This is a genomic window from Pedobacter sp. A2324 (assembly GCF_059693705.1).
In genome coordinates this window covers 1-57,671 of record NZ_JCASSK010000003.1, presented here as the reverse complement: position 1 = coordinate 57,671, position 57,671 = coordinate 1, and the positions used below count along the sequence as shown (strand labels likewise).

Here is a 57,671-nt window from a genome sequence, read left to right as displayed (position 1 = left end):
TACTTTTTAAATGTGCTTCCTATTTTCGGAAAACTGTTCTCCAAGGATGCCAGGGCATATACCTATTTACCAGAATCGGTTGCTGCTTTCCCTGATGGCACGGATTTTACAACCCTCATGGAGAAAGTTGGTTTCAAAAGTACCAAACAGCGTATTTTGACGTTTGGAATAAGTTCAATCTACGTTGGAACTAAATGATAAAAAAATTAAGCCTCATTCTCACTTTAATCGTTGTCGCCAACACTTCATTCGCCCAGAACTGGGGCGGGGGTATAGATGATGAAGACTGGAGTTTCGGGTTTAATTTCCAATACATTTCTGCAGAATATAAAATCCTGAAAAATTCCAACTGGAGGGCCCCGTTTTATGAGGTGCCCAATTCGCTGGATGTTTCTTACGATCAGAACTCCGGTTTACCGGTTACCAACACGCTGAATGCCATATCTAGTCCGCCATCCCAAGGTTTTGGATTAGGCTTTGTCATGAACAGGAGGCTGGCAGAAAACTTTGATATCCGCGCAACGCCGTCATTGATTTTTAGCGACAGGGTGGTGCAGTATGAATATGAACCTAAGGAACCGGTTAGTGTGGGAAACGGCCAGACCAAATATTTTCAGACGGTTGTTGATAAAAAAGTTCAGGCTACCATGTTCGAGTTTCCATTGGGTATCAAGGTGAAGTCTAACAGGTTAAGCAATTTCCGGGCTTATTGGCTGGGGGGCGCTAAATACTCCATAGATATTGCATCGAAAAAGAAAACCTTTGATGAGGGCGAAACGCCGGCAAATAAGTTACTTAAGAATAACAGAAACTACTTGTCGTACGAAACGGGGATAGGTTTCGACTTTTATTTTGAGTATTTTAAAATGTCGCCTGAAATTAAACTGTCCTATTCTGCCGGTGATTTGTTGCAGCATGATCCAACGGTTTATGCCAATCCCATTGATAAGTTGAAATTACGTCAATTAACGTTCAGTTTGATTTTTCAATAGCTGCAGAATTCAAAAAAACTTACCTTTGCCATCAGCGGGTAATCCAAAAGGCAGGTTGCTTAAAGGGTTTATCCGGACTTAACATTCATAAATATGTCTAAAATTGCATTAATCACGGGTGCAACCTCAGGTATAGGCGAGGCTTGCGCACATATATTTGCCCAACAAGGTTATCAACTTATTCTCGTTGCCCGTCGTGAAGAACGGCTGTCTAAAATTGCACATCATCTTGCAGATAAATATGCTATCGAAATAAAGGAAGTACTGGCCGATGTACGCGATAATGGGAAGCTGACCGAAGCATTTGAAAGCTTACCCGATGCTTGGAAAAAGGTAGACGTGCTCATTAATAATGCAGGTTTAAGTCAGGGTTTAGAGCCGGTAAATGCCGGCAACATCAGTGATTGGGATACCATGATCGATACAAATGTAAAAGGCTTGCTTTATGTCACTAAAATAGTATCAAACTGGATGATTCCACACCAGTCAGGACATATCATCAATATTGGCTCTATTGCCGGGAAAGAAGTGTATCCAAACGGAAATGTATATTGTGCAAGCAAGCATGCCGTAGATGCCTTGAGTAAAGGGATGAGGATCGACCTGCTGCCTCATGGAATTAAGGTTACAGAAATCAACCCGGGTATGGTAGAAACAGAATTCTCTGTCGTGCGATTCAAGGGTGATGAAGAGCGGGCCAAAAAAGTTTATGAAAACTTTGAGCCACTCATCGCAGATGATATTGCAGATGCCATCTGGTATGTAGTAAGTCGCCCGAAACATGTAAACATCAACGATATGCTGATTATGCCAACGGCGCAGGCAACAGCAACAATAGTGAACAGGAGTTAATTGCATACTCCACTCAATCATTTCATCAATTAAACAATCTCCACATGATATCAAACACCATAGATCAGGAAATTAAAAAAGCCATGCTGGCTAAGGATAATGCACAATTAAGAGGTCTAAGAGCAATCAAAGCGGCCTTATTACTGGCAAAAACAGAAAAAGGCTCTTCGGAAGAAATCACTGAAGAAACGGAACTGAAGATTCTTCAGAAACTGATTAAGCAACGTCGCGAATCAGCAGATATATACCGCACACAAAATCGCGAAGATTTATATCAGGTTGAAGAAGAGGAAATTAATGTAATCAACCAGTTTTTGCCAAAGCAGCTCGAGAGGGCAGAAGTTGCCGCAATTATTGAAGACGTGATCAAACAATCTGGTGCTACATCGGTTAAAGATATGGGGAAGGTAATGGGAATGGCTAACAAAGCACTTGCCGGTAAAGCAGATGGTAAATTAATTGCGGAGATTGTAAAGGAGAAGCTCAATTAAGCTGGGATGAGGCTTAGCGGTTTAACGGATCAGGATATAAAACGCCCCAAAAACCTTCACAAAGCCTTGCAAATGGCATTTTTATACCGTTTTCGTTTTTATTTCACAAAAATGGCATATAAATGCGAAAAATTAATTTTACTCTACTAACTTAGTGCACAATACCATCTAAAACAATATGACATACCAGGTAATAGAAGAAGAAGGATTTAAATACATTGAAGCTGGAAAAGGCGAGACGCTGGTATTGCTACATGGCCTGATGGGCGAGTTGAGCAACTGGGAGCTTGTAATTGAACAGTTTAAAGACCGCTACAATGTTGTGATCCCGATTTTGCCCATTTATGACCTCCCGATTTTAACCCTTGGTGTTAAAGCCTTGTCACGCTATCTCCACCGTTTTTTGAAATTTAAAGGCCTTAATCAGGTTGTACTGGTAGGCAATTCATTAGGCGGGCACGTTGGCCTGGTATTTACGGTTGCGCACCAGGAGTTTGTAAAGGCGTTGGTACTAACCGGAAGTTCTGGTTTATACGAGAATGCTTTTGGTGGGTCTTTTCCACGTCGCGAAAGCTACGACTACATCAAAGAAAAAGTAGAATTTACTTTTTATGATCCGGCTACTGCTACAAAAGAACTGGTTGACGATGTGTTCAAAACAGTTAACGACCGCTCGCGTGTAATCAGGATTCTAACCATGGCCAAATCGGCTATCCGCCATAACATGGGTAAGGAACTTTCAAAAATTACCATTCCCGTTTCTTTGATCTGGGGAAAAAACGATAAAGTTACACCGCCCGAAGTGGCTGAAGAGTTTCACGAATTATTGCCAAACTCCGAGCTAAACTGGGTAGATAAATGCGGGCATGCACCGATGATGGAACATCCCGAAGTATTTAATGCTTACTTAGAAAAATTTTTAGACAGGATTTTACTTAAATAATGTTTGCTGAAGAAATCATATCGTATGCTATACCATCACTAAAGATTGATGACACCGTTCAAAAGGCCCTTGACCGCTTAAATGAATTTAAGCTGAGACATTTGCCCGTTGTTAACGATGCTGCTTTGGTGGGGCTGGTTGCGGAAGATGATTTGCTGAACCTTACTGATCATGATACCTTGCTTAGTGACGCTTCGGTTCGAACTTATAATGCCTTTGTACTCAACGATGCACATACCTATGATGTGATCAGGCTGTTGAGCCAGTTAAAATTAACCTTATTACCGGTTTTGGATCAGCAGAAAAATTATCTCGGTGCAGTTAGCTATGAGAATGTGATTGACGCTGTAGCCGGACAATATGCGGTGAACGAGCCTGGTGGAATCATTGTGCTGGAAATCAGCAACCGTGACAATTCACTTGCTCACATTTCGCAGATTGTTGAAGCCGATAATGCTCAGATTCTTTCATCGTATGTTAATTCATTCGAGAATTCTACCCGTTTGGAAGTGACATTAAAAGTGAATAAAACTGAAATCACTTCTCTTGTGGCTTCATTCGAAAGATATAATTACCTGGTAAAAGAAGTTTATAACAACACCCAGGTTGATGATGGTTCTCAGGAACGATATGATTCGTTTATGAACTATTTAAATGTATAAACCAAACTATGAGGATTGCAATTTACGGAAGAGACTTTAACGATACGGTTTTGCCTTACGTTCAGGAGGTTTTTGACCAGCTGGCGGCACATGATATCCAGCCCCTGCTGTATTCAAAATTCAAAACCTCTTTACATGGTAAAATCCACCTTCCGGCAAATACAGTTATTTTCCACAACCATAAAGAGTTAAAAGACCACGCCGATGTGCTTTTAAGTTTAGGGGGCGATGGTACTTTACTAGATACCCTTTCGCTGATCCGAAACTCAGGTATTCCTGTCATCGGGATTAACTTTGGGCGACTGGGATTTCTGGCCAGTATCAATAAAAACGAAATCAGCTCTGCGCTTCATGCATTGATTAGCGGCGAATATACGCTTGACAGCCGCTCTCTATTGATTCTTGAATCGGATAACGGTCTTTTCGGTGAGGAAAACTTTGCCTTAAATGACATTACCATTCACAGAAGAGATAATTCGGCAATGATGATTATTCACGCCTCCATGAACGGGGAATTCATCAACTCTTACTGGGCTGACGGACTAATTATAGCTACCCCAACGGGTTCTACCGCATATTCACTGAGTTGTGGCGGACCGATAATATACCCGGATTCAGAAAACTTTGTGGTGACACCAATTGCACCGCATAACCTGAATGTGCGTCCGGTGGTTTTACCGGATGATAATACCTTGTCATTTGAAGTGGAAGCGAGGGAATCTAAGTTTCTGGTATCGTGTGATAGCCGGACTGTTACCGTAGAACGCTCTGTTAAAATATCCATCAAAAAAGCCGACTTTTGTATAAATCTGATTCGCCTTAACAATGAAACGTACCTAAACACGTTAAGGAATAAATTATTATGGGGAATCGATACCCGTAACTACTAAGTATGACGCTAAAAAAACTCCTGTTAATCATCCTCTGTTTTACCTTGGGCGGTGAAATTTCCCGCGCACAGGAAGGGACCTGGGAATTGGGATTAATGGGTGGCGGAGCAGGATACATGGGCGACCTTAATCAGAATAATCCTTTGCAAATCAGCGGCTTTTCTGCAGGTGCTTATGCCAAGCGAAATTTTAATCAGTACCTGGGCGTTCGGCTCAACTATAATTACGGACAAATACAGGCCAGGGATGCCAAATCAGATAATGAGCAGTTCCGCGAAAGGAACCTGTCATTCAACACATCATTAAGTGAGCTGAGTGCATTGGTCGACTTTAATTTCTTCAATTTTAACTTAGGAGGCGGAACACGACAGTTTACGCCTTATCTTTTTACTGGGGCTGGCTTTGTGATTTTCAAGCCAACAGTAAAATTTGATGGAGACAAGTACCGTTTAGACCGGCTCGCTACAGAAGGACAGGAAAATGGTTACGGTAATGTGGTGCTTACCATCCCGTATGGTGTTGGTTTGCGCTATAATTATAAAGATACCTGGAGTGTTTTTACCGAAATTGGTTACAGAACAGCCATGACCGACTATATTGATGACGTAAGCGGACGATATCCGGATAGGCCTGTTATCTTGTATAGCGGGGATAAACAGCTCAATTTATCTGATCCATCTATCAGCCAAATAGGTGCCCCGGGAACACAAAGAGGAGATTTTAGAAAAAGGGACACTTATCTATTTGTTAGTGTTGGCATATCTTTTACCTTTGTAACCTCAAAATGCTATTCCTTTTAAGCTGATTTTGACATAATTAATGGGATTTAAAGAACAAATAGACTATAGTCGCCTGCCAAAACACATTGCTATCATTATGGATGGTAACGGTAGATGGGCAAAAGGCCAGGGCAAAGTAAGGATTTTCGGACACGAACAGGGCGTACTTTCGGTGAAAGATATTGTGGAAGGCTGTGTAGAAGCAGGCATAGAATACTTAACACTTTATGCTTTTTCAACTGAGAACTGGAACCGACCTAAAGAAGAAGTAGATGCACTGATGCAGATCCTCATCTCTACGATTAACCGCGAAACGGAAACCCTCAACAAGAATAACATTAAGCTCAATGCCATTGGCAATATTGCATCTTTACCCCAGGAGTGTATTGATGATTTAAATGAAGCCATGGCCAAAACGGCACATAATGTAAAGTGCACCCTTACTTTGGCGTTAAGCTATAGCTCGAAGTGGGAAATTCTGGAGGCGACCAAGAAAATCGCTGCGGCAGTTAAAGACGAATCCTTATCAATCGATGATATCGATGAAACCTTGTTTTCATCAAAGTTAACCACTGTTAATTTACCTGATCCTGAACTGATGATCAGGACCAGTGGTGAACACCGCATCAGCAATTATTTGCTTTGGCAAATGGCTTATACCGAATTTTATTTTACCGATGTTTTATGGCCGGATTTCAGAAGAGAAAATCTATTTGAAGCCATTGTAGACTTCCAAAAACGTGAGCGCAGATTTGGCAAAATTAGTGAGCAATTAAACTAATTTTTCTTTTAACACTTTTTAACAAGCCTTTAAACTAACTTAGCTGCACTTTTATACGATAAATGTAACCATAACAAGGAGAATGAAAAGCGTAATGATTTCCGCTTTCAGTAACCGAAAATTGTGGTCATTACTGAACAAATTATTTTAATGAAAAGAATATTTCAAGTTTTAATCCTACTAGTTTTAGCCGCTCCGGCCTTTGCTCAAATACGTCCACAAGGTCAGGCTCCGGCAACCCCATCCCTAAAGGTTGGAGGCTTAGATCTCGATTATTTTAGTCCAAAAGAATATATTATTGGTGGTACAACGGTTACAGGTACACAATACCTTGATAAAGAGGTGCTGATTACCTTATCAAAGTTAACCAAAGGCGATAAGGTAGTGCTTCCGGGAGAGGCGACTTCTGATGCGATCAAAACCCTTTGGGCGCAAGGCTTGTTTGACGATGTAAAAATTAACATCGAGAAGTTTGTACAGGATTCAGTGTATTTCGAAATTGAAGTTGTTGAACGTCCTCGTTTGACTTCAATAGAATTAAAAGGAATAGGTAAATCGCAAAGAACTGCTATTCAGGAAAAGTTAAATGATAAAACAGGTAAAATCGTAAACGATAACCTGTATAATACAACTTCTGCCATCATTAAGAAATATATGCTGGATAAAGGTTTCTTCTTTACTAAAATTGATTATAAAACCCGTAAAGATGCCAATGCTGAAAACAGCGTGGTGCTGGAAACTTATATCGACAAGGGTTCGAGGGTTAAAGTAAGGCATATTGACTTCACGGGAAATAAAGACTTCAAATCAGCAAAACTTAGGAAATTCCTTAAAAACCCTAAGCAATTTGCCTGGTGGCGTTTCTGGGGTTCAGGTAAATTCTCTAAAGAGAAATACGAAGAGAACAAAGTAAAAATGATTGGCAAGATGCAGGAGAAAGGTTACCTGGATGCTGAGCTGATTAAAGACAGTGTTTACCAATACAACGAGAAAAAGGTAAGCATTAAAATGGACCTTTATGAAGGTAAAAAGTATTATGTAGGTGCAGTAAGCTGGGCCGGTAATGCCATTTACCCTGATAGTATCTTAAATAAGGTATTGACCCTGGAGAGAGGCGATATCTATAGCGAAGAAAGACTGAACAAAAAATTAAACGGTGGTGGTGAGAACGGGGGCGATATTAACAGTTTATATACTGATAATGGTTACTTAACGTTCAACATTGATCCGGTAAAAACCATTCGTGGCGATACTGTTGATGTAGAGTTAAGGATGTATGAAGGTCCGCAGTTTACCAACAACCGCATTACCTTAAAAGGAAATACCATTACGAATGATAAAGTAGTATTGCGTGAGATCCGTACCAAACCGGGACAGAAATTCAACAAAAGTGATTTGATCCGTACTATTCGTGAGATTGGCCAGTTGGGTAACTTTGACGAATCTAAAACAGTACCTACACCACGTCCTAATCCGGCGGATGGAACGGTAGATATTGAATATGCCGTAGAAGAGAAACCTTCAGACCAGATCGAACTTTCAGGTGGTTTTGGTGGTGGCCGTATCATCGGTACATTAGGTTTAACCTTCAATAACTTCTCATTACGTAACCTATTCAATTTAAAAGCCTACAAGCCACTACCAAAAGGCGACGGACAGAAATTAAGCTTACGTGGACAAACGAATGGTAAGTACTATCAGTCGTACAGTTTCTCATTCTCACAACCATGGTTTGGTGGCGAAAAACCAGTAAGTTTTGGTGTGAGCGCTTTTACCTCATTGCAGTCTAATGGTTATGATGAAGCAAGTAATCAGTATCAGAAGATTCGTTTAAATGGTGTTACTGTAAGTTTAGGTAGAAGACTGAACTGGCCGGATAACTATTTCCAGTTAACCCATGCCGTTAACCTGCAACAATACATCCTGAATAATTATTCTGGTTATTTGTTCAACACGGGTACATCTTACAATTTAAACTTATCACAGGAGATTAGCCGCGATTCAAGGGATTCGCCTATCTTCCCGAAATCGGGTTCATTCCTGCGTTTCACGGTTCAGGCGACGCCTCCATACTCGTTGTTTAATAAGACGAATTACGCTACTGCATCAGATAAGGAGAAATATCGTTTCACCGAATACCACAAATGGAAATTCGATTCGCAATGGTACCAACGCGTTGTGGGGAACTTAGTGATCAAGGCTCAGGCTCAATTCGGTTTCTTAGGTCAGTATAACAAAGCAGTTGGTCAATCGGCATTTGAACGTTTCAAACTGGGTGGTGACGGTATGCAGGGATTCGATTTTTTACAGGGATCAGAACTGATTGCAATGCGTGGTTATGCCAACAATACGGTAATCCCTTATGGATCTAATGCCACAATTGCCCAACAATCAGGTAGCCCGATTTATACTAAATATGTATTAGAGGCGCGTTATCCGGTTATTGCAAGTCAGCAAGCTACCGCTTTCGTACTGGCATTTGCTGAAGGTGGTAATACCTGGAACAGGTTTGCTGATTACAATCCATTTAACATCAGAAGATCTGTTGGTGTGGGTGCAAGAATCTTCTTACCGATATTTGGTTTACTGGGTATTGATTATGGTTATGGTTTTGATGCAATACCTAACTTACCGGATGCTAACAAAGGTCAGTTCCACTTCAGTATCGCACAACAATTAGGTGGATTTTAATTGATAAAGAATAAAAAAATACCTAATTATGCAATAAAACATTGCAAGAGGAGTTTAAAGGAAGCTTAGGTTATTATAAACTATATCATTAACACACATGAAACCATCACGATTTTCCCTACCAACAAAAAACAATACAAAATCGTGATAGCTTCATCACCTTTAAAAAACAAATATTAAACTTGATGAAAAAATATCTTTTAATCGCATTTCTAATTTGCACTTCATTTGGCGCATTTGCGCAGAAGTTTGCATATGTAGATACAGAGTATATTCTGAAACATTTGCCAGAATATAAATCGGCTTTAAGCCAGCTTGATGTTGCTTCTAAACAATGGCAGCAGCAGGCAGATCAAAACTTCTCGGAGATTGATCGCATGTATAAAGCTTACCAGGCAGACCAGGTTTTATTGACTGACGATATGCGCAAGCGTCGTGAGAATGAAATCATCGAGAAAGAAAAACAGGCAAAAGAATTTCAACGTTCCAAGTTTGGTCCTGACGGTGATCTTTTTCAAAGCAGGGTAAAGTTGATTAAGCCTATCCAGGACAAGGTTGCTGATGCGGTGAAACAAATTGCAAAAGCAAAGTATCTGGACTTCATTTTTGACAAGAGCAGCGAAGCGACGATGATGATTTATGCCAGCAGCAGTTACGACGTAAGTAACGATGTAATTGTGAAATTAGGCTATAAACCAGGGACTGCAAATAATTAGTATATTCGCGTCCTTGATTTCGGGAAAAATAAATTAAAAAAAATAAAAAAGTAAAATAGAACGATGAGAAAGTTAATTAACGTATTCTTTGTAGCAGCAGGGTTATTGTTTACAGCGAATATGGCAAGTGCGCAACAGAAGTTAGGCCACATTAATTCGGAAGATGTTTTTGCTAACCTTCCTGAAGCAAAAGCGGCTCAAGGTACATTAGAAACTTTGGGTAAAACCAAACAAGCAGAGATTGATGCCATGATTAAAGAATATCAAACACAATTAACTGCAGCCCAAGCGAAGGAAAAAACTTTAAGTGAAGCTAACAAAGAGCAGGTTGGTAAAGAATTGCAAGCTGCTGGTCAGGCTTTACAGGATCTTGAAAAACGCATCACCGATGCACGTACTAAAGCATCTCAGGATGTAGGTACCAAACAAGGTGAGTTATTTCAACCAATCCAGGCTAAAGTTGCAACTGCAATTTCAGCTGTAGCTAAAGAAAAAGGCTTAGCATATGTTTTTGACATTGCTAACGGTCAAGGTGGTAATAATTTAGTTTTCTGGGATGGTGGCGAAGACATTACCGGAGCAGTTAAAACTAAATTAGGCATTTCTGCAACTGCAAAACCAGCAGCTGCTGCACCTAAAAAATAGTATTAAGTTTAACCGGAGTCCGATGGTCTACCGGTATATTATTAAAGAAATTGCGGAATTAAGTTTAACTTAGTTCCGCTTTTTTGTTGAATACATGATGAACACTCCGATAGGTATTTTCGATTCAGGCTACGGCGGATTAACCGTATTCCGGTCAATTGCCGATCGCCTGCCACAGTACAACTATATATACCTTGGCGATAACGCTCGTTCACCTTATGGAGATCATTCTTTTGATACCATTTATAAATACACTTTAGAATGCGTGGAATGGCTGTTTGCGCAAGGTTGTGAACTCGTTATTTTGGCTTGTAATACCGCCTCTGCGAAAGCACTAAGAACCATCCAGCAGAAGGATTTACCACTCAAGTATCCGGGTAAACGTGTGCTGGGTGTCATCCGCCCAACTGCAGAGGTGATAGGGGATTTTACCGCCAGTAAAACTGTTGGAGTGATGGGTACGCGGGGGACGATTAATTCGCAATCCTATCTGCTGGAAACTAATAAGTTTTTTCCTGATATTAAGGTTCATCAGCAAAGCTGCCCAATGTGGGTTCCTTTGATCGAGAACAATGAACACCTTCAGTCGGGTGCTGATTTTTTTATCAATGAATACTGTGATCAGTTGATGCAGCAATCGGAAGCGATCGACTGCGTGTTACTGGCCTGCACACATTATCCCTTATTGTTGCCTAAACTCAAAACTGTCTTTCCTGATTATATTAACATTTTAACGCAGGGAGAAATCGTTGCCACCAGTTTAGTTAGCTACCTGGAAAGACACCCGGAGATGGAAGGTAAACTGGGCAGAGGCGGTACACGGGCTTTCTACACCAGCGGCGATCCACAAACGTTCGACGAAAGGGCTTCTATCTTTTTTGGTGAGGAACTGAAGTCGGGAAAAATGTAGCGAAGTTTCAGGTTAGATCTTAAGTTCAAGTTGTCTATACTGCTCTATCATCAGAGCAAATATCCCTTAAAATTGCTATAAAAAAATAGCAATATCCAATATTATTGATTCTTTTTACATGCAAATTTGTAGTGATTTTCTGCTCAGGGTAACGATAAGCTTAGCTACGATGCCGATAGAGACATTACCAAATTAACCTCAACCTGACAAAAGAAAGTATTTTTGTTTAGGTAGTGATGTTTTAAAAGGATAACTTTGCGCCTTCAAACCCACACAATGAGTGATCAGATAAAACACGAATGCGGAATCGCTTTTATTCGCCTGTTAAAACCACTTTCTTACTATCAGCAAAAGTACGGTACAGCACTTTACGGCCTTAACAAATTATACCTTTTAATGGAGAAACAGCATAACCGGGGCCAGGATGGCGCAGGTATTGCTACCATTAAGCTGGATATGAAACCCGGCAGTAGGTACATTAGCCGCTACCGCAGCATGGCTTCGAATGCAGTAGCAGATATCTTCGAATATGTTCAGAACAAATTTGTAGATATACAGGAAAATACGCCTGAATTAATGCAGGATACAGAATGGCTCAAAGACAACGTAAGCTTTATCGGCGAAGTGTTATTGGGCCATTTGCGTTATGGTACCCACGGTAAAAACAGCATCGAAAATTGCCACCCTTTCTTAAGGCAGAACAACTGGATGACACGTAACCTGGTTATTGCAGGTAACTTCAACATGACCAACGTAGACGAATTGCTTGAGCAATTGTATGAGTTGGGTCAGCATCCTAAAGAAAAAGCGGATACGGTAACCGTGCTCGAGAAAATCGGTCACTTCCTGGATGATGAAAATCAGGACTTGTTTGATCAGTACAAAAAAGAGGGGCACGACAATGTGGCGATTACCCAGAAGATTTCTGAGCACCTGGATATTGCAAACATCCTTCGCCGTTCTGCTAAAACATGGGATGGCGGATACTCGATCTGCGGTATGGTAGGTAATGGTGATTCATTCATCATGCGCGATCCGGCTGGTATACGCCCCGCTTATTACTATTATGATGATGAGATTGTAGTTGCTGCTTCTGAAAGACCGGCACTGCAAACCGCATTTAATATCCAGTTTAAAGATGTTAAGGAAATTGATCCGGGACATGCTTTAATCATCAAGAAAACGGGTGAGGTGAGCATGGAACAATTCCGTGAGCCTACCGAAAGATTATCATGTTCATTTGAGCGTATTTACTTCTCTAAAGGAAGTGACGTTGAAATTTACCGTGAGCGTAAGCAATTGGGTAGATTACTAACGGAAAAAATCCTTCAAACGGTTAATTACGATCTGAAGAATACGGTGTTTTCATTTATTCCAAACACGGCAGAAGTGGCCTTTTTTGGAATGGTGGATGGGGTGAACCAATATGTTCGCAGACATCAGAAGGATATTCTTTTACATAAAAAAGAAGAGCTCAGTGATGAACAGCTGGAAGAGCTGCTATCAATGGCGCCGCGTGTTGAAAAGCTTGCTGTAAAAGATGTAAAGCTTCGTACGTTCATTACTCAGGATGCTGACCGTAGTGAAATGGTTGCACACGTTTATGATACTACTTACGGTATCATCAATAATCATAAAGATACATTGGTGGCATTGGATGATTCAATTGTTCGTGGTACAACTTTAAAGCAGAGTATCATTAAAATTGTCGATCGCCTGCATCCAAAGAAAATTATTATCGTTTCTTCTGCACCTCAGATTCGTTATCCGGATTGTTATGGGATCGATATGAGTAGAATGGGACAATTTGTAGCCTTTGATGCCGCAATTCAGTTACTTACTGAGCGTGGCATGTGGCAGGTAATTGAGGATGTTTACACCAAATGTAAAGCATCATTGTTATTGCCTAAAGAGGAGATCGTCAACCATGTGAAAGAGATCTATGCGCCATTTACGCCTGAAGAAATTTCAGCGAAGATTGCACAGATCATTACACCTAAAGGCACTGTAGCAGAAGTAGAGGTGATTTACCAGAGCCTGGAGAACCTTCACGAAGCTTGTCCTAAAAATAAAGGCGACTGGTATTTCTCCGGAAATTATCCAACGCCAGGTGGAAATAAAGTAGTAAATAAAGCTTTCATTAACTGGAAAGAAGGAAACAATCAGAGAGCTTATTAAGCTTTTGTTATTCTTATAATATACATACAGAAGGTCCGTAAAATACGGGCCTTTTTGTATTTCAGGGGTTATAATGGCATCCTATCAGAAATAGGAGAAAATTTAGGGCAGGAATTCAATAATTTGGATGGAGTGCTTACTAATAATTAGCAATGAAATGTCCTTACAATCCTTAAATGGTTAACATTCTACACCAATCAATCAGGCATAAAATTTTAAATAGGTTTTGATTACCAGCCAGAAGGCGAACACAATAATAATGACGCCCGCAATTTTATTCAGCTTTCTAAGTGCATCTTCCTTAATGCGGTAACGTAGTTTACTGGAGTAAAAGCTTTTGGCTCCGTCGATACTCAGCTGAGTTGCCATGGCAATGAAGAAGCATAAAAGCTTTTCGTTAAGCATGTTGTTAAGTTTCACAGAGATGATCCCGCTTACCACGATCCAGAACATCAGTGTTGAAGGGGTAAGGATGCACATTAAAAAACCCTTCAAAACGTAGCTTCTTTTGCTTACTTTCTGAAGGGTTGCGCTGTTGTAATGAACTGCTATTTTGGATACGAGGTAGTAGATGCCGACGGCCATGAGGAAAACACCCCCGATGATGCCTACATACTTATCGAATTCTGCTTTATAATCAACAAACTGGGCACCGAAAAGCACCATACTGATGAGGATGACGTCGCTTATAATAACGCCTATAGCCAGCGAAAAGCCGGCCATAAAGCCCCTTTCTATACTGGTTTTAATCATTGCGAAAAATACCGGACCTGTTAAAAACGACGAAATAATCCCTGCCCCAATACCTAATAATATGGCTTCAAACATGTATTGTATTATCTTATAATATGCGAATATGCAATTTTATATATAAACATGTAGCATTTATTTTTGTTGCACAGGTTGCATAAAAGTTACGGGTTTTTAACTTTTTTTTATTTATGTTTAGCCCCACTAAAACTAAATATATAAAATGAATTCAGAACAAACACAAACCAAGTGGGGGCAGTTCATCCCCCTCGTTACGGTATTCTTTTTTTGGGGCTTTGTAGCCGCGAGTAACGATATCTTGATCCCTGTATTTAAAAAAGCATTCGATCTGTCGCAGGCTGAAAGTCAGCTGGTGTCATTAGCTTTTTATATTGCCTATACCGTTGGTGCATTAATTTATAACGGTATCTCTGTATTGATGGGGCAGGATATTGTAAACAAGCTGGGCTATAAAAACTCATTGGCGCTTGGTTTGGTGATTTCGGCGTTGGGAACATTATTATTCTACCCTGCTGCAAATCTTCATTCCTTCCCCTTGATGCTTTCGGGCTTATTTATCGTAGCATTGGGCTTTTCGCTACAGCAAACGGTTGCCAATCCATTGGCCATTGCATTAGGGCCAATCAGAACGGGTTCACAACGATTAACACTTGCAGGCGGGATTAACAACTTCGGTACTACCATTGGTCCGTTGGTAGTTAGTTTTGCTATTTTCGGATCAGCAGCAAATGCTTCGACTGATATCAGCGTGGAAAGTGTTAAAATCCCTTACTTGATTTTAGGTGTAGCTTTTATCGCAGTTGCGATTTTCCTTAAATTATCATCGTTGCCTGATCGACCAGCTTTAGTGGAAGCATCATCAGATGATACTAAATCGATTAAGGGATCTGCATTAAAATACCCACAGTTGGTGCTGGGTATGATTGCGATTTTTGTTTATGTAGGTGTTGAGGTATCTACAGCAAGTAATTTACCTGCTTACATGGAAAAAGACCTCGGTTTCGCCCTTCATGATATTGCGCCTTATATTTCACTTTACTGGGCAAGTATGATGATTGGCCGTTGGACAGGTGCTGTTGAGGCATTTACCGATAATGTAAGTACACAAAAAGTGTTAAGGTTTATTGCACCTTATCTGGCCTTTGGAATCTTCCTGGCAGTAAATGCTATTGCCGATCATGACCTGGCGCCTTTCTATGTATACGGCGTAATTATTCTGGTATTGATTCTTGCAGATATGGCAAGTAAAGGAAATCCTGCCCGTATGTTGTTAATTTTCTCTGCCATTGGCATTACAGCGTTGTTAATCGGGATGTTTACTACAGGAATGGTGAGTGTATATGCCATTACCAGCGTTGGTTTATTCTGCAGTACTTTATGGCCATGTATTTTCACTTTGGCGGTAAGCGGCTTAGGTAAACACACCAGTCAGGGTTCTTCATTCCTGATCATGATGATTATGGGTGGTGGTATCATCAGCTGGTTACAGGGAATTGTATCAGAATTTACAGGTATTCAATATAGCTACGTTGTAGGTATCATCTGTTTTGCCTACCTGGCGTTTTATGCCTGGAGAGTGAGCGGGATTTTGAGATCGCAGGGAATCAGTTTTGATAAAAAACTTTCTGGCGGACATTAATTTATAATAAACTATTTTTACAGCCACAAAGATTCATTTCTTTGTGGCTTTTTTATATCATACATGATTAACAAACCTAGTTTCGACACCATATTTATGAATCTGGCAACAGATTTAGCGGCCCGTTCTCACTGTGTACGTGCGCATGTTGGTGCGGTTTTAACAAAAGATACCCGGATTATTTCGATTGGATATAATGGCCCGCCGGCAGGTACTCACAACTGTGATGAAGAATGGCCGGAGCACGGCTGTGCCCGGGATAGCAAGGGTAGCTGTTCCCTGGCGTTGCACGCTGAAGAAAATGCCATTCTTTATGCCTCAAAAAACGGCTCTAAAATAGAAGGCTGCACTTTATACACTACTTTGTCTCCCTGCATTGCCTGTGCCCGTTTGATTTTATCGTCAGGGATAAAACTGGTGTACTATTCTCAGTCCTATGCCGCCTATAAAGGCCTGCCGAGCGATGAAGGAGTGGATTTTTTAAGGAAGTTTGGGGTAGAAGTGGTGTTGCTGGAGTCGTGATGCTGCTCCGCGGATTGGTTAGGCAGTTCATTTCTAAAAATCTCACATCGCATCTCCCGAATCTCACATCTAATCACTAACTTTGCGGATGCAAGAAAAAATCATTATCGTCGATTTTGGTTCGCAATTTACACAACTCATCGCCCGTAGAGTTCGCGAACTGAATATTTACTGTGAAATATATCCATATAATAATCTTCCTGAGGTTACGCCAGATGTTAAAGGGGTTATCTTTTCAGGAAGTCCATATTCTGTCCGTCAGGAAGATGCACCTCAGATCGATTTATCAAAATACCATTTGAAATATCCTTTACTGGCTGTTTGTTATGGTGCACAATATATTGCTCAACATTCAGGCGGCGCGGTTCAGGCTTCATCTACCCGCGAATATGGCCGTGCTAACCTTAATTTTGTTAATCAGGAGAACAAACTATTCAAAGGGATTAATATCGATTCACAGGTTTGGATGAGCCATGGAGATACCATCACCGAAATTCCTGAGCACTTTGAGCTGATTGCCAGTACCGAAAGTGTAAAGGTTGCAGCATACCACATTAAAGATTCTGATACGTATGCGATACAGTTTCACCCGGAAGTGACGCACAGTACCGATGGAAAAATCCTTTTGGAAAACTTCCTTGTAGATATTTGTGGTTGTAGCCAGGACTGGACTTCAGCGGCTTTTGTTGATACGACCATTGCGGAATTGAAACAGACTTTAGGAGATGATAAAGTAGTCTTGGCACTTTCTGGTGGTGTGGATAGCAGTGTAGCAGCGGTATTATTGCACAAGGCTATAGGTAAAAACCTCCACTGTATATTCGTAGATAATGGTTTATTGCGTAAAAACGAATATGAGAGTGTATTAGAGCAATACAAAGATTTCGGTTTAAATATCAAAGGTGTTGATGCAAAGGATAAGTTCCTGGGCCAGTTAGCTGGCGTGGAAGATCCGGAGCAAAAGCGCAAGATTATTGGCCGCGTATTTATTGAAGTATTCGATGAAGAATCGCACCAGATTCAGGATGTAAAATGGCTGGCTCAGGGAACCATTTACCCGGATATTATTGAGTCAGTTTCAGTAAAAGGCCCATCCGCTACAATCAAATCACATCATAATGTTGGGGGCTTACCTGACTTTATGAAATTGAAGGTGGTAGAGCCGCTTAAAACGTTGTTTAAAGACGAAGTACGAAGAGTAGGGAGCACACTTGGTTTAGAATCTTTCATCTTAGGCCGTCACCCTTTCCCGGGTCCGGGTTTAGGTATTCGGATAATAGGTGAAGTTACACCAGAGAAGGTAGCCATTTTACAGGATGCTGATAAGATTTACATCGATAACCTGAAAGAAGCCGGTTTATATGACAAAGTATGGCAGGCTGGTGCCATTTTCCTTCCGGTTCGATCGGTAGGGGTAATGGGTGATGAGCGTACTTACGAGAATGTGATTGCTTTAAGGGCAGTAGAATCTCTTGATGGGATGACGGCAGATTGGTGTCACTTACCTTATCCTGTGTTGGCTAAAATTTCAAATGATATTATTAATAAAGTGAAAGGGATCAACAGGGTTGTTTATGATATCAGCTCTAAACCGCCCGCAACTATCGAGTGGGAATAATTTAGTTGGGGTCTGCAAATAAAATCAGTATGCTAGCAAGGTGGAATAAACTTTGCTAGCATATTTTGTTAAAAGAGAAAGGTATGAATTTGAAAAAGGTTTACTGGGTTTTATTTTCTTCTGTTGTGATTTTGAGTGCCTGTTCGCCGAAGGTATTAACGCCAAAAGCGGATAACACGAAAAAAACAGAAAATAAAGAAAAGCCTGCCGAGAAAAAAACAATTAAAAAGTTTAGCCAGGCAGGAATTTCATTACTGGTACCTTTCAAACTCGATGAACTGAATTTAAAAACAGCCAGCAAAGCAGACATTGAAAAGTATGCAATGCCAATCGACTTTTATCAGGGCTTTAAACTGGGGCTCGACTCTGCTGCCGCTACAGGTGTGAACTTTAAGCTGAATGTGTTCGATACACAAGATGATAATGCACACATTTCGATGCTGTATAAAAATGAGCGGTTTAAGCAAAGCAACCTGCTGATTGGTCCTGTTTTTCCTGACGGGCTCAGGTTTATCAGCACCTATTCTAAAGAGAACAACGCTTTAGTGGTATCTCCTCTTGCCGCTACAAACCCTGCAGAGATTAATAATCCCAATCTGATCTCTATCGTCAATAATGTTGATTTGCATGGGAAGAAGATTGCGGCATATATTTCGAAAGAGTACAATCCGGCGAATACCATCATCGTAATCATCAATCCCAAGAAAACGGAAGATGAAAGTTTTGCAACTCCAATTCGTACCTACCTACAAGCCAATGGTAAGTTTATTGTGCAGGAATACGCTTCGGCGTACACCTTTGAAACTAAAATGATGAAAGGAAAGCAATATGCAGTTATTGTTACTTCTTCTGACCGAGCCTTTGTACTGCCTACCATAGAGAAGCTATACAAACTCAAAACGCTTGCTTCAGGAGGATACAATATTAATCTGTTTGGTCATCCAAACTGGGTCAAACAAAACTATCCAACTGAAAAGGTTCAGGCATTGAATACTGTTATCAGTTCGTCATATAAAGTTGATTACAAAAGCCCGGGTACGATTGCCTTTATTAAAAAATATAGGTATCAGTATGGATTTGAGCCTGGCGAATATGCTTTTAAAGGCTTCGATATTGGTTTCTACTTTGGCAGATTACTTTCCAGCTATGGTGAAGACTTCAGGGATTACCTTACGAAAGAAAAATATAAAGGCTTACATAATTCATTTTCATTTATCCACGACGAGAAATTAGGCTATATTAACACCAGCTTAATGTTGTTGAAGTACAAAAACTTCGCATTGACTGCAATAGACTAAACTAAATTTTCACCAAGCTGTATGAGAGCAGAGCATCAACTTAAAGCCTTTGAACAAATTCTAAGTCAATACGACGGCGTTTTACCCCTACATCGTTTCTTGCCGGTTTATTTTAAACAGCATAAGCAGATGGGCTCGTCAGACAGGAGATGGGCTACCCGGCATTTATATAGTTTTTTCCGGCTGGGAAAAGCATTGCCTGCACTTGGTAACGAAGAGCGTTTAAGCATTGCCGATTTTCTTTGCCATGATACTTTAAGTTTGATTGTAGAAAAAAATCTGCCGGATTTCGCCGCGCATATTCAACTGTCGTTAAAAGAAAAGCTTTCGCTGGTAAAGAATAAATATCCGGCATTTGACCTGGCTGCCGTTTATCCGTTTCATGCTGATCTTTCTGAAAGTGTAGATCAGGAGGGTTTTTTTGAGTCATTCTTTAAACAACCTGATCTGTTTATCCGTGTGGAGGCCATGGATGCTCCCGGGATTATTCAAAAACTGAAGTCGGAAAACATTGCTGCCAGGCAGCTTTCCGAAACCGCTTTGGCATTGCCGAATGGAACTAAGCTGGAAACGATTCTGAAGGAGGGATCTTATCAGGTTCAGGATCTTTCATCACAGCATACGGGCAATTATTTTAAGCCTGCCAAATGGGATAAATGGTGGGATTGCTGCGCAGCTTCTGGCGGTAAAAGTTTACTTCTTCATAGCCTGGAACCTGTAGTTGAGTTGCTGGTTAGTGATTTAAGGGCGTCTGTTTTAACGAATCTCGATGAACGTTTTCAACAGGCGGGAATCAGAAAGTACCATAAAAAGGAAATAGACCTCTTAAAAAATAACGACCAGATTTTGCACCATTATCAGTTTGATGGCATTATTCTGGATGCACCATGTACAGGTTCTGGCACCTGGGGCCGTACCCCGGAGATGCTAACTTTCTTCGACGAACGAAAGATTGATCAGTTTGCCGCCATTCAAAAGGGGATTGTGCAAAATGTGGTGAAATACCTTAAACCCGGTAAGCCTTTGGTTTACATTACCTGTTCAGCATTTAAAGCTGAAAACGAAGCCATAGTGGAGCACATGCTGGCAACGCTTCCGCTGGAACTGGAAAGAATGGAAGTAATTAAAGGATATGAAGGCCATGCCGATACGATGTTCGTAGCCAGATTGATGAAAAAGGATTAGGAATGTTCAAACCAGGATCTGAAATTCTTTTTGAAGTATTTTGCTGCTTCGATTAAAACAGCAATTGCTCCGATGATTAGGGTATATTCTTCAAAGCTGTTCATTCTTTGGTTAGCTTTATTGTTAAGATGAATATACGGAGAATTTGTTACAGATCCTAACTACCTTTACCGTTTAGCTGTTAAAGTCCTGTATTGTTTCTGAAAAGCTTGATTGCAATGGCCAGCAGGATTACCCCAAAAGCTTTACGAAGGATATTCAATCCTGTTTTACCAAACAGTTTTTCCAAGCGCTCGGTGTTTTTAAGCACGAAATACACAAATAGCATGTTTAAAATGATACCAACCAGGATATTTTGAGTTTGATATTCCGTTTTAAGTGATAGTAAAGTAGTCATCGTTCCGGCGCCGGCAATGATCGGAAAAGCCAAGGGCACAATTGAAACCGTTTCAGGCGCTTCTTCTTTGAAAATGGTTAAGCCCAATACCATCTCCATGGCGATACAAAAGATTACCAATGAGCCTGCGATGGCAAAGGATTCTACATCCAGACCAATTACTTTAAGCAGTGATTCTCCTAGAAAAAGAAACAAAATCATCAATCCGGCAGCTACAATCGAAGCTTTTTCTGACTCAATATGGCCTGCCTTTTTCCGAAGCTGGATCACTACCGGTATGGATCCCAGAATATCAATAATGGCAAAAATAACCATTGTTGTGGTCAGGATCTGATTAAGGTCGAATTTCATGAAATCCAGTTTCATATTAGCGCTTTTTAACAAATGTAACGCAATAGTATTAAATTCTACCTACAAAGGGGTTAAAAATAGAATTGCGTTCGTAAAGTGAATACATTATCCTTGCGGTCGGCAGTGTATCCCGATACCTGCGTACTTTCATTGCGTATCACGTCGTAATATACTACCGCTTTAAAATGAGGATTAAAATGATGCAGAAAGCCAAAGCCGAAGGTGTCGAATCTAACATCCGCAGCCGATAAACCCCTTGCTGAGCTGATGTCCATTCCTTTAACTTTTGAATTGGGATCATACCAGTCGTATTTTAGAATTAACTGATCACTGGTACTGCTCAGGGTTTGAACGAATGTGAGGTAGGCACCGTTAAATGTTCGGGTATAGTATGGAAGCGCAACGGATTTGCTGTCTACAGGATAGGACCCGGGGGTAGTGGAAGTGGTAGATGTTGCGGTCTGCATTCCCGATATCACTTCAGCCCTTACCTCTGATTTCCAGCTTTTCGTCGTCGTGGCCAGCTGAACATCTGCTCCATAATAACGGCGTGGTGCCACCTTATTTACGGTACTTGCTGATGAGTCTTTCACCATCTGATACATCCCGTTTACGTTATCCATTTTATAGCTTACCGGAAGACGGTGATTTAATCCGCCCTGCAGCATGCTGATGCCTCCGGCGATAGAAAAGCCTGCATTTTTGAAAGTGTAAGGTTTATGACTTAGTCTGAAAATAACGTCTTTACTGTTATCAAATTCGCCTGTGCCTGCAAGACCTTGGCCATTGTAAACCCCAATATCGAGCACCAAATTTTTTAGCGTCGCATCTTTCCATCTCGGATTGAATGAAAAAGTTGCACCCAGATCACGTTCTGTTTTCATTAATATCTGCGACATTCTTCCACGCTCGGGTGCTTCACGTACCGATGAAGACAGCTGCAGCTCATTGCCGAAAGGACGACCGGAAAGACAAATGGTTACGTACATGAGTTTCCATTTGTTTTCATAGTACCGACCCCAGAAATCGCGGATGGCTACGCCCTGTTCAGTTCCGTCGAATTGAAGAACAAAGTAAGTCGACGGGTCGCCTCCGTCAGTTAGTAGCATATAGTCTGCCCTTAAGCGGCCTCTGCGCAGTCTGAAACGGTTATTGGTAAATTCTCCGAAATTCCCACCCTGGTATTCAGCCTGGGTTCCGTTTGATTGTGCAAACTGAAACTGGGGTTGCAGGTAGCCGCTGAAAGAAAGTGAACCATACTTTTTGGAAATAATGAGCAGGTGGTTAACTGTGGTTGAGTCCATTACATCGTTGATGGTACGTTGTGCAAAAAGGTGCGAAGAAATCAGTAGCAGCACTGAAGCAATCACATAACGAGGTTGAAATAATGGTAATGAATGGCGCATTGCGTTTTTTCTGCAAAGTTAATTTATTAACAATAACTTAACATAAAAAAAGCCCCGACTTTCGCTGGGGCTTTCAAAAATTATTAAAATTTTAATCTAAAATATCAGGTTTTGGCGGATCATTAGGGAAAACTGTTTTTCCGGTTTTACGTAAAACCGAATTCTTCACACTGTATCCGAAATATATTACAAATCCAATGGCCAACCATCCAAATAATCTCAACCAGTTTGTCCAGCCTAATCCGAATATCATCGCTCCGCAAACTACAACACCTAAAATCGGTACTAAAGGCACCCAGGGTGTTTTGAACTGACGAGGTAGATCCGGATCTGTTTTTCTCAGGATAATTACGGCGATACAAACGAGCATGAATGCAAACAATGTACCGATACTCGTCATATCACCAACCACATCCCCAGGGATAAAGGCAGCGAAAAGGCCAACCAGTACCAGGATAAATAAGTTTGCTTTATGCGGTGTTTTGAATTTTGGATGTAAATCACTAAACATCTTAGGCAATAAACCATCTTTACTCATGGAGTAGAAAACACGGCTCTGACCCAGTAGCATCACTAAGATTACTGATGAGAAACCAGCCAGGATTGCTACTGTTACCAGTTTAGCTAACCAGCCATATCCTGTCATATATTCACTGATTGCTGCTACCACTGAAGCTTCTCCACCTTTAGTACGGAAGAATTCAATTGGCGCCATTCCGGTTAATACGTGGGCAAAAAGAATATACAATACGGTACAAACGGCAAGTGAACCAAGAATACCGATTGGCATGGCTGTTTTAGGATTTTTAGTTTCCTGTGCAGCGGTACTTACGGCATCGAATCCGATGAAAGCGAAAAATACGGTTCCGGCGGCACCGAGGATCCCCATAATACCACCATAACTATGGCTGATTCCTGCATGATCTACATAGGTTGTAGCTGGCGGGATATAAGGGTGGTGATTTGATTCATTGATAAAGCCCCAACCTAGAATAATAATTAAAATTACGATACTCACCTTGGTGATTACGATTATCCCGTTTACAAAAGCAGATTCGGATGTTCCTTTGATTAGCAATAAACTCAATAATACTACAATAAATAAAGCCGGTAAATTGATAATTCCAGACACAGTACCATCTACATGGGTTTGGAAAGGGGAGTGACACCATTCATAGGGTATGGGGGAGGTGTGTAAAACTTCGACCAGTAATTTATTGAGGTATTCGCTCCAGGCTATACCAACAGTTGCAGCACCTACAGCGTATTCAAGTACTAAATCCCATCCGATAATCCAGGCCATTAACTCTCCCATTGTTGCATAGGTATAAGTATAGGCACTACCAGAAATCGGAATAGATGATGAAAGTTCAGCATAACATAAACCTGCTAATGCACAGCCTATGGCAGCAATGATAAATCCAATCGTTACAGAAGGGCCGGCGTTTTGCGCAGCAGCAGCAGCTGTACGTACAAACAGACCTGCTCCAATAATTGCCCCTATGCCCAGCGCAACCAGGGCACCCGCACTAAGCGTACGTTTTAAGCCCTTACTCGAATCTCCAGCTTCCTCAAGGAGAAGGTGCATAGGCTTTTTTGCAAATAAACTCATATTATAGTTTTGTTTAGATTAATTCAGTGCCAAACCTAAATAAAAATTACGGAATTGTAAAAGGGATTTAAGTTAAAAGTCCCTTTTACCCGTTTTATATCTAGCTTTTTACAACTAATGAGAAATTGTATCTGTTGAATTTATTAAAGTGTCGGTTATTACCCTTCCTGTTTCGTCGGTTTTTTGCTCAATTCTGATTTCTTTGCGAACTTCTTGCTTAACTTCACCGGGAATTGCCTTCACTGCAATATATGGTGCAATTACTAGTGAAACAATAGACATTAATTTAATTAAAATGTTCATAGACGGACCTGAAGTATCTTTAAAGGGGTCGCCAACTGTATCTCCCGTTACAGAAGCTTTATGTGGTTCTGATTTTTTATAGAAAGTTTCCCCGTTTATCATTACCCCTTGCTCAAATGACTTTTTGGCGTTATCCCACGCACCGCCGGCATTGCTTTGAAATATTCCCATTAAAACACCTGTTACCGTTACTCCGGCCAGTAAACCACCCAGTACTTCAGGGCCAAAGGTAAAGCCAATAATAATAGGCGTAATCAGGGCAATTGCTCCGGGCATCATCATTTCGCGGATAGATGCCTTGGTAGAGATGGCCACACATTTTTCATATTCTGGTTTGGCTTTATACTCCATAATACCGGGTATTTCGCGAAACTGGCGGCGTACTTCCTGTACCATATCCATAGCGGCTTTACCTACTGCCTGAATGCACAGGGCTGAGAAAATAAACGGAATCATCCCGCCCACAAATAGTCCGGCTAAAACAGGTGCTTTGTAAATATCGATGGCGCTGATGCCGGCAATACCCACAAAGGCGGCAAACAGGGCTAATGAGGTTAGTGCTGCGGAAGCAATGGCAAAACCTTTACCTGTTGCCGCAGTAGTGTTGCCTACCGCATCGAGGTTATCGGTGCGTTCGCGCACTTCCGGAGGCAGCTGACTCATTTCGGCGATCCCACCGGCATTATCAGCAATGGGTCCGAATGCATCTATTGCCAATTGCATGGCTGTGGTAGCCATCATGCCTGCTGCCGCAATGGCCACACCATAAAGTCCGGCGAAATGGTAAGAAGCCATGATGCCTCCTGCGAGAACCAGAATCGGGATCACCGTAGATTTCATTCCAACGGATAATCCGGCAATGATATTCGTAGCGTGTCCGGTAGAGGATTGCTGAATGATAGCGTTAACCGGGCCTTTACCCATAGCTGTAAAATATTCGGTAACGATGCTCATGATGGTTCCCACCACCAGGCCAACCATAATGGCGTAAAATACATTGATGCTGGAGAATGAATAGCCACGTAAACTTAATGTTTCCGGAAGCATCCATTTTACAATAAAAAACGAGGCTATTGCGGTGATCACGATTGAAGACCAGTTTCCAAGGTTCAACGCATTCTGGACATTGGATTTATCATCCTTTATGGTGACAAACCATGTCCCTATAATCGAAAATACAATACCCAGTCCACAGATCACCATAGGAAGCAGAATAGGTGACATTCCACCAAATTTGTCGTTAACATTGATTTCCTGCCCTAGAACCATTGTGGCTAAAATTGTTGCCACATAGGAACCAAACAGATCGGCTCCCATTCCAGCTACATCGCCTACATTATCGCCCACATTATCTGCAATAGTGGCTGGGTTACGAACATCATCTTCAGGGATACCAGCCTCTACCTTGCCAACCAGATCGGCGCCAACATCGGCTGCTTTGGTGTAAATCCCACCTCCCACTCTGGCGAATAATGCGATTGATTCGGCGCCAAGGGAAAAGCCGGTTAGCACCTCGATTGCCGTTTTCATTTCTACGCTGTTGACAGAAACGACATTAAAGTGCTTTAAAAATACGATGAACAATCCACCAAGGCCTAATACTGCTAGTCCGGCAACCCCAAGTCCCATTACCGTTCCGCCGGTGAAGGACACTTTAAGTGCCTGTTTAAGGCTGGTACGTGCGGCTTGTGTGGTTCGCACGTTGGCTTTGGTTGCCGATTTCATACCGATATATCCTGCCGTTGCCGAGAAGACAGCGCCGATTAAAAAGGAGATGGAGATAATCCAGCTAGAGTGCATGGGTATCCCTTTGATTTCGGTAATGGTGCCCGAATAGGCCAGCAGTGCAGCAGTAAAGATGGCGAAAATGCTCAATACCCGCCATTCTGCTTTCAGGAATGCCATTGCTCCGTCGGCAATGTAGCCTGCAAGTTCCTGCATATTTTTATCGCCGGGATCCTGTTTGTTTACCCAGGCGCTTTTAAACAGCATCACAATAATCCCCAGAAAACCCAGGGCAGGAATAAAGTAGATTAGGTTGTTTTGTAAAAAATCCATAATTAAATATTTGGTTATTGGTTAAGTTATATCATGTTCCGTTGTTTTAAGCTCATAAGTAAAGAACACTGATTTTTAATGGTTAAGCAATATAATAATTTATTCGCTAAGAGAAGACTGATTATCAGCGTGATTTGAATAGTGGGAGAATGAAAGAATGACTGAGCGGGGAATGATTGATCGTTAAATTTACGTTTACAATATTGAGATAGCAGCATCGGGATGACGATAAAAATTATACCTAAAAGCATTTAAGTTCTCTTTTTTTAGATAAATTAGCCACAAACAAATGCTAAAAACCAAAAACTAAACTAAAAAATGGAAAATATACCGGAAAATGGGCCTTCTAAACGGAAATTAGGTCTTTTTGATGCTGCTATGCTGGTGATGGGTTCAATGATCGGGAGTGGTATTTTTATAGTAAGCGCCGACATCATGAGAAACCTGGGTTCCGGCTACTGGCTGATTATGGTTTGGATCATCACTGGTGTAATGACGGTTGCAGCAGCCATTTCCTACGGCGAACTTTCCTCAATGTATCCGAAGGCCGGTGGACAGTATACCTATCTGAAAGAGATTTTCGGTAAAATGATGGGTTTTCTCTACGGCTGGGGTTTGTTTACCGTTATCCAAACTGGTACCATAGCTGCCGTTGCAGTGGCCTTTGGTAAGTTTACAGCTTATTTAATCCCTGCCTTGAATGATGCAGCCCCTTTGTTTCAAAGCGGAGGTTACAAAATTACCTGGATACAGATACTGGCTATTGGTGTGATTTTACTCCTTACGTATATCAATACTAAAGGCGTTGAAAGCGGTAAATTACTTCAGAACGTTTTTACAGGATCAAAAATAATTGCCCTCATAGGTCTGATTATATTAGGATTTCTGCTGGTTAAAACCAGCTTCTGGTCGGAGAATATGAATTTCGGCTGGGCTGCGTTTAATAATCTGAAAACCGACGCAGTTGGGAATTTTACCAAAAGTGGCTGGGAATCTATCTCCGGAATGACCATTATGGGTGGGATTGCGGCCGCCATGGTGGGTTCGGTTTTTTCGAGCGTAGCCTGGGAAAACGTAACGTTTGTGTCGGGAGAAATAGAAAACCCTAAAAAGAATGTGGTGCGTTCAATGGTGCTGGGTACATCGGCGGTGATGGTCCTTTATTTACTGGTTAATTTTATTTACTTAAATACTTTGGGCAGAGACGGAATCGCTTTTGCACCAAACGACAGGGTTGCAGTTGTGGCATCTGAACAGATTTTTGGTAATGGAATAGGGACAATTGTTATGGCTGTGCTGGTGATGATATCTACGTTTGGCTGTGTTAATGGAATCGTACTCGCGGGTGCGCGCGTTTTTCAGACAATGGCAAAGGACGGGATGTTTTTCAAGGCAGCACTTGAGAATAATAAAAACGGTGTGCCCGAAAAATCCCTCTGGATGCAGGGGATCTGGGCATCAGTGTTATGCCTAAGCGGTCAATACGGCAATCTTTTAGATATGATTTCTTTTGTAATCGTACTTTTCTACATGATTACTGTTTTTGGTGTAATTTATCTGAGGCTAAAAAAGCCTGATTTAGAAAGACCCTATAGAACATGGATGTATCCTGTTACGCCCATAATTTATCTGTTGATAGGTGCTGCATTTTGCATTTTATTATTGATTTACAAACAACAATATACCTGGCCCGGGCTGGTAATTGTTTTATTGGGTGTTCCGGTTTACTTTTTCATTAATAAAAAAGAACAACAGGCTTAGGCCGGTTTTATATAGTAACTTATCTATCTTACTCAGCCCCGCATATGCGGGGTTTTTTGTTTGCCCTTACTTTTGTAATCTTAAAAAACCAACGCACTATAATAAATGTATTTGTGTATTTTTGCCGGATGGGAACTCAGGTTGATTTTGGAATAAAAGGGTATAAAAATTACGGAACACATTTACGGGAAAAGTACAATGGCCAGCGTGTGTTCAAGGTAATTGTTGATGGAGGATTTACCTGCCCAAACCGAGATGGGAGCAAAGGGTACGGGGGCTGTACCTATTGCAATGTCGATTCCTTTACTCCAGAGCCTTCACGCAAAATGCCAACCATAAGAGAGCAGCTTGAAGAAGGCATTAAAAGGGCTAAAAATGGTTATCGTGCGGACAAATTTATTGTCTACTTTCAGCCAAATACCAATACCTATGCGCCAACACATTATTTAAAGATGATGTATGATGAAGCTTTATCAGTAGAAACTGAGAATATCGTAGGTTTTGCTGTAGGTACACGTCCTGATTGCATTGATGCAGAGAAGGTAGCCCTGCTGGAAAGTTATACCGATCGCTTTGATGTAGATTTAGAGATGGGCATGGAGTCTATATATGATGAAACACTGGAGCAGATTAACAGGGGCTGTAGTCACGGTGAATTTGTTGAAGCCGTGAAGCTTCTTGAGAACAGCAAACTGGATCTGTGTGTGCATACTATTTTCGGATTTCCATGGGAAACCAGAATACAGATGCATGGCTACATTCACGAAATTAACCGCTTCCCGCAAATCAAGTTTGTTAAATTCCACCACCTTCATATCGTAGAAGGCTCGATAATGGGGGCCAGGTATATAAAAGAACCTTTCAAACTATTTTCTCTTGAAGAGTATACTGATCTTTTGTGTGAACTGATTCCTATGCTTCGTCCGGATATCGTCATTCAGCGGCTTTTCGGTATTTCGGACTGGGATTTGCTTATTGCACCGAACTGGGGTTTAAATAAATCAGCGATTCAAACTTATATTGATAAAGAAATTGAAAAAAGAGGTGTAATTCAGGGTTCAGCGTATTCAGCTTAATTTTTGAAATTTTATTCATATTTTTTGTAAAACCAGTCATTTTTTGACTGGTTTTTTGTTTATATGGTGTTTTTAAAGGTAATTTATTATAAAATAATGGTATTATAGTATAAATAATCAAAATATGGTTTTTTTGATTTTCTTAAAATCTCGCAATCTGGAGGCCTGTTTTTTGACTGATTCGCATTTTGGTTGAGTTTTTTTGGGTGGTTTTACAAAAATTTAGCTTTTTTGTTAAAATATTTCTATTTTCTGGTGTAAAAATGACAATATCTTGTATTTTTATAAAAATTAATTCCTGTTAAATCACATATTTAATCAATACAAACAAATTAATCTAAAAACCATGAGTAAATTCTCCTTTAAACAGTTTGCACCTTTTGCGGTCTTAATGATCTTCGCAATTTTAGCGCTCTTTGTTCCCCTTCTGCCCAATTTCGACGAAGGCAAATACAATGGAGCTGATGTAGCTTTCATCCTGATTGCTGCAGCTCTAGTATTTTTAATGACTCCAGGCCTTGCCTTTTTCTATGGTGGTATGGTTCATCGTAAGAATGTACTTTCGACCATGATCAAAAGTGTTGTGGCTGCAGGTGTAATTACCGTGTTATGGACAGTTGTTGGTTTCAGCTTAGCATTTGGTGATACAATCGGCGGTTTTATTGGAAATCCATCCACATTCTTGTTCTTTAAAGGCGTTAATTCGGGAGCCCCACATTTACAGGGCGGTGCTGATTTAACAATTCCGCTTTCATTATTCGCTGTTTTCCAGTTAATGTTTGCGATTATCACTCCAGGTTTGGTTGTTGGTGCGGTTGCAGAACGTATTAGGTTTACTTCTTACATCCTTTTCATTGTATTATTTGCGATTTTCGTTTATTCACCATTGGCACACTGGACATGGCACCCACAAGGTATCTTATTCAAAATGGGCGTTCTTGATTTCGCCGGAGGTACCGTTGTTCACATTTCCGCTGGTATGGCTGCATTAGCTGGTGCATTGGTGTTGAAAAGAAGAAAATCTCACTTAGAGCATAAAGAAGTTCCACCAGCTAATATCCCATATGTATTAATTGGTACTGGATTACTATGGTTCGGTTGGTTCGGTTTTAATGCTGGTTCTGCATTAAGTGCTGGTAGCTTAGCTGTATCTGCTTTCTTAACTACAAATACTGCTGCTGGTGCTGCTGGTTTATCATGGATGTTCTTTGATGTTGCCAGAGGTAAAAAACCATCAGTTTTAGGGTTTTGTATTGGTGCGGTAGTTGGTCTTGTTGCCATCACTCCGGGGGCAGGTTTCGTAAGTATTCCATCAAGTATTTTTATTGGGGCAATTGCTGCGGTAATTTCAAACCTTGTTGTTTCATGGAAACAAAAAACTGCTTTAGATGATACATTAGACGTTTTCCCTTGCCATGGTGTAGGTGGTATTGTTGGTATGTTATTGACCGGTGTTTTCGCAACTAAAACTGTGAATGCTGCAGGTGCCGATGGTTTATTCTACGGCGGTGCTGATTTCTTTATTACACAATTGAAAGGTGCTGCTTTAGTTATAGCGTTCAGTTTCGTAGTTTCTTTCATCATCTTTAAATTCATCAATTTGATTCAGCCAATCCGCGTTTCTGAAGAAGATGAAGAATTAGGTCTTGACCAATCTCAACACGATGAAAAATACTCACAAGGTACATTGTTAGTAGAAGAAAAAGCAATTTATGTAGAAAGTCACAGACCCCTTACAGAAGCAATTTAATCCCCCCTAAAAAAAAATATCTAAACCCCCACAAAAGCTCAAACATGAAAAAAATTTTAACTGCTATTTTCGCAATGGCCAGCACTACGTGTGCCCTGGCTCAGGAAACGCCAACATCCCCTCTGGAAATTTCCGGATCAGTAGATACTTATTTTAAATATGATTTTGCGAAAGATCCAAGAAACGCGAAAACCTCATTTGTAACAGATCACAATTCGGTTTCTCTGGGCATGATTGATATCGCCTTGAAAAAGAAAACAGGCAAAGCTTCGTTTGTAGGTGAGCTGTCTTTTGGCCCTCGTGGGCAAACACAATCTATTCCTGATGCAGCAGCAGCAGGTTCATCATTCAACATCCAGAACTTATATGTAAACTATGATTTTACTGACGAGTTTTCAATGACCGCAGGTTATATGGGTACATTTATCGGTTATGAGGTGATTTCTCCGGTAGGTAATTTCAATTATTCAACTTCATATTTATTTACCAATGGTCCATTCCAGAATGCGGGTATCAAAGCGACATATAAATTTAGTGATAAAGTAAGTTTAATGGCTGGCTTATTTAACGACTGGAATGTATATTCTGCTTCAAGAGGCGTTTCTGCTATTGGTGGTCAGTTAATGGTAGCGCCGGTTGAAGGCTGGACAGCATACCTGAATGTTCTGTCAGGTGCCGGATTTGGCGGATACGGAACGATTGAAGATTTAACAACCTCTTATCAGATTACAGATAAGTTTAAAGTGGGGTTAAACGCGGCGAACTATGATATTAAGGATAGCAATGTTTTCGGAAGTTATATTGGTGCTGCGCTATATCCTCAGTATGCCGTTGCTGATGCTGTAACATTAGGTTTAAGAGGAGAATATTTTCAGTACAAAAAATACGGGACTACTCCAAAAACTTCATTCACCGCAGTAACCTTCACCGCTAATATCAAAGCTGGCGGCTTAACTTTTATTCCTGAAGTAAGGTTAGATCACAATAGCGACAAGCCATTTTACAAAGAGAGTGGTGCAATTGCTCCTAATGCAGGTCAGTTCTCTTTAGCAGCAGTTTACGCTTTCTAATACAAAAACAACTATTTATATTGCCGCCGGTTTGCAAAAGCTGGCGGCTTTTTCTTAAATTCATTTTTGCTTAACTCCATTTATAAATGAGATCTATCCTTGTCGTACTATTTAGCATCTGCTCATTGTCTTTGTTTGCCCAGCAGAAAAACTTCTCTAAAGATGATCAGGGTAAGTTTATTTACTATAAAGTGGTCGATTCGGTAAATTTGAATAAACAGGTATTAACATCGAGGGCTTTTAAATTTGTAAATGACTTTTACAAAAAACAGTTAAAGCAATCTTCGGCTACGGATAGTTCTGTGTTAGCCACTGGTAAAGTTGTGATTGATAAAACCTTATTGGTTGCTGGACACCCGAGTGGAGAAGTAAGTTATCAGTTCATTTTTGAGGCGCGTGATGGTAAGTACCGTTTCTGGCTGACTGATTTTGATTTTGTCCCATATAAGCGCGATCGCTATGGTAATTTTGTGGCATCAACCACAATTAGTACGCCTTTAGAAAAACCTGTTGGCAAACTCAATGCCGGGGAGTGGACGGCCATTCAGGAAAGTGCTTATTCGAAAGCTGTAAAGTTCGCTGAAGATTTCAGGAAGTATCTGGCAACAGAGTTGCCGGCACAGCCGAAGCCTAAAAAAACAGAGACCATCTCAACTAAAAAATGGTAGTTTTGTTTAGAACCTCCCGAAAATCTCCTCTACCTTTTTATACCTGAAATTAAAAATAGACTTCACCTTTTTATTCACAGTAATGGCGTTGGCTATTTTGCCAATGGGTCCCCAGCCTATGCTATAGTGCAGGATATCGTGCATCAGTACGCCTCCATCTATTTTACTGAAATGGTGCTGGTGGTGCCAGAAAGCAAAGGGTCCAAAACGTTGCTCATCTATAAAGTATTCATGGTCTTTAACATGGGTGATCTCTGTCATCCAGTCGAGTTTGATTCCTAACAGGGGTGAAACTTTATAGGTGATAATTAAGCCGGCATACATTTTAGTGTTTTCCATGCCTGGCGTTGTCACCTCAAAGGTCATGTCTTCAGGTGTAATCTCTGAAAGGTTTAATGGAGAAGAGAAAAAGTCCCAGGCGTTTTCCAGCGTGATGGGTAATTTTTGAGTGAATTCTAAGCGGTAAGTTTTCAATACAGTGTTTTGATTTACAAACAAAGAACGCCGCTTTTAGTTTTGCATTTTTTGGCACGGATGCACTGCATACATCTCATTAAATCAGGTGTATATTTTCACGGTATCTAAAGTGCCTTCGCGACTTTGCAATTACAACTGACTACAAAAACGCAAAGGACACAAAGATTTAGTATTTTATCGATAATTAATGAACCATTTTATCTGCGCAGGTTGAGCTTGCAAAGGCTTCAGGCTTGGCTTTGAAAATAAATCCCATGCTCATAATATATCCCATTGCATCATTCAGGGCTTTATTGGATTTGAACGACGGGTTGGTATTGATATCAGCATGAACCTCCAGTGCAACATCATAAATATCCAGTAAATCACAGATCGCGTAGGCGGTTTCAATTGATTTTTGTACCTCTGTAAGCATGCGTTCTTTGATACTGACCTGTTGGTTACTTTTCTCCTGATGGATGTACATAAATCCTCCATGGTGTTCGCGAAGCAATACAATAACGGTTGCGAAATCGGTAATAACGCCCTTTACCTGCGAGTCTGTTCCGATACAAACTTTTAGTTTATATCCGTTCTCAGTTTCTCTGATAATTGCTTTTTCGATTTCTTCGAGGATGGAAGATTGAATAATCTCTCCACTAAATTTTTTCCATGTCATACATTGTGTTTTTTTGAGGTTAACAAATGGTAATCAGGTTTTTATAAAAATAGGTGGTAAAAATTAAATACTTGTTAACTTCAGGTTGTTTATTTGCTAACAAAAGTTTAGTTATCAACAGGTTATACGGGATTTTCGGGATCAATGTATGTTTTTTGAAACAATTGCAATAAGACACCGTTCTTTTAATGATAACAAAATGAAAAAATTATGGTAAGCACAGAATTAATTCAAGAGTTTCAACTATTACAAAACAGCAGGACAAATCGTATTGCCGATGAATTGGCCGACCGGATTTTATTGTCGGTTGACAGCGTTAATGAAAAACTGCATTCTTCATTGGGGAAAAGAGGTACTATGCTTCTGGCGCTGGAGAAAGGACTCAATGCGAAGGTTATTCGGAAACTCAGAAACCGTTTCTTAAATAAAGGCTAACAATCATTAGGGGAAATCAGAAATGCTTACCTTTACGGCATATGATGGAAAATGCCCTTAAAAGGTTGAACATATCTGCATTAAATGAAATGCAGGAAGCATCTTTAAATGCCTCGTCGAAAGGTGGAGATGTGGTTTTAATTGCACCTACCGGTTCGGGTAAAACGCTGGCATTTTTGTTGCCGCTGATCAATAAACTTAAAACTGAGGTTAATGGTGTGCAAACACTTATTCTGGTACCCTCGCGAGAGCTTGCTTTACAGATTGAACAAGTTTTCAAACAAATGAGTACTGGCTTTAAAGTGAATTGCTGCTACGGCGGACATGCAGTCAGGATAGAGAAAAATAATCTTGCTCATCCTCCGGCGGTGCTCATTGGTACACCTGGAAGAATAGCCTACCATCTGGAGCATCAGAATTTTGATGAATCTTTTATTGAAACCCTGGTTTTAGATGAATTTGATAAGTCGCTTGAGTTCGGTTTCGAGAATGACATGACCTACATCATTGGTTCGCTGTTATCCTTAAAACAACGGGTACTTACGTCGGCAACCAGGATGGATGAGATTCCGGCATTTGTGAAGTTAAAGCAGGCGATTGAAGTAGATTTCTCGGCTCATATTCAAAATAAACCCGCCCTGCAGCTAAAAATGGTTAAAGCGCCTGCCGCTGATAAGCTAGAGGTTCTTTTTAAGCTGCTGAGCAAAATCGGAGGGAAGAATACCCTTGTTTTTTGTAATCACCGGGAAACGGTCGATCGGATAAGCGATTTGCTTTTTGAACACGGATTGGCCCATGATGTTTTTCATGGTGGAATGGAACAGCTCGATCGCGAAAAAGCCCTGTTGAAATTTAGAAACGGAAGTCACAAAATATTAATCACCACCGATCTTGCAGCACGGGGGCTCGATATTCCGGAGGTGGAATATATTGTTCACTATCAGCTTCCATATACTGAAGATGCCTACATTCACCGCAACGGCAGAACTGCAAGAATGAATGCGAAGGGTACAGCGTACGCAATTCTAACTGAAGAGGAACACTACAAGTACCTGCCGGAATATATTGAAGAGGAAACATTGGATCAGGACTATCAATTACCTGAAGCAAGCGATTGGGTAACCTTGTATCTTGCCCATGGCAAAAAAGATAAAATCAATAAGGTAGACATCGTAGGATTACTGCTAAAAAAAGGTGGACTCGACAAAGAAGACCTGGGTTTGATTGAGGTGAAAGATACCTCCAGCTATATAGCCGTAAACCGAAAAAGCATAGATAAGTTATTGAAGGTTTTAAGTGGCGAAAAGATTAAGGGAAAGAAACTTAAGATTGCTATAGCGACTTAGGCCGGTTGTTCACTCGTTCATTATTCCGAACTATAAGGTTAAGAATCTATTCAGCCAGTAAACCATTCATTCACGCATTCAAATTGAATAATTATCAAACATGAGCAATAACGACATATTAAAAAAACTAAGGGTAGCTTTATCGTTAAAAACAGAAGATATCATTACCATTTGTGACCTGGTAGGATTCAAGGTAACGAAGGCCGAGCTGGGTGACATCTTCAGAAATGAGGATCATGAAAATTTTAAGCCTTGTGGTGATCAGATTTTACGCAACTTTTTAAATGGCCTTGTGATTTACAAAAGAGGTCCGAGGGAAGAAAAGAAATAAGCTAAAGCATCGGTACCTGATATGAAAGCAGAAAACATTAAAACAAAGGCCATATTTTGCATTTTCATTGTTACTTTATTTTGTCGCATTAATTTATTTGCGCAAAGTGCAGCAAGCGATCAAAAGGAAAACTTCGCCGATGACTGGGCAAGACTGACTAAATATCAGAAAGAAAACGACTCCGTTGGTCAACCGAAAAGAGGGGAAAAGCGTGTAGTATTCCTGGGGAGTTCCATATTTGAATTCTGGAAGCAGAAAGACCCGGAATACTTTGAAGGCAAAGCTTATCTGGACAGGGGAATATCGGGACAGATTTCTCCTCAACTGCTTATCCGTTTCAGGCAGGATGTGATTGATCTTAAACCAAAAGTGGTTATCATCCTGGCTGGCAGTAACGATATTTCGGGCAATACAGGGCATGTTACCAATGAGAAGATCATGAAGAATATCCAATCAATGGCAGAGCTTGCTAAGGTGCATCACATTAAAGTGATCTTGTGTAAATATTTGCCAATAAATGAATACCCATGGGCAAAACACATCCGGCCGGCAGATCAGATTATTGCTTTAAATGATATGATTGAGGCCTACGCCAGGAAAAAACACCATACTGTTTTAGATTACTGGACACCTCTTGCGGATGACCAGAAAGGACAGCGTAAAGAATGGTCTGTGGATGGTGTTCATCCTAATCTGGAAGGGTATAGGATTATGGAAAAGGTTACAGAAACTGTGCTGGATAAGGTTTTGAAGCGACGATAATCTTGCGCTCAGGCTGAGTACATAAAAGCTAAAAACTCCCGGTGTAAACCGGGAGTTTTTAGTTTAAATTGCGCTTTGTTCAGCCATTAATCAAGTTTTTTATACCTGATTCGTTTAGGAGTTACATCACCCAAACGTTTTTTGCGGTTTTCCTCATAGTCAGAGTAGTTACCTTCAAAGAAATATACTTCCGAATTACCTTCGAACGCCAGAATGTGCGTACAAATCCTGTCGAGGAACCATCTATCGTGACTGATTACCACAGCGCAGCCACCAAAGTTTTCCAGTGCTTCTTCAAGCGCCCGTAAGGTGTTTACGTCAATATCGTTGGTAGGCTCATCCAGTAATAGTACGTTAGCACCTTTTTTAAGCGTAATGGCTAAGTGAACACGATTTCGCTCTCCCCCAGATAGAACACCTACCTTTTTCTGCTGATCGCCACCATTGAAGTTGAATTTAGAAACGTAGGCACGGCCATTTACAGCTTTATTACCCAACTGGATATTGTCCAGGCCATCAGTAATATTTTCGTAAACAGTTTTATCTGCATCCAGATCATTGTGCATCTGATCCACATAGCCCAACTCTACAGTTTCGCCAACACGAAACGTACCGTTATCAGCCTCTTCCTGACCGGTTATTAAACGGAATAGCGTGGTTTTACCTGCACCATTGGGGCCTATGATTCCAACAATACCCGCAGGAGGAAGCGAGAAATTCAGGTTATCAAACAATACTTTATCGCCATACGTCTTCGTTACGTTGGTAGCCTCAATCACCACATTACCCAAACGGGGACCTGCAGGAATAAATAGTTCCAGTTTATCTTCTCTTTCTCTTCCGTCTTCAGAGGCCAGCTTATCGTAATTAGCTAAACGTGCTTTGGATTTTGCATGGCGCGCTTTCGGCGCCATCCGCACCCATTCCAATTCACGCTCAAGCGTTTTCTGGCGTTTGCTCTCGGTTTTTTCTTCCTGAGATAAACGCTTGGCTTTCTGGTCCAGCCAGCTGCTGTAATTTCCTTTCCATGGAATACCTTCACCACGGTCGAGTTCTAATATCCAGCCTGCTACGTTATCCAGGAAGTACCTGTCGTGGGTTACTGCAATAACAGTACCTTCGTAATTTTGCAGGAACTGCTCTAACCAATCTATACTTTCTGCATCAAGGTGATTGGTAGGCTCATCTAGTAACAATACGTCTGGTTTTTGGAGTAACAAACGGCACATGGCCACACGGCGGCGTTCTCCACCTGATAGTACGCCTATTTTGGTTTCAGGATCAGGACAACGAAGTGCATCCATTGCTCTTTCCAGCTTAGAATCAAGTTCCCAGGCACCTGATGCATCAATTTTATCCTGAAGCTCACCCTGGCGGGCCATCAGCTTATCCATTTTATCAGGGTCGGAGTAATTTTCTTCCAAGCCAAATGCTTCGTTTACCTCCTCATATTCTTTCAAAAGTGCAGTCACTTCGGCAACACCTTCTTCCACGACTTCACGTACAGTTTTATCAGGATCCAGAATCGGCTCCTGCGCCAGGTACCCTACAGAGTAACCCGGAGAGAACACCACTTCGCCCTGATATGACTTATCCAGGCCGGCAATGATTTTCAGTAATGATGATTTACCTGAGCCATTTAAACCGATTACACCAATTTTGGCACCGTAAAAGAAGGAAAGGTATATGTTTTTTAGAACCTGTTTTTGTGGAGGGTAAATTTTATTTACTCCTGCCATTGAAAATATTATCTTCTCGTCAGACATATTGATTTATAAATTTTTACATGTTTTTTGAAACGGCGATCAGTATTTAGGTAGTATGTATCTGTTGTTCCAATTCGCACAAAGATAGAACACCGCCAAGAAAAAAGGATAAAATTTGATCACTTTGTTGGGGAGTTGTTTAGCGTACCCTGATGTTTCATAAAAAAAGCGGCAGTTCTCTAGAACTGCCGCTTTTTTTACTGGTTAACTTTATGAATTAAAAGCCTAAACCGAGTGCGAATCCTCTGGCAGCTGTGCCAATGGTAGCACCTGCGGTTGCCGCGCCTGTTGTTAAGTTAATGCTATAAATTTTCTGGGTTCCACCTACAGTAAGCAGTGCATAAGCCTGGCCACTAGTGCCGCCGATGTCAAAACCATTATTGGCTTCAACATTCACACCTAGCGCACCCACATCTACCAATGTTCCAGCGTTTGGCGGGTCTTGTTTATAGAGCCTGTCACCTGTCGAATCGATGTCGTACAACACTGTCGTAGCGGTTCCGGCGAAGTTATTAGTATATGCTGAGCCTGATATGGCTGCAGTGGTTATTGATATCATGCCGTCAACAGTTAACGAAGCATCTACCGGGTTAATTCTGAAATTCTGCCCATTGATGCCTACTATTCTGATCCTGTCGGCAAATGGATTGAAATCGAAACCAACCTGTGTGGCGGTAAGCAGTGTACTTAGCGGACCAGTACCTACCAAGGTTGCTGCACCAGATGATGCATTGATGGTATAAATACGGCTGGTACTTCCCAGAGCGTATAATTGTCCGTTTACAGGGCGCATATCGATTCCTAAAATACTCTCACCAGTTTGAATACCTGAAATGGTTTTGGTACTGATTGCCGGTGTTGAAGCAAAGGGATTGAAAATGAGCAATTCATTATTGTTTGAAACCGCATATGCCACGGCTTCCGTCGGGATAGCAATGGCAGTAATTGTTGCACCTATATTGCCAATTTTAGCTGCTTTTCCCATATTTAAGTCGATAGTATATAATGCGGAAACACCAGCACTGGTCATTGCGGCAATTGCTGCGGTACCATCAGGATTAATATCAAAACCACCTGTTTCATCAACATCATATCCAAGCGAACCTACTTCAACCAGTTTTCCATCATTTGGCGGATCTTGTTTGTAAAGTTTGTCTGTTGCTGCATCTATATCAAAAAGCACGGTTGTTGTTGCTCCGGCTTTGTTTTGGGTATAAGCTACAGACGCTACACGTGCATTGGTAGCCCCGTTAATTGACCCATCTGTTGCTGCAACTGTACCTGTTTCCGGATTTAAACGCAGGTTTTGACCTGTGTTCGTTACCAGGCGAATCCGGTCTACAGTAGGATTAAAATCGAATCCTACTGATGAACCTGAAATAGCAGGTGTGAATGCTGCCGTGGCAATAGATCTTGCAACCCCGGTTTTTTGATCAATAACATACAAGCGGCTAGTGCTTCCTATGCCATAAAGCTGACCTGTTGCTGGTCTGAAATCAATTCCCAAAATGGATTCTCCGGTTTGTAACCCCGAAATACTCACCTGAGAGACAACTGCAGATGGATTTTTGGCATTAATCAACAGTAACTTGCTATCAGAGGTTAATGCATAAAAATTTAGGTCAGGTCCGGCAGTTAACATTTCCTGGTCGTTGCCTCTGTCTTTTTTACAGGCTGTAAATATAATCGGGCTCATTATGGCACACAAAGCCACAATGATAAAGTGTTTAAGTTTTATCATTTCAATAAGGTTTTAATAGAAAAAAATGGAATTGTATCAGATTAACAGGCCTGGTTTTTAGGCGGCTGAATCAAAATAGGAAGGTGACAAATGGTAAGATTGAAATTATTTGCAAATAAAGTCGATGCTTGATTTTTGGTATTGATGAATTCAAATTTAAATCCGGTAGGTACTATAATGTCGGTGATTTTTACTTTGTCTTCCGTTGAATCTTCCTTTTCCTGTTTTTCGCCGGAATCATTTTTGGAAACTTCTGTTAACAATTTTGATTCTGTCAGCGCGTAAACAGTAATTCTTCCTGCAAAAGCGGTGAGCAACATCATCATAATCACGAAGCGGTATGCAAAGAAGGACATTAATGCGATTTAATTTTAGTGTACATACGGGAAATTTGTATGCGCAGATTCTATAAGCTTAAAAAGCTTTTTGATTTTTGTCAAATAACCTAAAACATGCCTTTATGAGTTGCCGTCCGCTTTCCCTGATACACCTCTGAAATTTCTTCAGACTTTCACTCAAAACGATTAGTGGCTGATTGTTGCAAAAAAAAAAGGGAGCCAGATCATGACAATCTAGCCCCCATTCTTAATTAACGCTCTCTGAAACAAAAGTAGATATCGATTATGAAGGTTTAATGAAGATTATTTTCTTATTAACAACAGCATTGTTCTAAAACAAAACGGTATTGTTAAGGTTATTTCGATGGGAACTTTAAGTTAATGGAAAATTCGTCTTTTCAAGGTTGTAATTCACTTACTCGGTCCGCAATTGATGTCAGATTTTTTTGTTTTCCTGTCAAAAATTGTAAATTGCCTTAGTGAAAAGTTACAAATTGTCAGTTTCATTGGCTGATGAAATACTTACAATACACAGACATTGATCAAATCAGTTTAAACTTCCTGCAATAAATGTGTTTTTAAAACTTAAAAAACACTTATTACGTAGATAGATAAAGGCTAAAATATTATTACCGTCGTTATTCCTGGGTAAGTATTGAGCAAGTTAATACGAGTAAAAGGGTGTTTATACACCTACATGGCGCAATTGTTGATAAAATAAAGAAAACAGTAAGTACGCTATTTATAATTAATTTTATAGTTTAGGGACGTAGCTGTTAAGAAAGGAATTATGGAAGCAAAATTTTCACCACAGGTTAAAGATGTGATCTCTTTCAGTAGAGAGGAAGCGCTGCGTTTAGGGCACGATTACATTGGAACCGAGCATTTATTATTGGGCCTCATCCGCGAAGGCGATGGTATGGCTATAAAGATTTTACGATCGTTGGGAGTTGATACTGGTAAATTGCGCCGCTCAATTGAAGATGCCGTTCGCGGTACTTCGAGTGTAACAGTTAATCTGGGTAATATTCCTTTAACTAAACAAGCCGAAAAAGTTTTAAAGATTACTTACTTAGAAGCTAAGATATTTAAAAGCGATTTAATTGGAACCGAACACTTATTGCTGTCTGTTCTTAGAGATGATGATAACATCGCCTCACAGATACTATTGCAGTATGGTGTTACTTATGATGTATTTAAACAGGAGGTAGAGGTGAACAAAAATGGTTTTAGGGACGATATTTCAAACAGCGCATCTACAGGAGGCGATGATGATTATCGTGAAGAGGAGAGCTTTAGTGCCCCTAAGAAAGTTTCCGATATTAAATCTAAAACACCTGTTTTAGATAACTTCGGTCGTGATTTAACCAAGGCAGCAGAAGAGGGTCGTCTGGATCCGATTGTTGGCCGCGAAAAAGAGATCGAGCGTGTATCACAGATTCTGTCGCGTAGAAAAAAGAACAATCCTATTTTAATAGGTGAGCCAGGTGTTGGTAAATCGGCAATTGCTGAAGGTTTGGCCTTACGCATCGTTCAACGTAAAGTATCGCGTGTACTTTTTGGAAAACGTGTTGTCACACTTGATCTTGCCTCACTGGTAGCGGGTACAAAATACCGTGGTCAGTTTGAAGAGCGTATGAAAGCGGTGATGAACGAGCTGGAAAAATCTACTGATGTAATTTTATTCATTGATGAGATTCACACTATCGTTGGCGCAGGTGGCGCTTCGGGCTCGCTGGATGCATCGAATATGTTCAAACCTGCTTTAGCAAGGGGCGAAATTCAATGTATCGGCGCGACTACATTAGATGAATATCGCCAGTATATCGAGAAAGATGGTGCGCTAGACCGCCGTTTTCAGAAGGTGATGGTTGAGCCGGCTACACCAGACGAAACCATTGAAATTTTAACGCGTATTAAAGATAAATATGAGGAGCACCATGGTGTAACTTATACTCAGGACGCGATTGAAGCTTGTGTGACTTTAACCTCACGTTACATTTCTGACCGTTTCTTACCTGATAAAGCCATTGATGCTTTGGATGAGGCGGGATCAAGAGTGCATTTAACTAACATTCACGTTCCGCAGAATATTATTGATATCGAAGCTAAAATTGAAGATATCAAGCTTGAGAAGAATAAGGTTGTTCGCAGTCAGAAATATGAAGAAGCAGCAAAACTGCGTGACACAGAGAAAAATCTGATTGAGGAATTAGATAAGGCTAAAGCCGAATGGGAAGCTGAAACAAAAACCAAGCGTTACGAGGTGTCGGAAGATAACGTAGCTGAAGTTGTAGCCATGATGACTGGTATTCCGGTTCAGCGCGTTGGACAAACAGATAGCCAGAAGCTTTTGAATATGTACGATAAGGTTGCTGAGAAGATTATTGGTCAGGATGATGCGATCAAAAAATTAACGAAAGCCATTCAGCGTACAAGAGCAGGATTAAAAGACCCTAAAAAACCAATTGGTTCATTTATATTCTTAGGTCCTACCGGTGTGGGTAAAACGGAGTTAGCGAAAGAACTTGCACGCTTTATGTTCGATAGTGATGATGCATTGATTCAGATCGACATGAGTGAATACATGGAGAAATTTGCTGTATCACGATTAGTGGGTGCGCCTCCGGGATATGTTGGTTACGAAGAGGGTGGACAGTTAACTGAAAAAGTAAGAAGAAAACCTTATGCGGTAATTTTACTGGATGAGATCGAAAAAGCGCATCCTGACGTATTTAACATCTTATTACAGGTTTTAGACGAAGGTCAGTTAACTGATAGTTTAGGACGTAAGGTTGATTTTAGAAATACAATCATCATTATGACTTCAAATATAGGTGCCCGTCAGCTTAAAGATTTTGGTCAGGGTGTTGGTTTCTCTACTTCAGCGAAAACTAACCAGGCAGAGCAGCATAGCCGTGGTGTAATAGAGAGCGCATTGAAACGTGCTTTTGCACCAGAGTTTTTAAATCGTGTTGATGATGTTGTAGTATTCAATAGCCTGGGTAAGGAAGAAATCTTCAGAATTATCGATATTGAATTGAAAGCATTATTTGGTCGTGTTCATACATTGGGTTATGAAATTGCCTTAACTGAAAACGCTAAAGAATATATAGCGGAGAAAGGTTTTGACAGCAACTTCGGCGCCCGTCCGTTGAAAAGGGCAATTCAGAAATATCTTGAAGATCCGATTGCAGAAGAGATTTTGAAGGGCGAGCTTACTGAAGGAGATGTTTTGGAAATTGATTATGATAAAACAACTGAAGTGATTTCAGTTGTGCATAAAAAAGGTGAAAAAGAAAAGGAAGCCCCTAAAGAGGAAGATTCTTCCAGTAAATAAAATGAAAAACTCCCAATGAAAATTGGGAGTTTTTTTGCTTAATCACATCCAGAAATGTGAATATTTTTGTTTGGGCGTAAATATTTCTCAAAAATCGCTGTATCTTTCGACAAACAAACTTTCTAATGAAATCTTTAACTAACCAAATGATGTGCCTTGTGGTGCTTTGCTTTGCCTCATCCTGCAAGAAAGGAACTGACACTTCTGCTTCAGAAGCTTCCACAACCTTAAAAATCGAAGCATCGACTACGACAAATATTAACAATGATGCCCTTTTAAAACTGGTGAATGATACAAGACTGGCAGGCTGTACATGCGGTACAACCCCGATGCCTGCCGTAGCTGCAGTAACCTGGAATGCTAATTTAGCTTCAGCTGCGATTTATCAAAGCAACTACATGGCATCTATTAAGCAATTGGTACATACTTCCGGTAAGGGCGAAACTGTGGGCGACAGGGCAAAGGCTGCAGGTTATGTCTGGTTAACCGTTGGTGAAAACCTTGCTGAAGGACAAACGACAGAAGCGCAGGTTTTTACCGATTGGATTAAAAGCGAAAGTCATTGCAAAAACATCATGAATGCATCCTTCAAAGAAATGGGCGCAGCAAAATCTGGTATTTACTGGGTGCAGGTGCTTGGAGCGAGATAATATCATAATCAATATTGAAGCCCTTTAGCATTTTAAGCTATCATCGCTTATTTGCGGCGTTATTATATGAGCTCCATTAACGCCTGGTAGTATCGCTCATAGTTTTGCGGATCAGTATTCAGGAAAAGAAACGGCTCTATAAGTTCCAACTCCATCAATAGAAATTCGTCCTGGACGAAAGTTCCGTCAACACGTGCATAAAGGCAATTTTTGGCAAACTGGTTTACATATTTCGCAGCTGTTTCGATAATACAAGGTTCAGGATGTTGCGGATGGACAGAGCCGCCATGTGCAGGTTGCACCCTAAAGTCTCCTGCCTTCGCTTTTTTGATTAAGGTGTGACTATATTTTCCATTGAAAAATACAAACGACCATTCTCCACTTTCCAGAATCTCAGGCAAAAATGGCTGAATGATAAAATCTTCTTTCTTCTTTAATTCATTCAATATTTCGTGGATTTCTGTTACGTTGGCCTTCGTTACCTTAAAGGTATTTTTCGCACCTCCACTGATACAAGGTTTTACGATCAGCTTATCCGAATTAAATTTTTCAAAAAAATCATTTAGATCTATCTGGTCGGCTGCGGTTACGAAAACACCAGGTGTAATTTTCAATCCTGCCTGTTCAATTTCTTTGAGGTAATGTTTATTGCTGTTCCAGCGAATGGTATTGACAGGATTTAATAGTCTGATGCTTTTTTGTTCCAGTAGATCAAGCCATTGATAAAAGTCTTGAATGAGATCGAAATAGTCCCATGGAGATTTTAAAATGGCAAGTTGATAATCATCCCAATTAACTGCCGGATCATTCCATATTACTTCTTCTATATCTAAACCTTTGGCTTTTAAAAATCCAAGGAGTTTGTCGTCTTCCGATTCAACAGTTTCGCTGTCGTAGGCTCCCAGATCCAGGTAGGTAATAAGTGCAATCTTCATGCACCTAAACTAAGTGAAAGAGGTGGTTTTTTCAAGCTTAGCTAAATTTATTGACGTTATGGTGATGCTAAAACAAGGTCATCTGACTCCTGGGAACTTTGAAAAGTGTATGATCTAATATGATATCGTTTTGGTTTAATCCGTTTAACCGGCTATGCAGCCTGAAATTGTCGCGAATCATTTTGGCAATATTTCCATCACCCCGCATCCTGTCGCCAAATCTGCTGTCATTTACATTGCCGCCATGACAGCTTTGGATCATGTGCCACACCTTATCAAACCTTTCAGGAAAGTTCTTCCGGAGCCAGTCTTCAAATATCTGCCCGATCGCGCCGTTTAATCTGACCACGGTATAACCTGCTTTAACAGCGCCCGCACTGGCTATTGCTTTAAGAATATTTGGAATTTCATGATCACTTAAGCCGGGCACGAGCGGCGCAACCATCACGCCCATCGGAATTCCGGCTTTGCTCAGTTCCTCAACAACTCTAAGCCGTTGTTTTGCTGTAGTGGTGCGTGGTTCCATTACCTGTCTTAATTCCTCATTCAAACTATTGATGGAAACATAAACCATACACAGGTTAAGTTTGGCCATTTCCTGCAGAATATCACGATCGCGCAGAATAAGCGAGTTTTTGGTGATCATGCCTATTGGCTGTTTATATTCGAGCGCTATTTCTAAAAGCTGTCTGGTGAGTTTAAATTGTCTTTCGGCAGGTTGATAACAATCGGTGTTGCCAGATAAGGAAATCGTGGCGGCATCCCAACCTTTTTTCTCCAGAAATTTCTTGAATAGGGCAGGGGCATCCTTTTTTACGATAATTTTCCGCTCAAATTCCAGGCCTGCACTATAGCCCCAGTACTGATGAGAATTTCGTGCGTAACAATAGGTACAGCCATGTTCGCAGCCCTGATATGGGTTCAGTGAATAAGCCATGCCCACATCCGGGCTATCCACTTTGTTTACTATAGTCTTCGAATTTTCAAAGAGGAAGGTTGTTTTGCGATCACTTTCTTCCCAATCATCAATCCCTTCATCATGTTCTTTTACGTAAACATCTTTTAGAAATCTGTTATGCGGATTTACCTGAGCGCCTCTTCCCTTAAAATATTGTTTTTCTTCGTCACCAATCATGATCTAAAATTACTAATAAAGTTAGCAATTTGATCGGCTAGGTAAGGCTACTTTTCAACAATTTGCTATAAAATAATTCAATCACTTTCAGCGCATCCATCTCAGATGTTCTTATTTCTTAGGTAGCGGAATGTAATCCATGGGTACCATATCTGCGATTTTTTCATATGCCCAATAGCCTTCATAGAGTAATGAACGCGAATCATAGATACCGCCATTTTCGTAGAACCGAACAGGTCCTTCAGTTAAGTTGGCCACAGAGATCTCATTTTCGGGTACATCTAAGGGTCTGAAAATCCAGAAACCTGTTTTAGAATAAGCAAGAGATTCTTTTTCTTTGGTATATTGAATCAGTAAACCGTCGGTATAGTTCAGGTATCTGAGGTTTTGATTAAAGTAGTGTACCAGCGTATCCGTGAGTACATCGGCCCTTGAGAATTTATCAATAGTTCTTGGCATTTCCTTTTGTTTGGTCCAGAACGCCAGTAAAGCAGTATCTATCTTTCCTTTGTTTTGCCTGATTCCTGTTTTCTCAGCCACGGCTTTAATTTTTTCCAGGTTACCATTGATGAGGTATTCAGGATATCGGTTTGGGTTTGGGATCTTTACCATTTTGTTGATAATAAATCCTTCTTCCTGGCTTTTACCTGCATACAGTGACCTGAAAAAATGTTGTGATGAACCATAGTAGGCAACCTCACGTGCGGCGATATATTTCTTTTTTTTGGCTGCGGATGCTTTTAATTCCTCGAAAAAAGGATGCCCTGAATAATAAATGATGTGTGTTCTCGAGTTATATTCGAAATGGTCGAGCATGTACTTTAAGCGATATCCCAGAGCTTTGTTTTCCACGACCAGAAATTCAGTTGTAGAAACAGTGAGTGTACTTTTGGTAATATCAAAATCTACGTTCAAGACCTGTGGATTTAAAATTCTGCATTGCGTTGCATTTGGAGTTTTTCCGATGAAAAATTCCTTAAACTGGTTAATATATTTCTGACGATTGGGATCTGCCCGAACCGTAACCTCATCAAGTTGCGCAACATTTTCTTTCAGTACCAGATCAACCTCTACTGATTTGTCTGATATAATAACACTTTTGGAATAGGGCAGGTATCCAACAATCTGTACAAGTAAATCGTAGCTTCCGGGTTTCAGGTTAGTGAGCTTAAACCTCCCGTTGTTGTCAGCTACAGTAGCAACTTTGTACCCACTCAGGTATATGCTTGCCCCCGGCAAGCCGTCCTTTTTATCCCTAACAATGCCACTGATGGAGAACGTGTTTTGTGCAAGTGCATTAGCGCCTAAAATGAAGAATAGCAGGGCGACTAAAAGGCGTTTATACATAATGACGAATGTAGCCAAAAGGCGGAATATTTATTAAAATGTTCAAATATATTTAACAATTTTAACACTTCAGGGCTTATTTTCCTGTTGGTATATAATCCATTGGAACGCTATCTGCTATCTTTTCCCAGGCCCAGTAACCTTCATAAAGCATTGCACGGGGGTTGTAAACACTACCATTTTTATAAAAATATGCCGGCGGGGATGTCATGTTGATCAAAGAGATCTGAGTATTGTTCAATTCTGATGGCCTGTTCACCGGCATGCCAATACGGGCTTTAAAACCTGAGCTTTCGCGCTCTTTGGTGTAGATCACATAAAGTACATTTGTGAAATCTATCTTTTTAATTTGATCATTATAACGGTGAACTAATGTGTCTGTTAAAATTTCCGCCCTATTTAGTGCTGCAAAGCCTTTCGACTGTTTGGGTTTCGAAATAGTAACCGCAGTATTTGTAGTTTTCGGTGAACCAAACTGGTGTGTGCCTGGCAGGGTAAGCAGAGTAGAGGTAAATCCACCAACCTGTGCCTGGATAATGCTATCTGCAAGATTTTCCTGAACCTGATTTCTGATCAGTTTATTGATGATGAACCCTTCTTCTTTAATCGTGTTGTTGAATAAGGCACTAAAAAAGTGTTGTGACGAGCCATTATAGGCTTCTGATCTTTTGATCGCCCATTTTTTCTTCTGGTTGTCTGTGCCCGGAAGGTCTTCATAATTAGGATAACCTTCATAATAAACAATTCTGGTTTTGTAATCGTATTGAAATTCTTTAATGAGATATTTGATTTTATATCCTAACGCTTTGTTCTCTATGATCAGAAATTCGTCGGACTGAACGGTTAGGGTTCTTTTTTCATTATCGTAATCAAAACGCAGGATTTCGCTGTTAAGCATTTTACATTTCTGAGCATTTTCAGTTAAGCCGATAAAATAGGTTTTAAAGGTATTTAGATAATGTAAGCGGTTAGGATCAGGTTTTATGGTTACATCCGACAATTGTGTTTCACTTTGTTCTAAAGTGAAATTGAGGTTTACAGGTTGATCGTTGATCACTACATTTTTATTAGTGGCCTTAAAACCAAGTAATTGTACCAGGATATTATAGTTTCCAGCTTTTAATTTAAGGGCATATCTACCTTTATCATCAGTAGATGTAGCAATTTTGTAGTCGCTTACATACACACCCGTTCCAGGAAGTGGTTCGCCATTTTTGTCTTTAATGGTTCCGCTTAAGGTAATGGTTTGCTGGGCTTGAACTACGTAGCAGGCAAGGAGAAGAATAAAGAAAAGTAAAGACTTCATTCCTTAAAAATAACTAAATAATTAGTTTTATGAAAAAAATATTTACCTTAATAATTCTTTCGCATTTTCTATTGCCGAAGCACCAGGATTTCTTCCGCTCAACATCTCTGCAATAACGGCCACGCGTTCTCCTTGTTTCAGTTTACGAATACCGGTGGTTGTTTTACCTCCAGACTCATTCTTATGCACGAAGTAATGAGATTCTCCTTTAGCAGCAATCTGTGGAAGGTGAGTAATTGAAATTACCTGCATATTTTTTCCAAGTGCCGATATGACTTCTCCAACTTTCAAGGCCGTTTCGCCTGAAATGCCTGTATCGATTTCATCGAAAATAATGGTTGGGAGTGAGGTGTGTTTCGCCAGCAATGCTTTAATCGCCAGCATCAAACGGGATAGTTCACCTCCTGAAGCGACTTTATTTACAGGCGCAGGGCTTTGACCGGCATTTGCCGTAAACAATAAAGTAATTTCATCCAAACCATCTTTGCCCAACTCGCTGAGAGGCTTTTGTTCCAGTACCAAACGGGCACTGGCCATACCAACATTTTTAAGGGTTTTACTGGTTTCATCCTCAACCACCTTAATGGCTTTTTTGCGGTTTTGGGTTAACTGGTTTGCCTGCTTGGTAAGCGTTGTTTTAAGCACTTCAATTTCCTTTTGCAGTTTTTCGATATTTTCATCCGATGAAAGCAATTGGTTCAGGTTTTGTTCCAGCTGATGCTGTAGCGCCAATAATTCGTCATTACTGCTTACGCGGTGCTTTTGCTGCAGAGAATAGAACAAATCTAAACGCTGGTTGATGATTTCTAAACGCCCGGCGCTATGGAGGGTATTCTCCTCGATAACTGAAACCTCATCGGCAATATCTTTAATTTCAATAATAGATGATTTAAGTCGCTCATAAAGTGTATTGATCGTCGGATCGAATCTCTCCACACCCTGCAGTTGTAGTTGGGCCTCTTTCAACATTTGCAAACCAGACGGCTCGCTCTCAGTTAATAGGCCTGTAGCTGTGAGCAACGCCCTTTTTATCGTTTCTGCGTGAGTAAGCTTTTCAAGTTCAATCTCCAGCTCCTCCTGTTCTCCGGTTTTCAGCTGAGCTTGCTCCAGCTCGTTAAATAGAAACTGTTCATAGTCTTGCTTGCTTCTGGCCTCATCTGCATCACTTATCAGTGTTTTCAAGCGATTGCGCTCTTGCCTGAGTCTTTTAAAACCCAAGCGATAATCGGCGAGCAAAGTATGGTGGCTGGACAACGCATCTACAATAAGCAACTGAAAAGATGCATCATTAATTTCCTGGGTTGCATGCTGGGAATGGATGTCGATCAGCTTTTCGCCAATTTGTTTCAACGTAGCTAAGTTTACCGGGCTATCATTGATAAAGGCCCTTGATTTTCCATCTATTGAGATCTCCCTGCGAAGTATACTTTCCCGATCAAAATCCAGGTCGTACTCCTCAAATATTTCTTTTAAATTTTCATCGGCAAGCACAAAATTTCCTTCAATAACACATTTTTTATCTTGATTAAAGAAATATTTGCTCTCCGCCCGCTGTCCTAAAATAAGTGATAATGCACCTAGTATAATGGATTTTCCAGCACCTGTTTCTCCGGTGATGATATTCAATCCTTTATCAAATCCGATATCGAGGCTATCGATTAATGCGTAATTACGAATAGAAAGTTTTTGTAGCATACTTGGTTACGAAAATACTAAAAGTTATTTCAACAGCCAGTATAAAACAAAAACAGCGGAGAATTTTCTCCGCTGTATCACTTTGTTCGGTTTGTTTAGTTTTTAGGTTTTTCTTTTTGCTCCGATTTTTCCATCTTCGCTTTAAGTTCTTTCACTTCTTTATCGAATTTTTCCTTAAGTTTTTTATACTCTTCGGAATTTTTAAGCTTCCTTGAATCTTCATTCAGGTAGAGTACGTTACCATTATTTGAATCAAAGGTATAGATCTCCCGGCTGTTGTTGAAGGCAGTATCAATCTTCAAACGCCTCAGGTCTTTCAGTTTTGCGTAATTGTCGCCTGAATAAAGTCTCACCTTAGTATCTCCTTTGAGATTTTCAACATTTGGCAAGGCAGCAACCAGCTCACCCAATTTCTCAAACTGAGCAATGGCTTCAGGCGACGAATACTGTTTTGCAACATCTTCACCAAACTTCTGCCATTTAGCCTGTGCTTCAGGCGAGTTGTATTCTTTAGCGATATCTTCACCAAATTTCTTCCATTTTGCCTGTGCTTCGGGTGAAGAATATTCCTTTGCCACATCTTCACCGAACTTTTTCCATTTCGCTTGTTCTTCTGGCGAATTATACTTTTTTGCTAAGTCTTCGCCAAATTTTTTCCATTTAGCCTGGGCCTCGGGAGAATTGAACTGTTTATATATTTTAGCATGGAAAACCGAATCACGGAATTTGAAACCAGAATCAGAAGTGATGCGGAAGACATTCCGACCTGAAAATAATTCATTCGCATCAAGATCCTTTTTGATGCTATCCGGGATTTCTTTCATAGAACTGTATTCTGTTCTGTTCCCATTTTTATCTATGGTGACTATTTTTAATTTGCGTTTTTTAGTAGTATCCTGGAATATGATTGTTTGTAAATCATTCGATTTATCATTAGAACTTATCACCTGTTCAACCACAGACTTTTTATTATCCTTGGTTTTTTCTGCGGGATTAATCCATGCAATCGAGAAAATACAGGCTATTCCCAGGGTAAGGGCAGCCATTTGTTGTTTTGCATTTAAATAATTCGTTTTCATATTGGTTATTCTTTTAATGCGTTGATATAAATTTTGTGTTTTCCCTGTTGCAGCCATTGCGTATGCAGGGCTCGATTTATCTTTAAGAAGTTCCAGCTTGAGCAGCGCATGTGCATAGTTCAGTGGTTTGCCGGTAATTTTCAGTACCAGATCATCGCAGGCATGTTCGCGTTCGATGTGGATAAACCTGCCGGCCATCCATACAAATGGATTATAGAAAAGCAACGTTTCAATAGCTGTTTTGATCAGATTTAACAGAAAATCGTTTCTTCTGATATGAGAGAGTTCGTGGATCAATATCGCTTCTACCTGATCATGATCCAATTGATTGACCAAGGCAACAGGAAACAATACCACCGGCTTCAGGTAGCCAATTACTAAAGGAACATTAACTAAAGCTGACAGGTTAAACTGTATCTGCTTTTTAATATTAAGCTTCTCTGTTACGTGAGCAAATATGGCTTTCCATTCATCAGGAACAATGCCCAGGCTATCCTTTTTTAATTTCGACAGTTGCTTATAGCCTTTTGCGATTACGAAAAGCTGTAATAAAATGCCAATGATATAAAATGTAACCACTACAGGGAAATATTGCTCTGCCCTGCTGGCGAAACTAGGAGGGAGGTTGTTGAAATACTGGTACGCCTGAATTTGATCTGTGCTAAGCCCGGGAGACTGCTTAGGTGCGGTAATCATAATTTGCTGAAAAAAATTATAGGCAAAACCTGCAAACATGAAGATAATTGAACCAAAAGCGAGGTTGTGCTTGTGTTTGGCAGCTAGCTTAGGCAGGCTAAGCATGATAATGAATAGGATACCATAAATGATGGCGCTTTGCCAGAGGGAGTTCAATATACTCCAACCAAATGCTTTAACAAATTGTTGTACTAAAGTTTCCATAATGGTGATTTTTGGGTTCTTCGACTTATTTCAGGCTATCTAAATATTTTTTAATTTCATCAATTTCATCGGCACTTGCACTGTGATTGCCCAGTGCCTGCATCACAAGCCTTGCAGCTGAACCATTGAAAACATTATCAATCATTTTATTTACCAGTTGTTTTTCCGTTTTATCCTGGTTTACAATTGCCTTATAAATGTGTGTTTTCTGATTGGTATCTCTTTCTACCATACCTTTCTCGTGCATGATTTGCATCAGTTTCAAAGTGGTGGTATATCCGGCATCTTTTTTATTCAGCGCTTCATGAACTTCCCTCACAGTTGCCCGGTCTCTTTGCCAAAGCACCTGCAGGATTTCCATTTCGCCTTCTGTTGGTTTGATATTGCTAGCAGTCATATTGTTACAAGTTGTACGAATTATTTCGTAATCAAATGTACGAAGATATTCGTATAAACAAAATATTTTAGAAAAAAATTATTGATGTTCAGTTTTTTTGCTCCCATGGAGCTCAGGAACATGGATTCGCCTCTGCATCAGGCCAGGAAATCTATTGATTATTGTTTTAGTCCCTCGTATTTTCCGATATTTGCAGGATCAATTTCGGCCAGCATATTGTAAGCTTTGATTCTTTCCTGCGTATTCAGTTTAGACAGGACATTGGTTACTTCTTCGGCTTTTGATGCGAAGTAGACATTTGGAAAAATAGAGCCCAGCTTTTGTTTATCCATTTCCTGTAACGCAGGCAACGCTGCCACTATTTGCGTAAGGCCCTTGTCGTTATCGGTTAATTGATCCAGGCCATTAAGGTGGTAGCTGTAAATGAAATTCCTTAACTCTTTGAAAACCGGATTTAGAACATTTTCATTGAACCAGAAACGATTTCTAAGTCCGTCGGCTGCTTTCCAGCCGGTGTTTCCTGAAGCCTGAGCGAGGTTAATGATATTCTGTGCTTTTTTAAAGTATGGTGTTCCTCCCATACGGGCGAAGCTGTCTTTATCTAATCCAATAATAGTATAAGCATAGTAGGAGAGCAAGGCACTGATATTGGAAATGTAGTTCTGGTCTGAAAAATCTATGGTAGAACCATCATTAAAACTGAAGTCGAAGTTTTTATCGCTCATATTCAACAAAGTGCTGTTATAAGTACTGTTAAAAACAGGTCGGCTACTTTGAATCTGTGCTTCAGCGGTATATCCTGATCCGCCATCCCATGAATTGATGGTAATGATAAAACTGCAATCTATACGTTCATTGGGTCTGTAGTTTTCATTACTGAACTTGTTATTGTTTAAAAAATCACGGATTGTTTTTTGCAATGCCTCTAAACCAGGTTTGCTAATGTTGGAAACCTGAGGTGCCAAAACTGTAACCCGGGCATTAAGCTCCTGGGCATGTATTTTGCCGGTAACCAACAATAATAATATCCAAACGATTTTCTTTATCATCTTACAATTTTAAGATAGCCTCACAAATGTCTTTAGCAACAGCAACTTTCGATTTTGTTTCAAAGGTGGTACGTTGCAATGCTTTGTTAAAAATAGTAATTTTATTGGTATCAGATTTAAAACCTGCTCCTTTATCGTTTAAAGAGTTGAGTACTACAAGATCGAGATTTTTCTTTTCCAGCTTTCCCTTGGCATAGTTTTCTTCATCGTTCGTTTCAAGCGCGAAGCCAACCAGGATCTGCCCGGGTTTCTTTACTTTTCCCAGTGAGGCCAGTATATCGGTTGTTTTTTCCAGTTCCAGCACCAGCTCATTTTCCTGTTTTTTAATTTTCTGGGTTGAAACCGTCTTAGGGCGGTAGTCTGCTACGGCTGCACACATGACGGTTATATCTGTTTCAGGAAACAGGGAAGAACAGGCATTCAGCATTTCTTCGGCACTTACCACGTCGACCCTTTTTAAAGACTGTTCAGTCTTCTGGGCGGTTGGACCAGCTATCAAAGTTACTTCTGCGCCCAGCCTTGCCAGTTCATCAGCAAGGGCAAAACCCATTTTACCGGAAGAGTGGTTGCCAATGAAACGCACGGGGTCAATCGCTTCATAGGTGGGGCCTGCTGTTACCATCGCTTTTTTCCCAAACAAGGGAAGCGATTTTTTAATGGCATTGGTTAAGAATAAAACAATTTCTTCAGGTTCGGCCATTCTACCTTCGCCGTAAAGTCCGCTGGCCAGTTCGCCGCTTGTGGGATAAATGATGGTATTTGCGTAGCTCGTAACCCTGGCAATGTTTTGCTGGGTTGTTTCGTGCTTCCACATATCGAGATCCATTGCCGGAGCTACATAAACAGGGCACTTAGCCGAAAGATAAACTGCAGTGAGGAGATTATCGCATATTCCGGTCGCCAGTTTTGCCAGTGTGTTTGCGCTGGTGGGCGCGATGAGTATGAGATCAGCCCAAAGACCCAATTCTACATGGTTGCTCCATACCCCGGTTTCTTCTTCGAAGTATTGGGTGTATACCGGGTTTTTAGAAAGCGTAGCAAGGGTGAGTGGCGTAATGAAATTTGCGCCATCAGGGGTTAAAATAACTTTGACGTTTGCACCAGCTTTAACCAAAAGACGAACCAGAAAGGCCGACTTATAGGCTGCAATACTGCCACAAACGCCAAGTATAATGTTTTTATTGTTGAGCATTAAGCAAGGAGTTTAAAGCATAGTGCAAAGAGCATACTCTAAACGCTCGGCTCCAAACTCCATGCATTGTGCCAATATTATTTTTGTTCTTTAGCAGGGTTTCTGTGGTAAACTTTACCATTCAAAAACTCATCCATCGCTACTAAAACAGGCTTAGGCATGCGCTCGTAGTGCTTGCTGATTTCAATTTGCTCACGGTTTTCGAAAATTTCCTCCAAATTATCGTTGCTTGATGCAAATTCTGCTAATTTACCGTGCAACTCCTCTTTAACGTTGTTCGAAATCTGATTTGCTCTTTTAGCAATTACAACTAAAGACTCATAAAGATTGTCTGTAGTTCTATCTAAATCGTGCACATTTCTGGTAACTGTAGTGTTTGGTACAGCAGGTTTGTTAGTATTCATGTATTACTTGTTTTTAATATTTGTTATTTCTGATTTGTTTGGAGGAGTCGCAGACACAGTGTCTTTAATCTTTCCGGTTCTAATCAGCATTTGTCTGTATTTTTCCTGCTCATTATTATTGAGCGCAATTTCCTGTTTTGTCAAAACGATCCCTGCTTCGGCATCAGCTTTTAATCCTTTAGCATCTTTGGAAAAAGGGCTGTCGGGATATTTGTCAGCAAAAGCAGTATATAAAGAGATTGCTTCGTTAAAGCGGTCTTCCTGACGGAATAAATAACTGTTTTTAGCATACAGATATTGTGCCCTGATCATTAGGAAATCCATTTCTTCGGCATATTTTATATCCGGATAGTCTCTTTGTGCGTTTTGAAGTGCAATAACTGCTGCTCTGTAATTATCTACATTACTCGGGCCTGTTGTTAAGTACATCTTCGCATTTTCAAAAGCCTTGTCTTCCAGTTTTGTTCTCAAATCAGCGATATACTTGCCTGCTGCCGCTGCACGGTCGCTTGTAGGGTATAAGTTGATAAACAATTGAAGCGCGTCAATAGCCTTATAGGTGTTCTCCTGATCCAGTGAGAAAACAGGTGACTCCAGGTAATAGCAGTATGCGGCCATATAACGGGCTTCCTCTGCATTTTTACTTGCCGGATAAGTATCTGCGAAGCTTTTGAACTGATATCTTGCAGTAGTATAATCGCTTAATCTATATAAGGTATAAGAGTAGTAATAATTTAAATCTTCGGCTTCTGCACGACCGCGGTATTTTTGAGAAAGGTCTTCAAAAAGCACAAGTGCCTTACTGTAATCCCTTTTGTTGTACAGTCGAAGGGCTTCCTGATATTTTTTTGCAACGTCATTACTCGCTCTCAATTTCTCGAAACGACTTTTACAACCCGCAATACCTAAAGCGGCTATAAATACTAAAATAATTAAGTGTTTAACTTTAAACATTCTGCAAAGATAATTAATAATACGATAACATCAATAAAAACAATTCGCCGCTAAGCTATGCAAAGCAATTCACTACCTATATATAGTTAACAATTTTTAACAAAAGCGAATTTGTTTAGTCATAGTGCTTTTAAGGCACTATCGACGCGGTCTACACATGTATCTCAACATCATAGGATGGTTTGAATGACTTTAAACAATCCATAACGGTCCTTTGTAGTATCGGCTTGTTTTAACACGTGCTGCTTGTCCATTCTTTCAATCCCTCAAACAGAAACTTACATCATCTATTGCTATTAATCAATCATACGGTTGATGCTGCAAAAAGTCGTGTAGACGCTTATATATCTGGATACACTCATAACCCTTAGGTCGGCGTTTATTCGTCGATTCGTCACTGTTTGGTCGGGTACAATTGT

At 40.5% G+C, this 57,671-nt stretch carries 51 protein-coding genes (1 of these 51 running past the window's edge); 30 read left to right on the top strand and 21 right to left on the bottom strand.

Annotated elements, in window-relative coordinates:
• The 14 genes from ubiE to AC570I_RS09505 all read left to right on the top strand — a co-directional run.
• Positions 1-198, top strand: partial view of a bifunctional demethylmenaquinone methyltransferase/2-methoxy-6-polyprenyl-1,4-benzoquinol methylase UbiE gene (gene ubiE / locus AC570I_RS09570; protein WP_497405283.1) — the 3' end only. The gene continues 534 nt to the left of window position 1, outside the view; the window shows 198 of its 732 coding nt (coding positions 535-732); its start codon lies off the left edge, out of view; it ends in the stop codon at positions 196-198.
• On the top strand, positions 195-992 hold the full coding sequence (gene porT / locus AC570I_RS09565; RefSeq protein WP_497405282.1) for a type IX secretion/gliding motility protein PorT/SprT: 798 nt from the start codon (positions 195-197) through the stop codon (positions 990-992). Before ubiE ends, porT begins: the two co-directional genes overlap by 4 nt.
• A gap of 93 nt (positions 993-1,085) precedes the next feature.
• Positions 1,086-1,844, top strand: a complete 759-nt coding sequence (locus tag AC570I_RS09560) for an SDR family NAD(P)-dependent oxidoreductase (RefSeq protein ID WP_047798527.1) — start codon at positions 1,086-1,088, stop codon at positions 1,842-1,844.
• A 44-nt stretch (positions 1,845-1,888) separates the two neighbouring features.
• On the top strand, positions 1,889-2,335 hold the full coding sequence (locus tag AC570I_RS09555; protein ID WP_497405281.1) for a GatB/YqeY domain-containing protein: 447 nt from the start codon (positions 1,889-1,891) through the stop codon (positions 2,333-2,335).
• Between the two features lie 178 nt (positions 2,336-2,513).
• Positions 2,514-3,278: an alpha/beta fold hydrolase gene (locus AC570I_RS09550; RefSeq protein WP_047798525.1), complete on the top strand. Its 765-nt coding sequence runs from the start codon at positions 2,514-2,516 to the stop codon at positions 3,276-3,278.
• Positions 3,278-3,940, top strand: coding sequence for a CBS domain-containing protein (locus tag AC570I_RS09545; protein WP_047798524.1), 663 nt, complete (start codon positions 3,278-3,280; stop codon positions 3,938-3,940). The genes AC570I_RS09550 and AC570I_RS09545 overlap by 1 nt, the downstream gene beginning before the upstream one ends.
• An 8-nt stretch (positions 3,941-3,948) precedes the next feature.
• Positions 3,949-4,830 (top strand): NAD kinase, encoded by an 882-nt coding sequence (locus AC570I_RS09540; RefSeq protein WP_497405280.1) that lies wholly within the window; start codon positions 3,949-3,951, stop codon positions 4,828-4,830.
• 2 nt (positions 4,831-4,832) lie between these two features.
• Positions 4,833-5,630, top strand: coding sequence for a type IX secretion system protein PorG (porG, locus tag AC570I_RS09535; protein ID WP_497405279.1), 798 nt, complete (start codon positions 4,833-4,835; stop codon positions 5,628-5,630).
• A 19-nt stretch (positions 5,631-5,649) separates the two neighbouring features.
• On the top strand, positions 5,650-6,390 hold the full coding sequence (gene uppS, locus AC570I_RS09530; RefSeq protein WP_047798521.1) for an undecaprenyl pyrophosphate synthase: 741 nt from the start codon (positions 5,650-5,652) through the stop codon (positions 6,388-6,390).
• A gap of 150 nt (positions 6,391-6,540) precedes the next feature.
• Positions 6,541-9,081 carry an outer membrane protein assembly factor BamA gene (bamA, locus tag AC570I_RS09525; RefSeq protein ID WP_497405278.1) on the top strand — a complete coding sequence of 847 codons (2,541 nt, stop codon included), beginning with the start codon at positions 6,541-6,543 and terminating at the stop codon, positions 9,079-9,081.
• A gap of 185 nt (positions 9,082-9,266) precedes the next feature.
• Positions 9,267-9,797 (top strand): OmpH/Skp family outer membrane protein, encoded by a 531-nt coding sequence (locus tag AC570I_RS09520; protein WP_497405277.1) that lies wholly within the window; start codon positions 9,267-9,269, stop codon positions 9,795-9,797.
• Positions 9,798-9,860: 63 nt separating this feature from the next.
• Entirely contained in the window at positions 9,861-10,442 is a 582-nt protein-coding gene (locus AC570I_RS09515; RefSeq protein ID WP_047798519.1) for an OmpH/Skp family outer membrane protein, read from the top strand.
• Between the two features lie 94 nt (positions 10,443-10,536).
• Positions 10,537-11,352: a glutamate racemase gene (murI, locus tag AC570I_RS09510; protein ID WP_497405276.1), complete on the top strand. Its 816-nt coding sequence runs from the start codon at positions 10,537-10,539 to the stop codon at positions 11,350-11,352.
• A 276-nt stretch (positions 11,353-11,628) separates the two neighbouring features.
• Positions 11,629-13,530 (top strand): amidophosphoribosyltransferase, encoded by a 1,902-nt coding sequence (locus tag AC570I_RS09505; RefSeq protein WP_047798517.1) that lies wholly within the window; start codon positions 11,629-11,631, stop codon positions 13,528-13,530.
• A gap of 201 nt (positions 13,531-13,731) precedes the next feature.
• Here AC570I_RS09505 and AC570I_RS09500 read toward each other — a convergent pair whose 3' ends face one another.
• Positions 13,732-14,358, bottom strand: coding sequence for a LysE family translocator (locus AC570I_RS09500; protein ID WP_497405275.1), 627 nt, complete (start codon positions 14,356-14,358; stop codon positions 13,732-13,734).
• A 145-nt stretch (positions 14,359-14,503) separates the two neighbouring features.
• Between AC570I_RS09500 and AC570I_RS09495 the strand changes: the two genes are divergently transcribed.
• The 5 genes from AC570I_RS09495 (at position 14,504) to AC570I_RS09475 (ending at position 20,563) form a co-directional block, all read left to right on the top strand.
• Complete coding sequence (locus tag AC570I_RS09495) at positions 14,504-15,940, top strand: MFS transporter (RefSeq protein WP_497405274.1); 1,437 nt, start codon at positions 14,504-14,506, stop codon at positions 15,938-15,940.
• A 63-nt stretch (positions 15,941-16,003) separates the two neighbouring features.
• Positions 16,004-16,462, top strand: a complete 459-nt coding sequence (locus AC570I_RS09490; protein WP_497405273.1) for a deoxycytidylate deaminase — start codon at positions 16,004-16,006, stop codon at positions 16,460-16,462.
• Positions 16,463-16,550: 88 nt separating this feature from the next.
• Positions 16,551-18,080: a glutamine-hydrolyzing GMP synthase gene (guaA, locus tag AC570I_RS09485; protein WP_497405272.1), complete on the top strand. Its 1,530-nt coding sequence runs from the start codon at positions 16,551-16,553 to the stop codon at positions 18,078-18,080.
• An 83-nt stretch (positions 18,081-18,163) separates the two neighbouring features.
• Positions 18,164-19,378 carry an ABC transporter substrate-binding protein gene (locus tag AC570I_RS09480; RefSeq protein WP_497405271.1) on the top strand — a complete coding sequence of 405 codons (1,215 nt, stop codon included), beginning with the start codon at positions 18,164-18,166 and terminating at the stop codon, positions 19,376-19,378.
• Positions 19,379-19,399: 21 nt separating this feature from the next.
• Complete coding sequence (locus AC570I_RS09475; RefSeq protein ID WP_497405270.1) at positions 19,400-20,563, top strand: RsmB/NOP family class I SAM-dependent RNA methyltransferase; 1,164 nt, start codon at positions 19,400-19,402, stop codon at positions 20,561-20,563.
• A 181-nt stretch (positions 20,564-20,744) separates the two neighbouring features.
• Here AC570I_RS09475 and AC570I_RS09470 read toward each other — a convergent pair whose 3' ends face one another.
• The 4 genes from AC570I_RS09470 to AC570I_RS09455 form a co-directional block, all read right to left on the bottom strand.
• The gene (locus tag AC570I_RS09470) at positions 20,745-21,311 is read right to left on the bottom strand and encodes a MarC family protein (RefSeq protein ID WP_316800291.1); all 567 of its coding nucleotides are present in this window, start codon (positions 21,309-21,311) and stop codon (positions 20,745-20,747) included.
• Between the two features lie 71 nt (positions 21,312-21,382).
• Positions 21,383-22,717, bottom strand: a complete 1,335-nt coding sequence (locus AC570I_RS09465; protein ID WP_497405269.1) for a putative porin — start codon at positions 22,715-22,717, stop codon at positions 21,383-21,385.
• Between the two features lie 91 nt (positions 22,718-22,808).
• Positions 22,809-24,329, bottom strand: coding sequence for an amino acid permease (locus AC570I_RS09460; RefSeq protein ID WP_497405268.1), 1,521 nt, complete (start codon positions 24,327-24,329; stop codon positions 22,809-22,811).
• A gap of 114 nt (positions 24,330-24,443) precedes the next feature.
• Positions 24,444-26,690 (bottom strand): sodium-translocating pyrophosphatase, encoded by a 2,247-nt coding sequence (locus AC570I_RS09455; RefSeq protein ID WP_497405267.1) that lies wholly within the window; start codon positions 26,688-26,690, stop codon positions 24,444-24,446.
• Between the two features lie 318 nt (positions 26,691-27,008).
• Here AC570I_RS09455 and AC570I_RS09450 point away from each other — a divergent pair, with 318 nt between their 5' ends.
• The 5 genes from AC570I_RS09450 to AC570I_RS09430 all read left to right on the top strand — a co-directional run bounded on the left by AC570I_RS09450 (position 27,009) and on the right by AC570I_RS09430 (position 33,015).
• The gene (locus AC570I_RS09450) at positions 27,009-28,451 is read left to right on the top strand and encodes an APC family permease (protein WP_497405266.1); all 1,443 of its coding nucleotides are present in this window, start codon (positions 27,009-27,011) and stop codon (positions 28,449-28,451) included.
• 128 nt (positions 28,452-28,579) lie between these two features.
• Positions 28,580-29,527, top strand: a complete 948-nt coding sequence (gene mnmL / locus AC570I_RS09445; protein ID WP_497405265.1) for a tRNA modification radical SAM protein MnmL/YtqA — start codon at positions 28,580-28,582, stop codon at positions 29,525-29,527.
• A 346-nt stretch (positions 29,528-29,873) separates the two neighbouring features.
• Positions 29,874-31,277 (top strand): ammonium transporter, encoded by a 1,404-nt coding sequence (locus tag AC570I_RS09440; protein WP_497405264.1) that lies wholly within the window; start codon positions 29,874-29,876, stop codon positions 31,275-31,277.
• 44 nt (positions 31,278-31,321) lie between these two features.
• Positions 31,322-32,347: a porin gene (locus AC570I_RS09435; protein ID WP_497405263.1), complete on the top strand. Its 1,026-nt coding sequence runs from the start codon at positions 31,322-31,324 to the stop codon at positions 32,345-32,347.
• An 86-nt stretch (positions 32,348-32,433) separates the two neighbouring features.
• Positions 32,434-33,015 carry a DUF4468 domain-containing protein gene (locus AC570I_RS09430; RefSeq protein ID WP_497405262.1) on the top strand — a complete coding sequence of 194 codons (582 nt, stop codon included), beginning with the start codon at positions 32,434-32,436 and terminating at the stop codon, positions 33,013-33,015.
• 6 nt (positions 33,016-33,021) lie between these two features.
• Here the strand turns inward: AC570I_RS09430 and AC570I_RS09425 are convergent, their stop codons facing one another.
• Both AC570I_RS09425 and AC570I_RS09420 read right to left on the bottom strand, forming a co-directional pair.
• A complete protein-coding gene (locus AC570I_RS09425; RefSeq protein WP_497405261.1) occupies positions 33,022-33,489 on the bottom strand; it encodes an SRPBCC family protein in 468 nt (155 codons plus the stop codon).
• 187 nt (positions 33,490-33,676) lie between these two features.
• Complete coding sequence (locus AC570I_RS09420) at positions 33,677-34,150, bottom strand: ribonuclease H-like YkuK family protein (RefSeq protein ID WP_047798503.1); 474 nt, start codon at positions 34,148-34,150, stop codon at positions 33,677-33,679.
• A gap of 210 nt (positions 34,151-34,360) precedes the next feature.
• Here AC570I_RS09420 and AC570I_RS09415 point away from each other — a divergent pair, with 210 nt between their 5' ends.
• The 4 genes from AC570I_RS09415 to AC570I_RS09400 all read left to right on the top strand — a co-directional run bounded on the left by AC570I_RS09415 (position 34,361) and on the right by AC570I_RS09400 (position 37,024).
• Positions 34,361-34,585 carry a hypothetical protein gene (locus AC570I_RS09415; RefSeq protein WP_497405260.1) on the top strand — a complete coding sequence of 75 codons (225 nt, stop codon included), beginning with the start codon at positions 34,361-34,363 and terminating at the stop codon, positions 34,583-34,585.
• A 41-nt stretch (positions 34,586-34,626) separates the two neighbouring features.
• A complete protein-coding gene (locus AC570I_RS09410; protein WP_497405259.1) occupies positions 34,627-35,931 on the top strand; it encodes a DEAD/DEAH box helicase in 1,305 nt (434 codons plus the stop codon).
• 100 nt (positions 35,932-36,031) lie between these two features.
• Positions 36,032-36,262 (top strand): DUF1456 family protein, encoded by a 231-nt coding sequence (locus AC570I_RS09405; protein WP_047798500.1) that lies wholly within the window; start codon positions 36,032-36,034, stop codon positions 36,260-36,262.
• Positions 36,263-36,283: 21 nt separating this feature from the next.
• Positions 36,284-37,024, top strand: a complete 741-nt coding sequence (locus AC570I_RS09400) for a GDSL-type esterase/lipase family protein (protein WP_497405258.1) — start codon at positions 36,284-36,286, stop codon at positions 37,022-37,024.
• An 86-nt stretch (positions 37,025-37,110) separates the two neighbouring features.
• Here the strand turns inward: AC570I_RS09400 and ettA are convergent, their stop codons facing one another.
• From ettA to AC570I_RS09385, 3 genes are all read right to left on the bottom strand, one after another.
• On the bottom strand, positions 37,111-38,790 hold the full coding sequence (ettA, locus tag AC570I_RS09395; RefSeq protein WP_047798499.1) for an energy-dependent translational throttle protein EttA: 1,680 nt from the start codon (positions 38,788-38,790) through the stop codon (positions 37,111-37,113).
• A 217-nt stretch (positions 38,791-39,007) separates the two neighbouring features.
• Positions 39,008-40,531, bottom strand: a complete 1,524-nt coding sequence (locus AC570I_RS09390; RefSeq protein ID WP_497405257.1) for a DUF4394 domain-containing protein — start codon at positions 40,529-40,531, stop codon at positions 39,008-39,010.
• A gap of 41 nt (positions 40,532-40,572) precedes the next feature.
• Entirely contained in the window at positions 40,573-40,887 is a 315-nt protein-coding gene (locus AC570I_RS09385; RefSeq protein WP_497405256.1) for a hypothetical protein, read from the bottom strand.
• 772 nt (positions 40,888-41,659) lie between these two features.
• On the opposite strand from AC570I_RS09385, the gene AC570I_RS09380 reads away from it, so the two are divergent.
• Positions 41,660-44,209 carry an ATP-dependent Clp protease ATP-binding subunit gene (locus tag AC570I_RS09380; RefSeq protein WP_316800279.1) on the top strand — a complete coding sequence of 850 codons (2,550 nt, stop codon included), beginning with the start codon at positions 41,660-41,662 and terminating at the stop codon, positions 44,207-44,209.
• A 125-nt stretch (positions 44,210-44,334) separates the two neighbouring features.
• Positions 44,335-44,859 carry a CAP domain-containing protein gene (locus AC570I_RS09375; protein WP_497405255.1) on the top strand — a complete coding sequence of 175 codons (525 nt, stop codon included), beginning with the start codon at positions 44,335-44,337 and terminating at the stop codon, positions 44,857-44,859.
• Positions 44,860-44,921: 62 nt separating this feature from the next.
• Here the strand turns inward: AC570I_RS09375 and AC570I_RS09370 are convergent, their stop codons facing one another.
• The 11 genes from AC570I_RS09370 to AC570I_RS09320 form a co-directional block, all read right to left on the bottom strand.
• On the bottom strand, positions 44,922-45,794 hold the full coding sequence (locus tag AC570I_RS09370; RefSeq protein ID WP_497405254.1) for an ATP-grasp domain-containing protein: 873 nt from the start codon (positions 45,792-45,794) through the stop codon (positions 44,922-44,924).
• A gap of 67 nt (positions 45,795-45,861) precedes the next feature.
• On the bottom strand, positions 45,862-46,929 hold the full coding sequence (locus AC570I_RS09365) for a PA0069 family radical SAM protein (protein ID WP_497405253.1): 1,068 nt from the start codon (positions 46,927-46,929) through the stop codon (positions 45,862-45,864).
• 111 nt (positions 46,930-47,040) lie between these two features.
• Complete coding sequence (locus tag AC570I_RS09360; RefSeq protein WP_047798492.1) at positions 47,041-48,276, bottom strand: carboxypeptidase-like regulatory domain-containing protein; 1,236 nt, start codon at positions 48,274-48,276, stop codon at positions 47,041-47,043.
• Positions 48,277-48,352: 76 nt separating this feature from the next.
• Positions 48,353-49,582, bottom strand: a complete 1,230-nt coding sequence (locus tag AC570I_RS09355) for a carboxypeptidase-like regulatory domain-containing protein (RefSeq protein ID WP_497405252.1) — start codon at positions 49,580-49,582, stop codon at positions 48,353-48,355.
• Positions 49,583-49,624: 42 nt separating this feature from the next.
• Positions 49,625-51,277 carry a DNA repair protein RecN gene (recN, locus tag AC570I_RS09350; protein ID WP_497405251.1) on the bottom strand — a complete coding sequence of 551 codons (1,653 nt, stop codon included), beginning with the start codon at positions 51,275-51,277 and terminating at the stop codon, positions 49,625-49,627.
• A 95-nt stretch (positions 51,278-51,372) separates the two neighbouring features.
• Entirely contained in the window at positions 51,373-53,256 is a 1,884-nt protein-coding gene (locus AC570I_RS09345; protein WP_497405250.1) for a M56 family metallopeptidase, read from the bottom strand.
• A gap of 25 nt (positions 53,257-53,281) precedes the next feature.
• The gene (locus AC570I_RS09340; RefSeq protein ID WP_047798488.1) at positions 53,282-53,653 is read right to left on the bottom strand and encodes a BlaI/MecI/CopY family transcriptional regulator; all 372 of its coding nucleotides are present in this window, start codon (positions 53,651-53,653) and stop codon (positions 53,282-53,284) included.
• A 158-nt stretch (positions 53,654-53,811) separates the two neighbouring features.
• Positions 53,812-54,702, bottom strand: coding sequence for a type IX secretion system protein PorD (gene porD, locus AC570I_RS09335; protein ID WP_497405249.1), 891 nt, complete (start codon positions 54,700-54,702; stop codon positions 53,812-53,814).
• A gap of 1 nt (position 54,703) precedes the next feature.
• Positions 54,704-55,894, bottom strand: a complete 1,191-nt coding sequence (coaBC, locus tag AC570I_RS09330) for a bifunctional phosphopantothenoylcysteine decarboxylase/phosphopantothenate--cysteine ligase CoaBC (protein WP_497405248.1) — start codon at positions 55,892-55,894, stop codon at positions 54,704-54,706.
• A 77-nt stretch (positions 55,895-55,971) separates the two neighbouring features.
• The gene (locus AC570I_RS09325) at positions 55,972-56,298 is read right to left on the bottom strand and encodes a DNA-directed RNA polymerase subunit omega (RefSeq protein ID WP_047798485.1); all 327 of its coding nucleotides are present in this window, start codon (positions 56,296-56,298) and stop codon (positions 55,972-55,974) included.
• A 3-nt stretch (positions 56,299-56,301) separates the two neighbouring features.
• Entirely contained in the window at positions 56,302-57,252 is a 951-nt protein-coding gene (locus AC570I_RS09320; RefSeq protein ID WP_316800288.1) for an outer membrane protein assembly factor BamD, read from the bottom strand.
• Positions 57,253-57,671: the final 419 nt, after the last annotated feature.

What these genes read in the sequence shown, in the direction of transcription:
- AC570I_RS09455 (WP_497405267.1), bottom strand. Translation starts at nt 26,690, where the DNA reads ATGGATTTTTTACAAAACAACCTAATCTACTTTATTCCTGCCCTGGGT.
- AC570I_RS09385 (WP_497405256.1), bottom strand. Translation starts at nt 40,887, where the DNA reads ATGTCCTTCTTTGCATACCGCTTCGTGATTATGATGATGTTGCTCACC.
- mnmL (WP_497405265.1), top strand. Translation starts at nt 28,580, where the DNA reads ATGGGAACTCAGGTTGATTTTGGAATAAAAGGGTATAAAAATTACGGA.
- AC570I_RS09480 (WP_497405271.1), top strand. Translation starts at nt 18,164, where the DNA reads ATGAATTTGAAAAAGGTTTACTGGGTTTTATTTTCTTCTGTTGTGATT.
- AC570I_RS09400 (WP_497405258.1), top strand. Translation starts at nt 36,284, where the DNA reads ATGAAAGCAGAAAACATTAAAACAAAGGCCATATTTTGCATTTTCATT.
- AC570I_RS09550 (WP_047798525.1), top strand. Translation starts at nt 2,514, where the DNA reads ATGACATACCAGGTAATAGAAGAAGAAGGATTTAAATACATTGAAGCT.
- AC570I_RS09560 (WP_047798527.1), top strand. Translation starts at nt 1,086, where the DNA reads ATGTCTAAAATTGCATTAATCACGGGTGCAACCTCAGGTATAGGCGAG.
- AC570I_RS09555 (WP_497405281.1), top strand. Translation starts at nt 1,889, where the DNA reads ATGATATCAAACACCATAGATCAGGAAATTAAAAAAGCCATGCTGGCT.
- AC570I_RS09380 (WP_316800279.1), top strand. Translation starts at nt 41,660, where the DNA reads ATGGAAGCAAAATTTTCACCACAGGTTAAAGATGTGATCTCTTTCAGT.
- porT (WP_497405282.1), top strand. Translation starts at nt 195, where the DNA reads ATGATAAAAAAATTAAGCCTCATTCTCACTTTAATCGTTGTCGCCAAC.
- AC570I_RS09375 (WP_497405255.1), top strand. Translation starts at nt 44,335, where the DNA reads ATGAAATCTTTAACTAACCAAATGATGTGCCTTGTGGTGCTTTGCTTT.
- AC570I_RS09430 (WP_497405262.1), top strand. Translation starts at nt 32,434, where the DNA reads ATGAGATCTATCCTTGTCGTACTATTTAGCATCTGCTCATTGTCTTTG.
- AC570I_RS09435 (WP_497405263.1), top strand. Translation starts at nt 31,322, where the DNA reads ATGAAAAAAATTTTAACTGCTATTTTCGCAATGGCCAGCACTACGTGT.
- uppS (WP_047798521.1), top strand. Translation starts at nt 5,650, where the DNA reads ATGGGATTTAAAGAACAAATAGACTATAGTCGCCTGCCAAAACACATT.
- AC570I_RS09415 (WP_497405260.1), top strand. Translation starts at nt 34,361, where the DNA reads ATGGTAAGCACAGAATTAATTCAAGAGTTTCAACTATTACAAAACAGC.
- ettA (WP_047798499.1), bottom strand. Translation starts at nt 38,790, where the DNA reads ATGTCTGACGAGAAGATAATATTTTCAATGGCAGGAGTAAATAAAATT.
- AC570I_RS09490 (WP_497405273.1), top strand. Translation starts at nt 16,004, where the DNA reads ATGATTAACAAACCTAGTTTCGACACCATATTTATGAATCTGGCAACA.
- AC570I_RS09500 (WP_497405275.1), bottom strand. Translation starts at nt 14,358, where the DNA reads ATGTTTGAAGCCATATTATTAGGTATTGGGGCAGGGATTATTTCGTCG.
- AC570I_RS09320 (WP_316800288.1), bottom strand. Translation starts at nt 57,252, where the DNA reads ATGTTTAAAGTTAAACACTTAATTATTTTAGTATTTATAGCCGCTTTA.
- AC570I_RS09515 (WP_047798519.1), top strand. Translation starts at nt 9,861, where the DNA reads ATGAGAAAGTTAATTAACGTATTCTTTGTAGCAGCAGGGTTATTGTTT.
- AC570I_RS09410 (WP_497405259.1), top strand. Translation starts at nt 34,627, where the DNA reads ATGATGGAAAATGCCCTTAAAAGGTTGAACATATCTGCATTAAATGAA.
- AC570I_RS09365 (WP_497405253.1), bottom strand. Translation starts at nt 46,929, where the DNA reads ATGATTGGTGACGAAGAAAAACAATATTTTAAGGGAAGAGGCGCTCAG.
- AC570I_RS09540 (WP_497405280.1), top strand. Translation starts at nt 3,949, where the DNA reads ATGAGGATTGCAATTTACGGAAGAGACTTTAACGATACGGTTTTGCCT.
- AC570I_RS09450 (WP_497405266.1), top strand. Translation starts at nt 27,009, where the DNA reads ATGGAAAATATACCGGAAAATGGGCCTTCTAAACGGAAATTAGGTCTT.
- AC570I_RS09440 (WP_497405264.1), top strand. Translation starts at nt 29,874, where the DNA reads ATGAGTAAATTCTCCTTTAAACAGTTTGCACCTTTTGCGGTCTTAATG.
- AC570I_RS09520 (WP_497405277.1), top strand. Translation starts at nt 9,267, where the DNA reads ATGAAAAAATATCTTTTAATCGCATTTCTAATTTGCACTTCATTTGGC.
- guaA (WP_497405272.1), top strand. Translation starts at nt 16,551, where the DNA reads ATGCAAGAAAAAATCATTATCGTCGATTTTGGTTCGCAATTTACACAA.
- bamA (WP_497405278.1), top strand. Translation starts at nt 6,541, where the DNA reads ATGAAAAGAATATTTCAAGTTTTAATCCTACTAGTTTTAGCCGCTCCG.
- AC570I_RS09545 (WP_047798524.1), top strand. Translation starts at nt 3,278, where the DNA reads ATGTTTGCTGAAGAAATCATATCGTATGCTATACCATCACTAAAGATT.
- AC570I_RS09325 (WP_047798485.1), bottom strand. Translation starts at nt 56,298, where the DNA reads ATGAATACTAACAAACCTGCTGTACCAAACACTACAGTTACCAGAAAT.
- AC570I_RS09465 (WP_497405269.1), bottom strand. Translation starts at nt 22,717, where the DNA reads ATGCGCCATTCATTACCATTATTTCAACCTCGTTATGTGATTGCTTCA.
- AC570I_RS09345 (WP_497405250.1), bottom strand. Translation starts at nt 53,256, where the DNA reads ATGGAAACTTTAGTACAACAATTTGTTAAAGCATTTGGTTGGAGTATA.
- recN (WP_497405251.1), bottom strand. Translation starts at nt 51,277, where the DNA reads ATGCTACAAAAACTTTCTATTCGTAATTACGCATTAATCGATAGCCTC.
- AC570I_RS09475 (WP_497405270.1), top strand. Translation starts at nt 19,400, where the DNA reads ATGAGAGCAGAGCATCAACTTAAAGCCTTTGAACAAATTCTAAGTCAA.
- AC570I_RS09495 (WP_497405274.1), top strand. Translation starts at nt 14,504, where the DNA reads ATGAATTCAGAACAAACACAAACCAAGTGGGGGCAGTTCATCCCCCTC.
- AC570I_RS09460 (WP_497405268.1), bottom strand. Translation starts at nt 24,329, where the DNA reads ATGAGTTTATTTGCAAAAAAGCCTATGCACCTTCTCCTTGAGGAAGCT.
- AC570I_RS09470 (WP_316800291.1), bottom strand. Translation starts at nt 21,311, where the DNA reads ATGAAATTCGACCTTAATCAGATCCTGACCACAACAATGGTTATTTTT.
- AC570I_RS09360 (WP_047798492.1), bottom strand. Translation starts at nt 48,276, where the DNA reads ATGTATAAACGCCTTTTAGTCGCCCTGCTATTCTTCATTTTAGGCGCT.
- porD (WP_497405249.1), bottom strand. Translation starts at nt 54,702, where the DNA reads ATGATAAAGAAAATCGTTTGGATATTATTATTGTTGGTTACCGGCAAA.
- AC570I_RS09355 (WP_497405252.1), bottom strand. Translation starts at nt 49,582, where the DNA reads ATGAAGTCTTTACTTTTCTTTATTCTTCTCCTTGCCTGCTACGTAGTT.
- AC570I_RS09370 (WP_497405254.1), bottom strand. Translation starts at nt 45,794, where the DNA reads ATGAAGATTGCACTTATTACCTACCTGGATCTGGGAGCCTACGACAGC.
- murI (WP_497405276.1), top strand. Translation starts at nt 10,537, where the DNA reads ATGATGAACACTCCGATAGGTATTTTCGATTCAGGCTACGGCGGATTA.
- AC570I_RS09340 (WP_047798488.1), bottom strand. Translation starts at nt 53,653, where the DNA reads ATGACTGCTAGCAATATCAAACCAACAGAAGGCGAAATGGAAATCCTG.
- coaBC (WP_497405248.1), bottom strand. Translation starts at nt 55,894, where the DNA reads ATGCTCAACAATAAAAACATTATACTTGGCGTTTGTGGCAGTATTGCA.
- AC570I_RS09390 (WP_497405257.1), bottom strand. Translation starts at nt 40,531, where the DNA reads ATGATAAAACTTAAACACTTTATCATTGTGGCTTTGTGTGCCATAATG.
- AC570I_RS09505 (WP_047798517.1), top strand. Translation starts at nt 11,629, where the DNA reads ATGAGTGATCAGATAAAACACGAATGCGGAATCGCTTTTATTCGCCTG.
- porG (WP_497405279.1), top strand. Translation starts at nt 4,833, where the DNA reads ATGACGCTAAAAAAACTCCTGTTAATCATCCTCTGTTTTACCTTGGGC.
- AC570I_RS09420 (WP_047798503.1), bottom strand. Translation starts at nt 34,150, where the DNA reads ATGACATGGAAAAAATTTAGTGGAGAGATTATTCAATCTTCCATCCTC.
- AC570I_RS09405 (WP_047798500.1), top strand. Translation starts at nt 36,032, where the DNA reads ATGAGCAATAACGACATATTAAAAAAACTAAGGGTAGCTTTATCGTTA.